The sequence below is a fragment of the Bradyrhizobium sp. GCM10028915 genome (assembly GCF_042666195.1).
GTDB classification, from domain to species: Bacteria; Pseudomonadota; Alphaproteobacteria; order Rhizobiales; family Xanthobacteraceae; genus Bradyrhizobium; species Bradyrhizobium canariense_D.
On record NZ_JBHTFN010000012.1, the window covers coordinates 56,746 to 112,841 of the forward strand.

General features: G+C 62.4%; 53 protein-coding genes, 1 tRNA gene and 1 pseudogene (2 of these 55 only partly in view). 33 read left to right on the plus strand and 22 right to left on the minus strand.

Features of this window, described 5'->3' with window-relative positions:
• A protein-coding gene (gene gabD / locus ACFQX9_RS09360; RefSeq protein WP_018453180.1) for an NADP-dependent succinate-semialdehyde dehydrogenase crosses the window boundary here: on the plus strand, positions 1-1,463 show its 3' portion. 16 nt of this gene lie to the left of the window's left edge; only the last 1,463 of its 1,479 coding nucleotides appear in the window; its start codon lies off the left edge, out of view; the stop codon is at positions 1,461-1,463.
• Between the two features lie 239 nt (positions 1,464-1,702).
• Here gabD and ACFQX9_RS09365 read toward each other — a convergent pair whose 3' ends face one another.
• On the minus strand, positions 1,703-2,581 hold the full coding sequence (locus ACFQX9_RS09365; RefSeq protein WP_085361110.1) for a GNAT family N-acetyltransferase: 879 nt from the start codon (positions 2,579-2,581) through the stop codon (positions 1,703-1,705).
• Between the two features lie 278 nt (positions 2,582-2,859).
• Between ACFQX9_RS09365 and ACFQX9_RS09370 the strand changes: the two genes are divergently transcribed.
• From ACFQX9_RS09370 to ACFQX9_RS09380, 3 genes are all read left to right on the plus strand, one after another.
• Positions 2,860-3,783, plus strand: coding sequence for a 2-hydroxyacid dehydrogenase (locus tag ACFQX9_RS09370; protein WP_377787960.1), 924 nt, complete (start codon positions 2,860-2,862; stop codon positions 3,781-3,783).
• A gap of 14 nt (positions 3,784-3,797) precedes the next feature.
• Positions 3,798-4,154, plus strand: a complete 357-nt coding sequence (locus ACFQX9_RS09375; protein WP_377787963.1) for a cupin domain-containing protein — start codon at positions 3,798-3,800, stop codon at positions 4,152-4,154.
• Between the two features lie 241 nt (positions 4,155-4,395).
• Positions 4,396-5,853 (plus strand): NAD-dependent succinate-semialdehyde dehydrogenase, encoded by a 1,458-nt coding sequence (locus ACFQX9_RS09380; RefSeq protein ID WP_377787967.1) that lies wholly within the window; start codon positions 4,396-4,398, stop codon positions 5,851-5,853.
• 240 nt (positions 5,854-6,093) lie between these two features.
• On the opposite strand, the gene ACFQX9_RS09385 is transcribed toward ACFQX9_RS09380, so the two are convergent.
• The gene (locus ACFQX9_RS09385) at positions 6,094-6,783 is read right to left on the minus strand and encodes a haloacid dehalogenase type II (RefSeq protein ID WP_377787970.1); all 690 of its coding nucleotides are present in this window, start codon (positions 6,781-6,783) and stop codon (positions 6,094-6,096) included.
• Positions 6,784-7,099: 316 nt separating this feature from the next.
• Between ACFQX9_RS09385 and ACFQX9_RS09390 the strand changes: the two genes are divergently transcribed.
• Positions 7,100-8,476: an aspartate aminotransferase family protein gene (locus ACFQX9_RS09390; RefSeq protein ID WP_026232478.1), complete on the plus strand. Its 1,377-nt coding sequence runs from the start codon at positions 7,100-7,102 to the stop codon at positions 8,474-8,476.
• A gap of 93 nt (positions 8,477-8,569) precedes the next feature.
• Here the strand turns inward: ACFQX9_RS09390 and ACFQX9_RS09395 are convergent, their stop codons facing one another.
• Both ACFQX9_RS09395 and ACFQX9_RS09400 read right to left on the minus strand, forming a co-directional pair.
• Positions 8,570-9,046, minus strand: coding sequence for an Lrp/AsnC family transcriptional regulator (locus ACFQX9_RS09395; protein ID WP_018453188.1), 477 nt, complete (start codon positions 9,044-9,046; stop codon positions 8,570-8,572).
• Between the two features lie 115 nt (positions 9,047-9,161).
• Positions 9,162-10,487 carry an NAD(P)/FAD-dependent oxidoreductase gene (locus ACFQX9_RS09400; RefSeq protein WP_377787975.1) on the minus strand — a complete coding sequence of 442 codons (1,326 nt, stop codon included), beginning with the start codon at positions 10,485-10,487 and terminating at the stop codon, positions 9,162-9,164.
• 386 nt (positions 10,488-10,873) lie between these two features.
• Between ACFQX9_RS09400 and ACFQX9_RS09405 the strand changes: the two genes are divergently transcribed.
• From ACFQX9_RS09405 to ACFQX9_RS09450, 10 genes are all read left to right on the plus strand, one after another.
• The gene (locus tag ACFQX9_RS09405; RefSeq protein WP_018453189.1) at positions 10,874-11,062 is read left to right on the plus strand and encodes a hypothetical protein; all 189 of its coding nucleotides are present in this window, start codon (positions 10,874-10,876) and stop codon (positions 11,060-11,062) included.
• A gap of 103 nt (positions 11,063-11,165) precedes the next feature.
• Positions 11,166-12,869, plus strand: a complete 1,704-nt coding sequence (locus ACFQX9_RS09410; protein ID WP_204512491.1) for an ABC transporter ATP-binding protein — start codon at positions 11,166-11,168, stop codon at positions 12,867-12,869.
• Positions 12,866-14,530, plus strand: a complete 1,665-nt coding sequence (locus ACFQX9_RS09415) for a peptide ABC transporter substrate-binding protein (protein ID WP_085350774.1) — start codon at positions 12,866-12,868, stop codon at positions 14,528-14,530. The genes ACFQX9_RS09410 and ACFQX9_RS09415 overlap by 4 nt, the downstream gene beginning before the upstream one ends.
• Positions 14,531-14,602: 72 nt before the next feature.
• Entirely contained in the window at positions 14,603-15,553 is a 951-nt protein-coding gene (locus ACFQX9_RS09420) for an ABC transporter permease (RefSeq protein WP_018453192.1), read from the plus strand.
• 37 nt (positions 15,554-15,590) lie between these two features.
• Positions 15,591-16,469 (plus strand): ABC transporter permease, encoded by an 879-nt coding sequence (locus ACFQX9_RS09425; RefSeq protein ID WP_026232479.1) that lies wholly within the window; start codon positions 15,591-15,593, stop codon positions 16,467-16,469.
• Between the two features lie 153 nt (positions 16,470-16,622).
• Positions 16,623-17,933, plus strand: coding sequence for an FAD-binding oxidoreductase (locus ACFQX9_RS09430; protein ID WP_026232480.1), 1,311 nt, complete (start codon positions 16,623-16,625; stop codon positions 17,931-17,933).
• Positions 17,934-18,020: 87 nt separating this feature from the next.
• Complete coding sequence (gene thrC / locus ACFQX9_RS09435; RefSeq protein ID WP_377787982.1) at positions 18,021-19,448, plus strand: threonine synthase; 1,428 nt, start codon at positions 18,021-18,023, stop codon at positions 19,446-19,448.
• 359 nt (positions 19,449-19,807) lie between these two features.
• On the plus strand, positions 19,808-20,680 hold the full coding sequence (locus ACFQX9_RS09440; RefSeq protein WP_026232481.1) for a GNAT family N-acetyltransferase: 873 nt from the start codon (positions 19,808-19,810) through the stop codon (positions 20,678-20,680).
• A gap of 11 nt (positions 20,681-20,691) precedes the next feature.
• Positions 20,692-21,885, plus strand: coding sequence for an alanine racemase (locus ACFQX9_RS09445; RefSeq protein WP_198293338.1), 1,194 nt, complete (start codon positions 20,692-20,694; stop codon positions 21,883-21,885).
• A gap of 83 nt (positions 21,886-21,968) precedes the next feature.
• Positions 21,969-23,426: an aldehyde dehydrogenase family protein gene (locus tag ACFQX9_RS09450; protein WP_377787986.1), complete on the plus strand. Its 1,458-nt coding sequence runs from the start codon at positions 21,969-21,971 to the stop codon at positions 23,424-23,426.
• 146 nt (positions 23,427-23,572) lie between these two features.
• Here ACFQX9_RS09450 and ACFQX9_RS09455 read toward each other — a convergent pair whose 3' ends face one another.
• On the minus strand, positions 23,573-24,544 hold the full coding sequence (locus tag ACFQX9_RS09455) for a LysR family transcriptional regulator (protein WP_377787989.1): 972 nt from the start codon (positions 24,542-24,544) through the stop codon (positions 23,573-23,575).
• On the opposite strand from ACFQX9_RS09455, the gene ACFQX9_RS09460 reads away from it, so the two are divergent.
• From ACFQX9_RS09460 to ACFQX9_RS09485, 6 genes and pseudogenes are all read left to right on the plus strand, one after another.
• The gene (locus ACFQX9_RS09460) at positions 24,520-25,134 is read left to right on the plus strand and encodes a four-carbon acid sugar kinase family protein (RefSeq protein WP_377787992.1); all 615 of its coding nucleotides are present in this window, start codon (positions 24,520-24,522) and stop codon (positions 25,132-25,134) included. The genes ACFQX9_RS09455 and ACFQX9_RS09460 overlap by 25 nt on opposite strands.
• Positions 25,080-25,571 (plus strand): nucleotide-binding domain containing protein, encoded by a 492-nt coding sequence (locus tag ACFQX9_RS09465; protein WP_377787995.1) that lies wholly within the window; start codon positions 25,080-25,082, stop codon positions 25,569-25,571. Before ACFQX9_RS09460 ends, ACFQX9_RS09465 begins: the two co-directional genes overlap by 55 nt.
• Complete coding sequence (gene pdxA / locus ACFQX9_RS09470) at positions 25,568-26,572, plus strand: 4-hydroxythreonine-4-phosphate dehydrogenase PdxA (RefSeq protein WP_377787997.1); 1,005 nt, start codon at positions 25,568-25,570, stop codon at positions 26,570-26,572. Before ACFQX9_RS09465 ends, pdxA begins: the two co-directional genes overlap by 4 nt.
• Complete coding sequence (locus ACFQX9_RS09475; RefSeq protein WP_085350769.1) at positions 26,572-27,606, plus strand: cupin domain-containing protein; 1,035 nt, start codon at positions 26,572-26,574, stop codon at positions 27,604-27,606. The genes pdxA and ACFQX9_RS09475 overlap by 1 nt, the downstream gene beginning before the upstream one ends.
• Positions 27,575-27,919: pseudogene (locus ACFQX9_RS09480) on the plus strand (cupin domain-containing protein); the annotation flags it as partial. The gene ACFQX9_RS09475 and the pseudogene ACFQX9_RS09480, both read left to right, overlap by 32 nt.
• Before the next feature lie 346 nt (positions 27,920-28,265).
• Positions 28,266-29,588 (plus strand): FAD-binding oxidoreductase, encoded by a 1,323-nt coding sequence (locus ACFQX9_RS09485; RefSeq protein ID WP_018453207.1) that lies wholly within the window; start codon positions 28,266-28,268, stop codon positions 29,586-29,588.
• 101 nt (positions 29,589-29,689) lie between these two features.
• Here the strand turns inward: ACFQX9_RS09485 and ACFQX9_RS09490 are convergent.
• Positions 29,690-29,774 (minus strand) — tRNA-Leu (locus ACFQX9_RS09490).
• A 154-nt stretch (positions 29,775-29,928) separates the two neighbouring features.
• On the opposite strand from ACFQX9_RS09490, the gene ACFQX9_RS09495 reads away from it, so the two are divergent.
• Positions 29,929-30,468 carry a disulfide bond formation protein B gene (locus tag ACFQX9_RS09495; protein WP_377788000.1) on the plus strand — a complete coding sequence of 180 codons (540 nt, stop codon included), beginning with the start codon at positions 29,929-29,931 and terminating at the stop codon, positions 30,466-30,468.
• Positions 30,469-30,471: 3 nt separating this feature from the next.
• Here ACFQX9_RS09495 and ACFQX9_RS09500 read toward each other — a convergent pair whose 3' ends face one another.
• Together ACFQX9_RS09500 and ACFQX9_RS09505 are read right to left on the minus strand one after the other, a co-directional pair.
• Positions 30,472-31,557, minus strand: a complete 1,086-nt coding sequence (locus tag ACFQX9_RS09500; RefSeq protein WP_377788003.1) for an AbrB family transcriptional regulator — start codon at positions 31,555-31,557, stop codon at positions 30,472-30,474.
• A 98-nt stretch (positions 31,558-31,655) separates the two neighbouring features.
• Positions 31,656-31,940: a PsiF family protein gene (locus ACFQX9_RS09505; RefSeq protein ID WP_018453210.1), complete on the minus strand. Its 285-nt coding sequence runs from the start codon at positions 31,938-31,940 to the stop codon at positions 31,656-31,658.
• A gap of 202 nt (positions 31,941-32,142) precedes the next feature.
• Here ACFQX9_RS09505 and ACFQX9_RS09510 point away from each other — a divergent pair, with 202 nt between their 5' ends.
• Positions 32,143-32,634: a hypothetical protein gene (locus ACFQX9_RS09510; protein ID WP_085361101.1), complete on the plus strand. Its 492-nt coding sequence runs from the start codon at positions 32,143-32,145 to the stop codon at positions 32,632-32,634.
• 47 nt (positions 32,635-32,681) lie between these two features.
• Here the strand turns inward: ACFQX9_RS09510 and ACFQX9_RS09515 are convergent, their stop codons facing one another.
• A complete protein-coding gene (locus ACFQX9_RS09515) occupies positions 32,682-33,230 on the minus strand; it encodes a TetR/AcrR family transcriptional regulator (RefSeq protein WP_085350765.1) in 549 nt (182 codons plus the stop codon).
• Between the two features lie 109 nt (positions 33,231-33,339).
• On the opposite strand from ACFQX9_RS09515, the gene ACFQX9_RS09520 reads away from it, so the two are divergent.
• The 3 genes from ACFQX9_RS09520 (at position 33,340) to ACFQX9_RS09530 (ending at position 35,006) form a co-directional block, all read left to right on the plus strand.
• A complete protein-coding gene (locus ACFQX9_RS09520; protein ID WP_018453213.1) occupies positions 33,340-33,768 on the plus strand; it encodes a thioesterase family protein in 429 nt (142 codons plus the stop codon).
• A 3-nt stretch (positions 33,769-33,771) separates the two neighbouring features.
• Positions 33,772-34,248 carry a PaaI family thioesterase gene (locus ACFQX9_RS09525; RefSeq protein WP_085350764.1) on the plus strand — a complete coding sequence of 159 codons (477 nt, stop codon included), beginning with the start codon at positions 33,772-33,774 and terminating at the stop codon, positions 34,246-34,248.
• A 98-nt stretch (positions 34,249-34,346) separates the two neighbouring features.
• Positions 34,347-35,006 (plus strand): DsbA family protein, encoded by a 660-nt coding sequence (locus ACFQX9_RS09530; protein WP_026232486.1) that lies wholly within the window; start codon positions 34,347-34,349, stop codon positions 35,004-35,006.
• 77 nt (positions 35,007-35,083) lie between these two features.
• On the opposite strand, the gene ACFQX9_RS09535 is transcribed toward ACFQX9_RS09530, so the two are convergent.
• The 3 genes from ACFQX9_RS09535 to ACFQX9_RS09545 form a co-directional block, all read right to left on the minus strand.
• Positions 35,084-35,290, minus strand: a complete 207-nt coding sequence (locus ACFQX9_RS09535) for a hypothetical protein (RefSeq protein WP_018453216.1) — start codon at positions 35,288-35,290, stop codon at positions 35,084-35,086.
• A gap of 82 nt (positions 35,291-35,372) precedes the next feature.
• Positions 35,373-36,443, minus strand: a complete 1,071-nt coding sequence (locus tag ACFQX9_RS09540; protein WP_377788010.1) for a phospholipase — start codon at positions 36,441-36,443, stop codon at positions 35,373-35,375.
• 28 nt (positions 36,444-36,471) lie between these two features.
• Entirely contained in the window at positions 36,472-37,443 is a 972-nt protein-coding gene (locus ACFQX9_RS09545) for a S1C family serine protease (RefSeq protein ID WP_018453218.1), read from the minus strand.
• A 283-nt stretch (positions 37,444-37,726) separates the two neighbouring features.
• Here ACFQX9_RS09545 and ACFQX9_RS09550 point away from each other — a divergent pair, with 283 nt between their 5' ends.
• The 6 genes from ACFQX9_RS09550 (at position 37,727) to ACFQX9_RS09575 (ending at position 45,028) form a co-directional block, all read left to right on the plus strand.
• Positions 37,727-39,145 (plus strand): M20 family metallopeptidase, encoded by a 1,419-nt coding sequence (locus tag ACFQX9_RS09550; RefSeq protein ID WP_085350760.1) that lies wholly within the window; start codon positions 37,727-37,729, stop codon positions 39,143-39,145.
• Between the two features lie 261 nt (positions 39,146-39,406).
• Positions 39,407-41,197, plus strand: coding sequence for a peptide ABC transporter substrate-binding protein (locus ACFQX9_RS09555; protein ID WP_085350827.1), 1,791 nt, complete (start codon positions 39,407-39,409; stop codon positions 41,195-41,197).
• Between the two features lie 28 nt (positions 41,198-41,225).
• Positions 41,226-42,185 (plus strand): ABC transporter permease, encoded by a 960-nt coding sequence (locus ACFQX9_RS09560; protein ID WP_085350759.1) that lies wholly within the window; start codon positions 41,226-41,228, stop codon positions 42,183-42,185.
• Positions 42,151-43,068, plus strand: coding sequence for an ABC transporter permease (locus tag ACFQX9_RS09565; protein ID WP_007597392.1), 918 nt, complete (start codon positions 42,151-42,153; stop codon positions 43,066-43,068). The genes ACFQX9_RS09560 and ACFQX9_RS09565 overlap by 35 nt, the downstream gene beginning before the upstream one ends.
• Entirely contained in the window at positions 43,068-44,063 is a 996-nt protein-coding gene (locus ACFQX9_RS09570; RefSeq protein WP_377788017.1) for an ABC transporter ATP-binding protein, read from the plus strand. Before ACFQX9_RS09565 ends, ACFQX9_RS09570 begins: the two co-directional genes overlap by 1 nt.
• A complete protein-coding gene (locus tag ACFQX9_RS09575) occupies positions 44,060-45,028 on the plus strand; it encodes an ABC transporter ATP-binding protein (protein WP_377788020.1) in 969 nt (322 codons plus the stop codon). Before ACFQX9_RS09570 ends, ACFQX9_RS09575 begins: the two co-directional genes overlap by 4 nt.
• A 24-nt stretch (positions 45,029-45,052) precedes the next feature.
• Here ACFQX9_RS09575 and ACFQX9_RS09580 read toward each other — a convergent pair whose 3' ends face one another.
• The 3 genes from ACFQX9_RS09580 to ACFQX9_RS09590 all read right to left on the minus strand — a co-directional run bounded on the left by ACFQX9_RS09580 (position 45,053) and on the right by ACFQX9_RS09590 (position 48,050).
• Positions 45,053-45,700 carry an HAD family hydrolase gene (locus ACFQX9_RS09580; RefSeq protein WP_377788022.1) on the minus strand — a complete coding sequence of 216 codons (648 nt, stop codon included), beginning with the start codon at positions 45,698-45,700 and terminating at the stop codon, positions 45,053-45,055.
• A gap of 65 nt (positions 45,701-45,765) precedes the next feature.
• The gene (locus tag ACFQX9_RS09585; RefSeq protein ID WP_204512480.1) at positions 45,766-47,670 is read right to left on the minus strand and encodes a diguanylate cyclase domain-containing protein; all 1,905 of its coding nucleotides are present in this window, start codon (positions 47,668-47,670) and stop codon (positions 45,766-45,768) included.
• Between the two features lie 158 nt (positions 47,671-47,828).
• Positions 47,829-48,050 (minus strand): dodecin, encoded by a 222-nt coding sequence (locus ACFQX9_RS09590; RefSeq protein WP_018453224.1) that lies wholly within the window; start codon positions 48,048-48,050, stop codon positions 47,829-47,831.
• A gap of 302 nt (positions 48,051-48,352) precedes the next feature.
• On the opposite strand from ACFQX9_RS09590, the gene ACFQX9_RS09595 reads away from it, so the two are divergent.
• Positions 48,353-49,354: a family 16 glycosylhydrolase gene (locus ACFQX9_RS09595; protein ID WP_018453225.1), complete on the plus strand. Its 1,002-nt coding sequence runs from the start codon at positions 48,353-48,355 to the stop codon at positions 49,352-49,354.
• A gap of 72 nt (positions 49,355-49,426) precedes the next feature.
• Here ACFQX9_RS09595 and ACFQX9_RS09600 read toward each other — a convergent pair whose 3' ends face one another.
• The 7 genes from ACFQX9_RS09600 to ACFQX9_RS09630 all read right to left on the minus strand — a co-directional run.
• Positions 49,427-49,984 (minus strand): HNH endonuclease, encoded by a 558-nt coding sequence (locus ACFQX9_RS09600; protein WP_007597381.1) that lies wholly within the window; start codon positions 49,982-49,984, stop codon positions 49,427-49,429.
• A gap of 214 nt (positions 49,985-50,198) precedes the next feature.
• On the minus strand, positions 50,199-51,176 hold the full coding sequence (locus tag ACFQX9_RS09605; RefSeq protein ID WP_018453226.1) for a peptidyl-alpha-hydroxyglycine alpha-amidating lyase family protein: 978 nt from the start codon (positions 51,174-51,176) through the stop codon (positions 50,199-50,201).
• A gap of 52 nt (positions 51,177-51,228) precedes the next feature.
• The gene (locus tag ACFQX9_RS09610) at positions 51,229-53,016 is read right to left on the minus strand and encodes a flavin-containing monooxygenase (protein WP_377788025.1); all 1,788 of its coding nucleotides are present in this window, start codon (positions 53,014-53,016) and stop codon (positions 51,229-51,231) included.
• Between the two features lie 253 nt (positions 53,017-53,269).
• Positions 53,270-53,899 carry a general stress protein gene (locus ACFQX9_RS09615; protein WP_018453227.1) on the minus strand — a complete coding sequence of 210 codons (630 nt, stop codon included), beginning with the start codon at positions 53,897-53,899 and terminating at the stop codon, positions 53,270-53,272.
• A 12-nt stretch (positions 53,900-53,911) separates the two neighbouring features.
• Positions 53,912-54,232, minus strand: a complete 321-nt coding sequence (locus tag ACFQX9_RS09620) for a hypothetical protein (protein WP_026232489.1) — start codon at positions 54,230-54,232, stop codon at positions 53,912-53,914.
• Between the two features lie 179 nt (positions 54,233-54,411).
• Entirely contained in the window at positions 54,412-55,920 is a 1,509-nt protein-coding gene (locus ACFQX9_RS09625) for an acyl-CoA synthetase (protein ID WP_377788029.1), read from the minus strand.
• 22 nt (positions 55,921-55,942) lie between these two features.
• On the minus strand, positions 55,943-56,096 hold the 3' end of the coding sequence (locus tag ACFQX9_RS09630; protein WP_085350752.1) for an ABC transporter substrate-binding protein. Its footprint extends 1,031 nt past the window's final position; the window shows 154 of its 1,185 coding nt (coding positions 1,032-1,185); its start codon lies off the right edge, out of view; its stop codon occupies positions 55,943-55,945.

Genomic DNA, 56,096 nt, shown 5'->3' on the forward strand with positions numbered 1-56,096 from the left:
CGCTCAAAGATCCGACCCTGTTGCGCGATGCCTGTCCGGTGGCAGGTGCGTGGGTAGCCGCCGATAACGGCGCCACCATCACGGTCGATAATCCCTCGACCGGCGCCGTGGTCGGACATGTCCCCAACATGGGGATGGCCGAGACCCGGCGGGCGATCGAATTCGCCAACGCTGCGCTACCGGCGTGGCGAGCCCGTACCGCGAAAGAGCGCGCCGTGATCCTGCGACGCTGGTTCGATCTGATGATGGCGAACCAGGACGATCTCGGTGCGATCATGACGGCGGAGCAGGGCAAGCCGCTTGCTGAAGCCAAGGGCGAGATCGCCTATGCCGCAAGCTTCGTCGAGTGGTTCGGCGAGGAAGCAAAACGCGTCTATGGCGATACGATCCCGGGGTTCACGGCCGACCGACGCATCATCGTGCTAAAGCAGCCGATCGGCGTTTGTGCCGCAATCACCCCGTGGAATTTTCCGGCCGCGATGATCACGCGCAAGGCGGGCCCGGCCCTGGCGGCGGGTTGCACCATGGTCGTCAAGCCGGCAAGCCAGACACCACTGTCCGCGCTGGCGCTTGCGCTGCTGGCGGAGCGGGCAGGCGTCCCTCAAGGTGTGCTGTCCGTCATCACAGGTTCGGCGTCGGCGATCGGCGGCGAAATGACCTCCAATCCGATCGTACGCAAGGTGACATTCACGGGTTCGACCGAAATCGGCAAGAAGCTGATGGCGCAGAGCGCGTCGACGGTGAAGCGGACATCGATGGAGCTCGGCGGCAACGCGCCGTTCATCGTCTTCGACGATGCGGACATCGATGCCGCGGTCAAGGGCGCGATGGCTTCGAAATACCGCAATGCCGGCCAGACCTGTGTTTGCGTCAATCGCTTCCTTGCGCAGGACAAGATCTACGATTTGTTTGTCTCGCGTCTGGCTGAGGCGGTTAGTGCGTTCAAGATCGGTGACGGGTTCGAGCCCGGCGTCGCGATTGGTCCGCTGATCGACATCGCCGCCGTGGAGAAAGTCGAAGAGCATGTTTCCGATGCGGTTTCCAAGGGAGCGCGCGTCGCCATCGGTGGGAAGCGCCATGCGCTTGGCCGCACGTTCTTTGAACCGACGGTATTGGCGGACGCCACGCCGGACATGTTGATCTTCCGGGAGGAAACTTTTGGCCCGGTCGCGCCCGTATTCCGCTTCAAGACTGAAGAGGAAGCGATCCGCCTTGCGAACGATACCGAGTTCGGACTTGCGGCCTATTTCTACGGCCGCGATATCGGACGGGTCTGGCGCGTTGCCGAAGCGCTCGAGTACGGCATCGTCGGTATCAACGAAGGCCTGATCTCGACCGAGGTTGCACCGTTCGGCGGCGTCAAGGAGAGCGGCAACGGCCGTGAGGGTTCGAAATACGGCATCGAGGACTATCTGGAAATCAAATACCTCTGCATGGGTATCATCCAGAGTTCTGCCACTTGAGCGGCTGCCGGCATCGCGGAACAACGCATGGGCGGAAACCGTTTCGGGCCGTAGCTTGAATGGGGAGGGAGCGGCCACGTAGGGAATAGTCGCAACATTCAGCGGTTTAGTTTTGTTGCTCGGAATATCGAAATTCGCCGCGAAAATTTTTCCGACACTCCGGAATCGAAGTTGCCGAATAAGTGGTCGTTATCATTTATATTCGTGGGACAGGCGCCACTAAAAATTCGCTTCACAGCTCAGCTCAACGCGTGAGCGGCCAATCCGTAGACCCACGGCTCGTTTTCCTTTCGGTTGAGGAATCGCCGCCCCTTGGACATGGTTGTGACCGTCTCGCTGATCGCGAGGCGGCTCTGCTGAAGATAGTCAGCAAACAGGCCCGTCTGCTCCCGGGTATCGACGCGGGCGAAACGGCCGGTGAGATCCTTAAGATGCACGGCCGTGAGATGGATCGCGTCATAATCATTGCTGGCGACAATGGGACCGATCACGTGACCACGCCCGAATTCGCGCTTCATGGAGTAGCCGACGGTCTTGCCGTCGCGGCGCAGTACACAGATTGACGCACCTTCCGAAAGCAGAGCAAGCAGCTCCCGGCGGCTCGTGCCGAACGCGCGCTCATCCAGCGCCGCAATCTCATTGAGAGTTTCGGCTGACGCCGACCTCAATTCGCCATCCAGAACTGATGTCGGTGGAAGGGGTGATACGATCTCTCCCTGCCACTGATACACGACCGCTTCCTTGGTGAAGCCGAGCGACAGATAAAGATGATAGGCAGCATCGGTCGAGTTCAGGGCAAGATTCCGATCCTCGCACCGTTCGAACACCTGTTCCATCAGCCATCGGCCGGTACCTTGTGCTTGGGTGCGCGGCGATGTGAGTACCAGGCCGATGGTGGCGAATTCGCGTCCGTGGGGGAACCACATCGCACTTCCGAAAACTCGCCCGATGCCGTCAACAGCGACGATGCCCTGACCGGCGCGGCGCAGGAAATCCCAGTCCTTTGGCCGATGCGGCCAGCCGACGGCAATCGAGAGCGCGTGGAGCAGCTTCACATCAACGTCTCGAATGTCGCGCGCGACCAATTCGAAGGACTTCAGGCGTACGGATCGTCCCATCTCAGTTCATTCCTTCGCGGAATGCCAACGTCTATGGCTTGTCGTGCTTTATGAACCTGCTGCCCAGTTGCGACAGCAGACGTGTTTGCCGCAGCATTGCACGGAAAGCCAGCAGGTTTCACCTGTTTTGGTGCAAGTGTTCGAAATGTTCGGCATATAGCGCACCGATATTCGGCAGAGAAAGCTTCTGCTTGCCGCTAGGCTGTAGATGTCCGGCGAGCTCGCTGCGCGCCAACAAGTCATCGAGCATCTCGCCGCGTGACACGAAGGGTCCCTCGATGGGGTTTCTTTTCAATTCCGATGCCGCTCGGGGCGCAATTTTCCGCCAGATATTTGCGCGCGAGCTCCCCGATCTGGAATTCTACCAGGGTAGGAAAAGCATCGACCCGGAAAAGGTGCGGTATCTGCTGACCTGGAACGTGCCGGACGACGTCTCGCGTTATCGCAATTTGGAGGTGCTCTTTTCGATCGGTGCCGGAGTCGACCAGTTCGTGCCCGAGATCATACCCGATCATGTGATGCTGGTGCGTATGGTCGAGGATGGCATCATACGCATGATGCAGGAATACGTCGTGCTTGGCGTGCTGGCGCTCCATCGCGAGATGCTCGCATATCGGGAGCAGCAGAGAAGGGGCGAGTGGCAAGATATTGTCACTCCACAGGCGACCGAACGCCGCGTGGGTTTCATGGGCGTTGGGATGCTGGCGCAAGCGGCAATCGATCGCCTCAAGCCCTTTGGATTTTCCCTTGCCGCATGGAGCCGCAGCAAAAAGGTGGTCGGGGGCGTCACCTGCTTTCATGGCGACGATCAGCTGGGCAGTTTCCTGAGTGGAACGGATATTCTCGTCTGTCTTCTGCCCCTGACGGAGCAAACCCGCGGCCTCCTGAACGCAAAACTCTTCTCGCTTTTGCCGATGGGAGCGCGACTGCTGCATGTCGGCCGCGGCCCGCAGCTCGATCAGGCCGCACTCATCGAGGCGCTCGACGGCGGCCGCCTTGCAGCAGCTATGCTCGATGTCACTGACCCCGAGCCGCTGCCGGAAGGCCATGCGCTCTGGGCACATCCGAAGGTCATGATAACGCCGCACATCGCATCCGTGACGCAACCGCATACGGCGGCACAATCCGTCGTAGAAAACATCAGGCGCCACCGCGCGGGAAAAAATCCGATCGGGCTTGTTGATCGAACACTCGGCTATTAACCAGGGATAATGCCATGTCACTTCTGATTACTATCGATACCAATCCGGACTTCGCACCAAAGAACACCTTGCCTGCTCCGGAACGACTCATTTCGGGCAATCCATCCTTCAAGACCTGGGCGCAGGACGCCTCCAAAGCCGAGAAGGTGCTGACCGGCGTCTGGGAAGCAACGCCCGGCGAGACCCATTCCATCAAAGGCACCACTTACGAGTTCTGCCACATCATCTCGGGTCTCATCGAAATTGAGGAAAAGGGTGGTGAGACCAGGACTTACCGCGGCGGCGACAGCTTCGTGATGAAACCGGGCTTTGTCGGCGTCTGGCGCACGCTCGAGACCGTGCGAAAGATCTACGTCAGCGCTTATGACTGAGCGCAATGCTCAGAGCGGTCGAAATCTGGCTTGACAGAACTATCGACTTTCAAAGTCGCGCCTGACCGGCTTCAGCGCCGTCAGGCAATTCTCGATGAAAAATGCGGTGTGCGGCCTTTATTGCTCAAATGAGCCGGCTTTGCTCGCCAGTCGCAAATCCAAGAGCGTTCTCGTCGTGCAGACCTGCTCGGTTGGCAAGCAGGAATGGCGGAGTTGGGCCCGAAGGCCAAGGAACATGTAGATGATTGCATTGAAGGACAAGGATCTGTTTCGCCAGCAAGGGCTGATCGGCGGCAATTGGCGAGATGCGAGCGCGAAAGCCACTGTCAATGTCATTGATCCTGCCAGCCAGAACGTCCTTGGTACCATCCCCGATATGGGGCGTAACGAGACTGCGGCTGCAATCAACGCTGCGGCTGATGCGTTCAAAGCTTGGAAGAAGACTACTCAAGCAAAACGCGCGGCACTTTTGGAGCGTTGGTATGAGCTGATGCGGCAGCATGAGCAGGATCTGGCGCTCTTGCTGACTCTGGAACAGGGCAAGCCGCTTGCTGAATCGCTCGGAGAAATCCGCTATGGGGCATCCTTCGTAAAATGGTTTGCGGAAGAGACACGCCGGATCAACGGATCGACCATCCCTTCACCCACTGTCGATCGCCGCATTCTGGTGCTGAAAGAGCCGGTAGGCGTCTGCGGGATCATCACCCCCTGGAACTTTCCTAACGCCATGATCACGCGCAAGGTGGCACCTGCGCTTGCTGCGGGCTGCACCGTGGTCATTAAGCCATCTGAATTTACGCCGTTTTCGGCGCTCGCGATCGGCGTTCTTGCGCAGCGGGCAGGGATCCCGGCGGGCGTGATTAATATCGTGACGGGCATGCCCGCGGAAATCGGCCAGGAACTGATGGACAATGAAACTGTCCGCAAGATCTCGTTTACCGGGTCGACTCGCGTCGGCGCATTCCTGATGAAGGGCGCCGCCGCCAACATCAAGAAGCTCAGCCTCGAGCTCGGCGGCAACGCGCCGTTCATCGTCTTTGATGATGCCGATGTTGACCGGGCCGTCGAGGGCGCGATTGCGTCGAAGTTTCGTAATGGCGGACAGACCTGCGTTTGCTGCAATCGCATTCTGGTGCAATCCGGCGTTTACGGTGCCTTTGCGAAAAGGCTCGCCAGCCGGGTCGCGAAAATGAAGGTCGGGGCCGGCACCGAAGAAGGCATCGAAATCGGACCAATGATCAATGGCGCGGCGATAGAAAAGATCAAGCGGCACGTCACAGACGCCCTGGACAAAGGCGCGAGGATCATCTCGCAGAGCGAACGTATGCCGGAAGGTAGGCAATATGCCCGCCCCGTCGTGCTCGGTGAGGCAACGACTGACATGCTCTTGGCCTCAGAAGAGACGTTCGGACCAGTCGCGCCGCTTTTCCGCTTCGAGACGGAGGACGAAGCGATCGCGATCGCGAACGGCACGCCCTTCGGCCTTGCCGCCTATTTCTATACTGAAAACCTCAAGCGCTCATGGCGCGTTGCCGAGGCGCTGGAATTCGGCATGGTAGGCCTGAACACGGGCCTGATCTCGACCGAGGTCGCGCCGTTCGGCGGTGTAAAGCAGTCGGGGCTGGGGCGCGAAGGGTCCCAGCTCGGGATAGATGAATATCTTGAGATCAAAACGCTTCATGTCGGCGGATTGGAATAAGGGGGGCGATTCCTGGTTTCAGGAGAGGAATCGAAGGGTTCTTCGATTTTGCGGCGGACCGCGTCCGCGCGGGTAAACAGCATGATGCCTCAACAGCGAAGTAACACAATTTTGTCGGATGAGTAGTTCGAACACAGAAAAAGGGGGCGGTTAAACCGCCCCCTTTATTCATCACGCAACAGTCTCTACTGAAATTTTCGAAGCTCTACGTGCCGCGAAGAGCCCGAAAAGGATACGCCTTCACGCACTTCTTCGAAGGGGCTCCAAGCCGACTGCGGCGGCGAGCTCGCCGATGTCAGCGACCTCAGTGTATTCATAGAAGGGATTCGCGGGCTCATGACCGCGGTTCACCCACACCTTGCTCTTGATGCCCAGGTCGTAGGCTGTCATCAGGTCGTAGCGGAAGGAGGATGAGACGTGGGTGATATCTTCCGGACCGCAGCCAAGCTTGTCCAGCATGTATTCAAAGCCTTTCATGTGCGGCTTGTAGGCGCCGGTTTCCTCGGCCGTGATGACCGTGTGGAAGGGCGCGCCGAGCTTCTCGACGTTCGACATGATGAGGTTCTTCATGGAATTCGACAGGATGACCAGCGGAATCTCCCTGGCAACTTTGGCCAGACCCGCCGGGACGTCGGGGTGTGGACCCCATGTGTGGATCTCTTCATTGATGCGCTGGGCATCCTCCGGCCGAAATACGACACCGTTGCGCTTGCACGCGCGCTCTACCGAATTATGCACGACCTCGAAGTATGGCTTCCACGCGCCAAGAACTTCGTCCAGGCGATAGGCGGCGAAATCCTTGATGAAACTTGCCATCGTCGTGGCAGAAAGCTGGGAGCCGTAGACTCGCCTTGCCGCACCGGCCATGTCGAAATTCGTCAGCGTGCCGTAGCAATCGAAAGTGATATATTTCGGTCGGAACTCGGTCATGTCGTGGTATCCTCCAATCCTCTCGGCACCGCGTGCCAGTACGACAAGCATCATAATGAGCATCGCGTAAGATAAAGCGCCGCTTTCGCTGGAGCCGGAAGCAGATTGTGTCGTGTCGGCTCGAAGCCTTGGCAGAGAGTTGCGCCAAGCAACCTTTCGAGTTGAACAGCACCGCCACGCGGCGGACGCCGCCGCGGTATAAGATGCGGCGTCGATCAAAAACGAAAGTCAAAACTCCTTTGGCTCAGGCGCAGCTTGGGAGGAACTGCTGTCGTCGATATCCTACTTTGCGTTTCGGGTTGATATGGAGGCCGAAATGTTGAGCAATTCGCTGATCGAGCTGGACCGCGCACATCTGGTTCACCCGGTCTCATCCTATCGCGGTCACGAGGCCTTGGGTGTGCGGGTGTTAAGATCAGCGAAGGGCGCGACCCTGACCGATGCATCGGGACATCAATTGCTCGACGGGTTTGCTGGTCTGTGGTGTGTCAACGTCGGGTACGGACAAGAGAGCATCGTTGAAGCTGCCACGAAGCAGTTGCGCGAGCTGCCTTACGCGACGGGCTATTTCGGGTTGGGCTCCGATCCGGCCATCCGGCTGGCCGCCAGGTTGGCCGAATTGGCGCCTGGCGATCTGAACCATGTTTACTTCACGCTAGGTGGCTCCGATGCCGTCGACAGCACAATCCGATTTATTCGGTACTATTATCATGCCAAGGGTACGCCGCAGAAGGATCAGTTCATTTCCGTCGAGCATGGCTACCACGGATCGTCGACGGCAGGGTCCGGCTTGACCGCGATCCCCGCCTTTCATGCGGGCTTTGGGGTACCTTATAGCTGGCAGCACAAAATTCCGTCGCACTATACCTATCGTAATCCTGTCGGTTCCCATCCTCAGGCTATCATTGCTGCGTCGGTCGCGGCCCTGCGAGCCAAGATCGCCGAACTTGGCGCAGATCGCATTGCGGCTTTTTACGTCGAGCCAATTCAGGGATCAGGGGGTGTCCTCGTGCCACCGCCATCTTGGTTGAAAGCCATGCACGCCGTTTGCAAGGAGAACGATATTTTGTTCGTAGTCGATGAGGTCATCACTGGCTTTGGTCGTGTCGGCCCATTTTTCGCCTGCGAAGAAGACGACGTCGTGCCGGATTTCATGACCACCGCAAAGGGTCTGACGTCGGGCTATGTGCCGATGGGAGCCGTTTTCATGTCCGACCGCGTCTACAACACGATTGCGGACGGAGCCGGCAAGACGGCCGTCGGCCACGGCTACACCTATTCCGCGCATCCCGTCAGTGCAGCGGTCGGGCTCGCGTGCCTGGATCTTTACGAAAATGGCTTGTTGGCAAACGGCCGAAAGGCGGGGCACCGCCTGATGGAAGGCCTTCGCGCGCTTGCCGATCATCCACTTGTCGGCGATGTCCGTGGTCGCGGCATGCTGGCCGCAATCGAGCTCGTCACGGACAAGGAGCGCAAGACGCCCCTGCCGGCGGAAGCTGACGCCGCGCGCCGCATATTCGACCGCGCATGGGACAACGGTCTCGTCATCCGCGCCTTTGCCCAGGGCGTGCTGGGTCTTGCGCCCCCGCTCTGCTGCACGGATGCGGACATCGACGGCATCATCGAACGAACTCGCATGACGCTCGACCAAACCCTCGAAGACAGGGACGTCCGCGCGGCGATGAAAGGATAATCACTGCGCCTGTCATTCCGAGGCCAGAAAAAGCCTGAGCCGTAGCGCCGGCCCGGCGATCTGCCCATGCTCCCCGGGGTGGAGGATTGTTCTTCAGCTATTGAATATGCTTTCGAGAGGCAGATGGGATTTCACGATCGGGGACTTCAGCACGACAAAACTGAAGTATTTGTCGATTCCGATATCCATCTCGACGAGACGTTCCATCAGCGCTTGATATTCGCTGATTCCCGCTGTGATAAACTTCACCAGGTAGTCATATCCGCCCGAAACCAGATGACATTCGACGACCGAATCTATCTTTTCGATGGTCGTGAGAAAGCGCGCGAAATCGATCTGGCGATGATTTTTGAGCGTGATCTCGGCGAACACAGTCAGAGTTTGTCCGAGCTTGGAGACGTCGATCTGGGCGGAATAGCCGGTGATGAAGCCCTCCGTCTGGAGCCTCTTGACGCGCATCAGGCACGGGCTCGGGGAAAGGTTTATCAGCTCTGCGAGCTCGACGTTGGAAGTCCGCCCGTTCTTCTGCAGTTCGCATAAAATCCTGATGTCGATCTTATCGAGCTTCATAGGCAATGCCATGAGATGGGAGCCATAGCGGCGTCAAGGCTTTGAGGCTTCAGCGTCATACGCACTGTCATAGCACCAACCAGCATCCTTTCCCACCGGGCGGAGAGATTGCTTTTCAGAACTCGGCGACCTTGCCCCAGGCACCCGTTTTCAGCCGCTCCGGCCTGTATGGACGCGGGTCGACGATCGGTGCAGTACCAGTAATGATGTCCGCGATCAGGTGCCCTGCGCCGGGACCAATCCCGAAACCGTGTCCGCTGAACCCGGCCGCAAGGATAAAGCCCGGAATCGCCCCCACCTCACCGATGGCGGGAACGCCATCCGGTGTGCTGTCAATATAGCCGGCCCAGACATTGGAGATTGCGACGCGACGGAGTTCAGGCAGCAATTCGCAAGCTCTTTTATGTGTCAGCCGAATCTGCCGCATGTCGGGACGGGGATTAAGTGTCCGGTTCAGCTCCATCGGGGTCGTCTCATCGAGCGCCCACTTCGCCCAGGATTCATGACCTTGGCGTATGCCCTCGAATGCTCCAGGGGCGAGACTGCGCCAGCGGCGAGCAAACATCGGCACGAATTCGCGGGCGAACCTGAATTGCTGCGGCGTTGGATCGACTCGCGCGCGCCCGCTTATCGCCAGCGTGTATCCGCCGCTGCCACGCCGCGTGAGCGACACGACTGCGGTGTGCAGGGCGTCGGGCAGACCCGCCGCGCCAGGAGCCACGGCGAGAATGGACTGGCGCACGGACGCCTGCGGGAAGCGAATGCCGAGCTGGTTGCAGAACGAAGATGCCCAGGCCCCTCCTGCCATGACCACCGCGTTGGTCCGGATTGTGCCCATTTCGGTCACTACGCCGTTCACCCGGCCGGCACGGAGCTCTACGCCGCGAGCGGCGCAGTGCTGGTGCACCGTGCCGCCAGCCGTCATCATCGCACGCGCGACCACGGGCACAGCCTTCGAAGGGTCTGCCGTTCCGTCGGTTGGAGAGGAGACGCCGCCTTTCCATTTGCGGCCCGTCGCTTTGCCTCTCTCGCTAGCTTCGTTCGTGCTCAACATGTGTGTCGTAACGCCGACCGTCTTTGCAAAATCGCGCCATTTCGCCCAGCAGGTCAGCTCATTCTCGTCATTCGACAGATAGAGAAGCCCGCAGCGGCGGAAGCCCGTGTCTTCCCCGGTCTCCTGTGCTACTCTCTCCCAAAGATCGAGACTCTTGGTGGCGATCGGTAGCTCGCGTGCGTCGCGATTCTGTTGACGGCACCATCCCCAATTGCGACTGGACTGCTCGGCGGCGACACGCCCCTTCTCTAGCAAGGCGACCTTAACGCCGCGGCGGGCGAGATAGTAAGCCGTGAACACGCCCACCACGCCGCCGCCAATGACGACGACGTCAGCCTCTTGAGGCAGAGACGGGCTTGATTCAATATGGATGAGCGGCGCACTCATGAAGCGAGGACTCCCGGCGTTTGACCTATCGTAGCTGAGCATTCGCGGCAGGTGCTCTGCGGGAATTTGTGATTAGACGGAATATTCTGCGGTTTGCCGACTACTGTTCAAGCTATTATTGCGAGAACACGTTGCTCGCGCCCACCTCATTCGCCAAAGCACCAGGGCATCAGGCGTTGAGCGCGTGCAGCCGTGCCGTGCACAAGGCAGGCCGCCTGAGAGTTCTCTCGTCGCGGCGCAGACTGAAATGCCAGATGGCACTTCGTTTTCAGAACTTCCTGCTGCCCATACGGCGCGTTTCGGCGACTCTGGGGTGATTGAAGCAGTCAAACTCGCGAATGCCGGGTCAATGTCGATCAGTGGCAGAAGTTCTAAAGGGACGCTGGATGAGCCTTGTCCAGGAACAGACCTCCACAAGAGCAATCAAGCTGGATGGGACTGTTAGCTCCACGAACTTCGATTCAGTGATCGAGTTGGCCGCTCGTCCGATGTTTTGGCTTGAGCGACAGCTTTTTCCTGTCGAGCACCAAGCTTTGAATCATGTCGCACTCTCCGAACAGGGAATGGCAAAATGAGCGGCGAATTTTCGACCTGTCCGATCGTCGCGGCGGCAACAATGGCCGAAGAGCCAATCCGCAGCAGAATGACCCAACGCCGTTGAAAGGGGAGACTGTTCAAATGGCCTCTGCCTCTCAGGCTGTAGCTTCGGAAGATGTGGCACTCTCGGTGCGCGACCTGACCGTGAGCCTGCCGGCCGGGATGGAGCGGGCTCACGCCGTCGAGAACGTCTCCTTTGATCTGAAGCGGGGTCAGATACTGTGCATCATTGGAGAGTCCGGATCGGGCAAGTCGGTCACAGCCAATGCGATCATGGGGCTTCTGCCCAAGGCGATACGTGTTGCCTCGGGTTCGATCGACCTGAATGGGACCGACATCGTAGCCATCTCGCCCGATAAGCTCCGCAACCTTCGCGGCCGCGTCGTCTCGATGATCTTTCAAGATCCGCTCTCAGCGCTCAATCCGCTGATGACCGTGGGCGCGCAGATCGAGGAAGTGATGGCAGCGCACGACGTTGGGACCGCGAAATCCCGTCGCAGCCGCGCCATAGACTTGTTGGTTGAGGTCGGCCTTCCCGATCCGCAACTCATGTATCACCAGTATCCATTCCGGCTTTCGGGCGGGCAACGGCAGCGGGTGATGATCGCCATGGCTCTGGCTCTTGAGCCCGCGATCCTGATTGCCGACGAGCCGACGACCGCCCTCGACGTGACGACGCAGGCGCAGATCCTCAAACTGATCCGCGACATTCAGCGCCGCAAGGGAATGAGCGTGATGTTTATCACCCATGACTTTGGAGTCGTGGCGGAGATTGCCGATTCCGTTGTGGTGATGGAGAAGGGTCATTGCGTGGAGCAAGGCAGTGCCGAGCAGGTGCTCAAGTCGCCCAGTCACCTCTATACGCGCCGCCTGATCGCGGCCGTGCCGCACCTGACCGGCAAGGACCGCAATCCCTTGGAAGCCGCCGGCAGGGCGTCAATCCTGAAGGTCGAGTGTCTGGTCAAGACCTATCGTAGCGGCAGTGCGCTTTTCCGTACGCAGCGCATCGTGCCTGCGGTCAATGGTGTCTCGTTCGATCTCACGCAGGGCCGCACGCTAGGCGTTGTCGGAGAAAGCGGTTCGGGCAAATCGTCGCTCGGGCGGCTGCTGATCAAGCTCATGGAGAGCGACGGTGGCTCGATTTTCTTCGAAGGCCGCGACGTCGCCCGGCTTACCGAGGCCGAGTTTAGGCCGCTAAGGCCAAAAATCCAGATGATCTTCCAGGATCCTTTTGCGTCGCTCAACCCGCGCTCGACGGTCGGGCAAATTCTCACAGTCGGGCCGGTCGCGCATGGCGTGCCGCACAGAGAGGCTGGTGAGCGGGCGCGGGAGCTTCTGTCCCATGTCGGCCTGGATTCAGGCGCCTTCGACCGCTATCCGCACGAATTTTCCGGCGGTCAGCGCCAGCGCGTCGGCATCGCCCGTGCGCTGATGTTCAAACCACAACTGCTGATCGCCGACGAAGCCGTCTCCGCGCTTGATGTCTCGATCCAGGCCCAAATCCTGAAGCTGCTGGATCAGATTCAGCGGGAGACCGGCGTCTCGATGATCTTCATCACGCATGATTTGCGCGTTGCCAGCCAGATTTGCGATGAGATCGCCGTCATGCATCGAGGACAGATCATCGAACGCGGACCGCCGTCGCAGATCTTCCTGGACCCGAAATCCGCCTACACGCGCGAGCTCGTCGCTGCCATCCCCGGCGAGCAGCCAAGGGGCGCTCGCGCGCTCGCGGGAGTCAATGAATACCGGCGGGACACAGCCAAGAACGAGGAGAGGTCATGACGGAAGCCTATTTTGACTCGAGCTATTCACGGCGCAATGCACTTCGATTGATGGTGGCCGGGGCTGCCGGCCTCGCTGCACCAGGCCTGTTGGGTACGCCCGCCTTCGCTCAGAAGGCCCCCGCCAAACCGAGCGGTCGCATCGTCGTCGGACTTGGACAAGAGCCGACCGTCTTCAATCCGCTGATGGCGCACATTGAAGTCGATGATGGTGTGCATTTCTCGGTTTTCGACGCGCTCTTCCGGATCGACCCAAAGGGTGAGATTGAGCCCAACCTTGCCGTCGAAGTACCGAACCAGAAGAACGGCGGCATTTCGGAGGACGGCCTCAAATGGCGCATCCGTCTGCGTGACGGTGTGCGCTGGCACGACGGCAAACCCTTCACGGCCGAGGATGTGAAATTCACCCTCGAACTGATCACCAATCCCGCCTTCCGGAGTTGGCGCACAGCTGGCCATGCCCTCGTGCGCGACATCACGGTGATCTCGCCCACGGAGATCTCGTGGCGAATGGAACAGGTTTTTGCGCCTTATCTTTCGTTCCTGACCGAAACCTTCATCGTGCCCAAGCACATCCTCGAGAAGGAGGCCAATCCAAACAACGCCGCCTTCAACCAGGCGCCGGTCGGCACCGGCGCATTCAAATGGGGTAAGCGGGTTGCAGGCGATCATCTCGAACTCGTGGCTAACCCCGAATATTTCGGAGAAGGCCCACACATCGAGAAGCTGATCTTCAAATACATTCCCGATCTCACCGTCCTCTACACTCAGTTCAAGAGCGGTGATGTGGACCTGATGGGGCAGCCGTACATCACAGCTGATCATTACGAGGAAGCCAAGGCGCTGGCGAACCGAGTGGTGACACTGGTCCCAAAGGCTTCATTCGAGTCCTTTTACCTGAATTTGGAGCGTCCACAGTTCAAGGAACTTGCAGTCCGTGAGGCGCTCTACGCAGCCATCGACAAGGAATCGATCATCCAGGGGCTCTATTACGGCGTGCCGACTCCGACGGAGACCTTCATGCCGAGGCAGTCCACCTACTATAACTCCAATCTTCCGGCACACGCATACAATCTGGACCGCGCGCGCCAGATCCTCGACCAAGCCGGCTGGGCGCCCGGGCGGGATGGCGTTCGTGCCAAAAGCGGCGTCCGTCTGTCCTTTGCCAGCTCGACCACGTCAGGCGATCCGCTTCGCGAGCAGGTGCAGCAGTTCTTGCAGCAGACATTTGCTCAGTTGGGCGTCGAGATGAAGATATCGAACTTGCCCGCCGCGGTGATGTGGGGCGAGTTCTGGCAGCAATCGCAATTCGATTCCGTGATCGTCGGCAGCACGTATCTGATCGGCGCCGACCCGGACGTGACCAATCGCTTGCACTCGCGTGCGATTGCAGCGAAGGGCGGGCGTGGTTCGAATAATGCGCAGTATTCAAATCCAGAGGTCGATGCCTTGCTCGACCAAGGCGCTCGCAGCTTCGATCCGGACGCGCGGCGCTCGATCTACCGTCGCGTACAAGAGCTCGTTCGCCGCGACCTGCCCTTCTTGCCGCTGTACCAGACCAATTCGGTCCAGGGTAACAAGAAGGGCATTTCCGGCGTCGTGCCGAACGTCAACACGCGCACCGAATCCTGGAACGCGCTGGCTTGGTCTTGGGCGAGTTGACGTATCGCCGCCCGAGGCCCGTATAGGCGCAGGGCGGCGCCTAGGCGCTGTCAAGCTAACATGGAGACTCGAATGCCCGGGTTCCTGCTTAATCGCTTTTCGCAGAGCATCGTGCTGTTGGTGATCGTCTCGATCATTGGCTTCACGGTGCTCAACTTCATGCCGGGCGGTCCTCTCGCGCAGTTCGGGCTGGATCCCGGCATGACCCAGAAGGACATTGAGCGACTGGCAGAGCAGCTCGGGCTGAACCGGCCGTTGTGGATTCAGTATTTTGATTGGGCCTGGCGGTTGGTTCAGGGCGACTGGGGTCACTCTTTCCGCGACGGAACGCCGGTGCTGGCGGTGATTGGGCGTCACCTCTTCGCTACGCTGCTGCTGATGGGGACGTCCACGGCACTGGCCATCGCCCTTGGTTCCTGGATCGGGATCCGCGGTGCCACCCACCGCTATTCCCTGTTCGATTATTGCGCGACGATTGGCGCCATGGTCGCGCTGTCGGTCCCGACCTTCTGGTTCGGCCTCGTCGGCATCTATATCTTCACGTTGAAGCTCGGTTGGGTGCCTGCAGGGAACATGTACACGATCGGCGACGGATCGGTGCTGGACTACTTGCATCACCTGATCTTGCCAAGCTTGGTGCTGTCGCTGGTCCATGTCGCGGTCTGGAGCCGCTACATGCGCACCGCGACCCTTGATGCGCTGAGCCAGGATTTCGTCAAGACGGCTCGTGCCAAGGGCCTAAGTGAGCGCCGCATCCTGCTGAAGCATGTCGTCGGCAATGCGCTGTTGCCGATGATCACCCTGGCTGGGGTGCAGTTGCCGAGCATTCTGACCGGCGCGTTGGTCACTGAGACCATCTTTACCTGGCCGGGAATGGGGCGGCTGTTTCTCGACAGCCTCGGCTACAGTGACTATCCGATGGTCATGGGGCTGTTGATATTCTCAGCCATCCTTGTCGTGCTGGGCAATCTCGTCGCAGACATCCTTGTCGCACTCGTCGATCCGCGCATTCGTCTCAGCTGAAGACGCAGGTTCGTGCCGTCAACAGGAGTCCCCCGTTATGACTGATATCTCCGCCCACCTCCCTCCAATTCGCTGGTGGCACAGCCGCGGGGTGCGCCGGTTCATGCGACACCATCTGGCGCTGCTCGGGTTCGCGATGATCGCCCTGCTCGTGTTGGCGTGCGTCGTGGGCCCCTACGCCTTGCCTTACGATTCGCTCTATATAGATCTGCGCGCCCGCTTTGCTCCTCCCTTGAGCGGTCATCATTATTTCGGCACCGACCCGTTGGGGCGAGACTTGGCCGTGCGACTCTTGATGGCCGGGCGTGTCTCGCTACTGGTGGGATTCTCCGCGATGTTGTTGTCAACGCTGATCGGAACGCTCGTCGGCGTGACCGCAGGCTATCGCGGGGGCTGGATCGGAGCCGCGCTGATGCGCACGGTGGATGGCTTTCTTTCCTTCCCCTCGATTTTCCTCGTGCTGGCGTTGGCCGCGACGCTCCGGCCCAGCCCGATGATGATCACTGTCATCATTGCTGTCACGAGCTGGATGGAGGTTGCCAGGATCGTCGAAGCCGAGGTCCGTTCGCTGCGCGAGCGCGAGTTTGTCCAGGCCGCGCGCATGGTCGGTCTGAGCGGCAGGCACATCATGCTTCGCGAAATTCTGCCCAATGCCACGGGTCCGATCATCGTGGCCGCAAGCCTCACCGTCGCCCGTGCGATTCTTCTGGAGGCCTATATCAGTTTCCTTGGTTACGGCATCCAACCACCGCTGCCCAGCTGGGGCAATCTGCTGAACGGCGCCCAGCAATATCTGGCCAGCGCTCCCTGGCTTGCCATCATTCCAGGCGCTGCGATTACGATCGCAGTGACCAGCTTCAACTTCATCGGCGACGGGCTGCGCGATGCGCTTGACGTTAGAGATGACCACATTTGACGGCTTGAGCCCAGGTGGCAGGCAGCGGACAGCGTTGAAGGCTATCCAGCAGAACCTCTTGATAGCGTAGACGTCGCAAGCATCGCGTTGGCTGATCAGAATCCGTCTTGTCAGTAATCCAAGGCCACTTTTAACACACGAGAAGTCAGCGACATGCATGAGCCCAGAGCCGCAGAGAAGGACACGCCCTATTGGTGGGAAGCCGCACCACTTAGGTCGCTGCCTCAACAGACTCTTCCCAAGAAACTTGACGTGCTGATCGTGGGCGCTGGCTATGCCTCTCTTTCGGCCGGGCTGGTGCTGGCGCGCGAGGGACGCTCGGTTGCGGCCTTTGACGCGATGAGTCCGGGCGAGGGAGCCTCGACGCGCAACGGTGGAATAACCAGCGCGAGCATACGGCCGGATTACGCCGCGATCTCCCGACGCTTCGGCGCAGACAAGGCGCTGGCAATCGAGGCGGAAGGCAAGATCGCCCGCGAGTTCCTTTACGATTTCATCAAGACCGAGGGGCTTGCCTGCGATTTCCAGCTGGTCGGGCAGTTCAAGGGCGCGTTTGGATATGAGCAGTACGACACGATGGCGCGTAGCGCGGAAGTATTAGCGAAGAGGCTGCGGATCGAGTCTCACGCCGTACCTTATGCCGAGCAGCACAGCTACATCGGCACCGATGTCTACCGGGGTGGAACAGTCCGGATGGATATCGGAGGGCTACAACCGGCGAAGTTTCACGCTGAACTGCTTCGCGTGGCGCTCGCTTCGGGCGTCGCGGTTCATGCGGATACGCCCGTCATCTCCATCGAGAGAGATGGTTCCGGATTCCGTATCGTGACCTCGGCCGGTTCGGTGCAGGCGCGTCAGGTGCTGGTTTGCACGAATGGCTATACCGATAGCGCCGTTCCCTTCCTGCGCCGCAGGCTGGTCCCGGTTCGCAGCCGGATCATTGCAACCGAGGAGCTCGCACCTGACGTCATGGCGCGGCTGATGCCCAAACGCATGATGATGACCGAGAACCGCCAGGTCGGGTTCTATTACCGCCCATCGCCCGACGGCAAACGTATCCTGTTAGGGGGGCGCGACAGCTCTCGTGTCGGTAACCCGGTGGCTCCAAAGCTCCTGCTGCGCAAGGGGTTGGTGAACCTTTTCCCCGAACTCGAGAATGTTCACCTTTCGCACAGCTGGTTCGGCAATGTGGCGATGAATCGCGACATGCTCCCGCGCATCTTCGAAGAGGACGGTGTGGTTTATGCCACTGGCTTCTGCGGTTCAGGCGTCGTCTGGGCGCCTTGGATCGGGATGCACGCGGCCCACAAGCTGATCGGAAACCACGAACGGGCGCGCACCGCCTTTGACTTCCGTCCGCCGGACTCCATCCCGCTCTATCGTGGCGATCCCTGGTTCATGCCCGCCATGATCTGGGGATATCGGATGCAGGATCGTTTTGCGCTGTGGCGCGACCGCCGCTGACGGCTGGAAACTCCATCGGGCATTCCCAAAGGTACAACTCAGGTCATGGAGCTGGCGGCACTGCCGCCTCTCGAAAGAAGAGCATCGATGCACTACGTATCCACGCGCGGACATTCAGGTCGCAGACAGTTCTGCGAAACATTGCTTGAAGGCCTCGCCGAGGATGGCGGGCTGTACGTACCTGAGACCTACCCGCGTGTGGACGCCGCTACATTGGATGCGTGGCGTGCCTTGTCCTATCCCAGCCTGGCCTTCGAGGTCCTGTCGCTCTACGTCAGCGATATTCCGCCCGCTGACCTGAAGGCAATCTGCGAAAAGACCTACACGCCCGAGATCTTTGGAACCTCGAGCATCGTTCCGCTTCGAAAGCTGGAGACGCGGCTTTACCTCCAGGAATTGTCGAACGGTCCTACGCTGGCGTTCAAGGACGTGGCCATGCAGTTGCTCGGCAATCTGCTCGAGTACGAACTGGCACGCCGGCACGACGAATTGAACATTCTTGGGGCGACCAGTGGCGACACCGGGAGCGCTGCGGAATACGCAATGCGCGGCAAGAAAGGGGTGCGGGTCTTCATGATGTCGCCCCTCGGACGGATGAGCTCCTTTCAGCAAGCTCAGATGTTCAGCCTGCAGGACGACAACATCCACAACATCGCCATAGATGGCGTGTTCGACGACTGCCAAGACATCGTCAAATGTGTGTCCAGCGATCTGGAATTCAAACGACGATATAAGATAGGTGCAGTGAATTCGATCAACTGGGCCCGACTGGTCGCGCAGGTCGTCTATTACTTCTCCGGCTATTTTCAAGTCTCCGAAGGGAGGTCAGCAGGCGTTGACTTTTCCGTGCCTTCAGGAAACTTCGGAAACATCTGCGCTGGTCATGTTGCGCGCATGATGGGACTTCCAATATCCCGTCTCGTCCTTGCGACCAACGAAAACGACGTGCTCGACGAGTTTTTCCGCAGCGGCATTTATCGCGTCAGAAGCCGAGCTGACACGCTTGAAACATCGAGTCCTTCCATGGACATCTCCAAGGCGTCAAATCTCGAGCGTTTCGTGTTCGACTTGCTCGGTCGCGACGCCCGTCGGACGAAATCGCTGTTTGAGAACCAACTTCGGGAATGCGGTTCGTTTGACCTCAGCGGTGATCCCAGCTTCGTAACGGCGGCGGCGCGTTTCGGATTCCGCAGCGGCAGGAGCACCCATGCCGATCGACTGGCGACGATCCGTGACACGTGGGATCGCTACCACACAATGATCGATCCTCACACTGCGGATGGTGTGACGGTCGGGCGCATGCATGCGAGCCCCGAGGCGCCGATGCTTGTGCTCGAAACTGCACAGCCAATCAAATTCGCTACGACGATCAAGGAAGCGTTAGGCCGGCAGCCAGATCGTCCGCTACGGTTCGATGGACTAGAAGGGTTGCCGAGGCGAGTCAAAGTCCTTCCCCCGGATACACAAGCTGTAAAGAACTACATTGCGGACATCATGCAGGGTGCAACCTGCTGAAGGGCCGATTCCGGATCGAGGAGTGTTTCAGCCGTGGCTGTATTTACGGTGCTGTCACCCGACGAGGTCGCAGCGTTCGTTCAAGCGCGCTATCGGAGCGATCCGCGGTTGATGCCCGGTATCGTTCCGGGCCATCGGATGCCGGAACGGGATCGCGCTGCGGCGTGGCGAGACGCTGACAGCACATCGTCCCTTCTATCGGATCATCAATGCAATTCCCTGCCGAACTCTGCGTCAGTCTGATCGCGTAATGCTGTCGCAGCCAAGATACGCTGCAATTCGCGGGAACATCGTCAGATGGACCTGTGTCAGGCACTGACGATTAGTCCGCTAACCCAAGCATGAGACGTCGACGCATCATGGCAACCGAAGCTACCCAAGCCGGAGAACGCGAGATTGAAGACGTGGCCCTAGTCCCTTTCGCGAGAGCGCATCTGAAAGGTGCCTTGAAGCTCTCGCAGGAGATGTCTTGGCCGTATCTGCTCAAGGATTGGGAATTTGCGCTGCAGCTTGGCCGCGGTTTCGTGGTGACGAGTGCGGGTGCTGTGGTGGGGACCGCGCTGTGGTGGCCTTACGGCGACACCCATGCTTCCGCCGGAATGGTCATCGTCTCGAAAGCCGTTCAGGGACGGGGGTACGGGGCCCGGCTGATGGACGCGCTGCTCGCGGCGGCACGACCACGAATCGTCACGCTGAATTCGACCGCCGAAGGCCTTGCGCTTTACGCACGCCGCGGCTTCGCCAGCATCGGCATGCTGCACCAGCATCATGGCGTTCCTGGCCAGGGCCGCGACATGCCGCCGGTCGGAAACGTCAGAGCGATGGTTCCGTCGGACTTCGAGGCCATAGTCGGTCTCGATCACGAGGCCACCGGCTGGATGAGGCGCGAGATGCTGAACCGGCTGATCGAGGTCGGTTGCGGCTATGTCCTGCTGCGTGACGGCATACCCCGCGGCTACGCCATTTCCCGTCTCTTCGGCCGCGGGCATGTCATCGGCCCTGTGATCGCCGAAAGCCCGACCGATGCGCGCGCATTGATCGAGGCCGCGCTCGCGCCCCTCGGGAGTGTTTTCGTCCGGATCGACACCTCGGCCTCCTCGCAACTCGGTGACTGGCTTGGAAACATCGGCCTGCAGAAGGTCAGCGACGCCACCACCATGGTCTTGGGGACGCAGATGCCATGGACCGGGCCGGCGCGCACGTTCGCGGTCGCCAACCAGTCGTTCGGCTAGGAGACCTTGAGATGCAACGCCCCGATATGCGCCGGACGGATAGCCAGAACGCCGCGCCACGCGAGATAACCGCGACGGTCGGCGCACTGGCGACGCCGGCCCTCCTGCTCGACAAAGACCGGCTGGATCGCAATCTCGCCCGTCTGTCCTCTCGTATGGCCGCGGCTGGCGTCGTGCTGCGCCCCCATATGAAAACCGCGAAATCCATCGAGGTTGCCCAGCGCGCCTATCCCTCCGGGCCGGGGCCGATCACGGTCTCCACCTTGGCGGAGGCTGAGTACTTCGCGCAGTACGGTTTCCGTGACGTGACATATGCCGTCGGCGTGGCACCGCACACCGCCGAAAGGGCGATGCGTCTCCGCAAAGCCGGCGTTGACCTTAAGGTGCTGCTCGATTCGCCTGAACAGGCGGCGATGTTGGGCACGGCAGCGCGTGCCGCCGGCGTGACGCCCTCCGCCTTCATCGAGATCGACTGCGACGGCCATCGCGGCGGGCTGACCGCCACCGATCCCAAGCTCATCGCCGTCGCGGCGGCCCTGGCCGAGGCCGGCGTCACGCTCGCCGGCATTCTCACCCATGCCGGCGAATCCTACAGCCTTTGCTCGTCCGATGCCCTCGTCGCGGCCGCAGAGAACGAAAGGGCCGTGGCCGTGGCGGCCGCGGAGACATTGCGGGCGGCGGGGCATGAATGCCCGGTCGTAAGTGTCGGTTCGACGCCGACCGCCCATTTCGCCGAAGGCCTGACCGGCGTCACGGAGATGCGGGCCGGCGTCTACATGTTCTTCGATCTGGTAATGCACGGCGTCGGTGTCTGCACGACCGACGACATCGCGATCTCGGTTCTCGCCACCGTCATCGGCACGAAGCCGGAGAAGGGATGGATTTTGGTCGATGCGGGCTGGATGGCACTGTCACGTGATCGCGGCACCGCGGCGCAGCGGGTCGACCAAGGTTACGGTCTCGTCTGCGATCTGTCCGGCCAACTCTATCCGAATCTGATCGTCGCGCAGGCGAGCCAGGAGCACGGCATCCTCGCCATAAGGTCCAGATCGGCTGCAGCCCTCCCGCATATCCCGATCGGCGCGAAGGTCAGGATTCTGCCCAATCATGCCTGCGCGACGGCGTCACAGCACGAACTTTACAATGTCATCTCGGCGGGAAGTGACGCAATCGAAGCTCAGTGGCCGCGGATGCGCGGCTGGTAGATCTGAAACAGAATCGGGCGGCGATTTGCGCATGCCCAGCTTCCGCTGGTCGGCGTCTATTACCGGATCAAGGATCGCTTCCAATGACCTCGGCCGTTCGACACCTGACGGAAGCCGGCTTCCTCGGCAAATTTTACATCGACGGAGAATGGCGGAAGCCGACAGGGTTGGCGACGGCGATCGTCGTCAATCCGGCGATCGAGCAGCCGGTCGCAGAAATCGCGCTCGGCGATGACGAGGATGTAGACTGCGCGGTCGTAGCCGCGAGAAAAGCCTTTACCGGCTGGTCCCGTAAGCCGGCTGCGGAGCGGGCGGCGCTGCTCGACCGGGTTCACGGTTTGCTTCTCGATAGGCTGGAGCTGTTTGCGCAGGCCATCACGTGCGAGATGGGGGCCGCCATCACTTACGCGCGCCGCGCCCAGGTGCCGCTCGCTGCCGAACATATCCGCGTCGCGCGTGACAATCTCGCGACCTATCCGTTCATCGCCACGCGCGGCAGCACCGCGATTATGCGCGAGGCAATCGGCGTCTGTGGTCTTATCACCCCCTGGAATTGGCCCCTCTACCAGATTACGGCCAAGGTCGCTCCGGCGCTGGCAGCTGGCTGCACGGTGGTGTTGAAGCCGAGCGAACTTTCGCCGCTGAGTGCCCTGTTGTTCGCCAAGGTGATGGACGATGCCGGCTGTCCGCCCGGCGTCTTCAACCTCGTCAACGGGACAGGTCCAGTCGTGGGGACCGGTCTGGCGTCGCATCCGCAAGTCGACATGATCTCGATCACCGGCTCGACGCGGGCAGGCGTTCTCGTCGCGCAAGCAGCGGCGCCCACCGTCAAGCGCGTCGCACAGGAGCTCGGCGGCAAGTCACCGAACATCATCTTGCCGGATGCGGATTTGAGCCGGGCTGTTCCGCTCGGTGTCGCCGCCGCCTTCCGCAATCTCGGCCAATCCTGCAGCGCACCGACGCGTATGCTTGTGTCCCGCTCACAGATGGCAAAGGTCGAGATCCTGGCGGCGGCGGCCGCTTCTGAATTGGTGGTCGGCGATCCGCTTGCGGAAAGCACGACCCATGGTCCGATCGCCAACCCGCCGCAGTTCGAGCGTATCCAGGCCATGATCGGCATCGGCCTGGAGGAAGGCGCCAAGCTTGTCATTGGCGGGCCGGGGCGGCCCAACGACCTTCAGGTCGGCCTCTATGCGCGGCCGACCATCTTCTCGAACGTCAATCGCGACATGAGAATTGCGCAGGAGGAGATATTCGGCCCGGTGCTGTCGATCATTCCCTACGATAAGGTCGACGGGGCGGTCGAGATCGCCAACGATACCGTCTACGGCCTCGGCGCGCATGTGCAGGGCACGGATATTGAAACGATGCAGGCGGTCGCCGGGCAGATCCGGTCTGGTCAAGTTCATCTCAACTATCCCGACTGGGACCCGAACGCACCTTTTGGCGGATACAAGCGTTCCGGAAACGGCAGGGAATACGGCCGCGAGGGCATGGAAGAATATCTCGAGACCAAGGCCGTTCTCGGATTCTATCGATGAAATTCATCTCGGAAAGCGAATCGGCTTCCGCTGACGCGAAAGTGTTTCCGGCGGTGATCGCACACGCGTCGAATCGCAGAACACCTTCTCAAGTCGGGTTCAACGCCTGATAGCGCCGAGCCCTTGAGGAGCGCGAAGTTGAATCATTAGATCAGATTGCACTGTTCCTGCAGCCATGAAGCAAGATAGTTCGCTTTCCCAGACAGTTCAGTTTCTCCCGCCCAGATGAGGCCATAGTGGCTTTCGTCCGGATCGAAACCGGCAGGTGCGATGAGCCGCCCTCTATCTACGTCGTCCGTTGCAAGGACCCGCGGGCTGAGGGCAACGCCCAATCCCGCCAATGCTGCTTCGACGATGAGGAAGTGGTGATCGTAGAAGCGTATCTCCGCGGGGCGCCGCACCGACGGGTGGGTGGAAAGCCATCGCGACCAAGCGTCCGCCCGAGTCTTCGAACCTAGGGCGATGTAGTTTCCTGAGGCAAACACCGCTGCGAGCTGAGGGCTCATGACCGGTCCTACCCTTTCAGGAAAAAGGCGCCGGACGTGCCACGCCTCTGGGAGCGCAAAGTCGAGCCGACGTATAGCCAGATCGATCCGATCGCGGCGAAACTCGACGGGGCCGCCGGCGACTGACAGATGTAGAGCGATGTCGGGATGGACGGCCTGAAAGCTTGCAAGCCGTGGAATAAGCCAGCGCATAGCGACTGAAGGCTCGCATGAGAGAACGAGGGAGTTCTGCTGTGCGTTGGCAGCACGCAAGCTCTCAACGGTTGTCGCCAGCTCGGTGAAGAAACGGCCGAGTGTGAGGTTGAGCACTTCTCCAGAGGCAGTGAGACTCAAGCCACGTCCGCTTTTTTCGAAGAGTTTGAAGCCAAGGTCTTCCGACAGTTTGGTGATACGGCGACTCACAGCCCCATGGGTCAAGGCAAGGCTGTTCGCGGCAAGCCGAACCGACCCCAGCCGCGCAGCGGTCTCGAACGCACGCAAGTCGTCCAATGAAGGTATTTCTGATCGCCTCATTGGTGATTTCATATCACCAATGAGGCGCAAAAAATATCGCTTTTTAAGTTGAATTTGCTTGGCATAATTGATCCATGCGAACCAATGGCGAATACACAATCGGTATTCTAGCAGACGACCTGACCAGCGCCGCCGATGGGGCCGGTCCGTTTGTCGAGCGCGGTTTGCGAGCCGTTGTCGGCCGGTGCCGGCTGCCGCACCAGGAGGCCACGATTGTCGCCGTTGATAGCGGATCTAGACCAGTGCCGGTTTCGCAAGCGGCGCGGCGGCAGTCAGAACTTGCCGAGCAGCTCGCTTCGCGGGTTGTCCTCTACAAGACCGTCGACTCGACTCTTCGCGGGCACGTGACGGCCGAGATGGAAGCGGCCTTCACTGTAAGCGGCCGCAAGATGCTGGTCTTTGCACCTGCGTTCCCTGGCGCTGGGCGTACAACCGTCGACGGCGTTCAGCTTGTGGACGGCATTCCTGTAACGGAGACCGAATACGGTCGCGACCCCGTCCATCCGGCGCGACATTCTCGGCTGGCTGAGGTCGTTCCGGCCTCCATCGGAAGGGTCGTCATCCTTGATGCTGCGACACAGGCCGATCTCGACAAACAAGTTGCGGCCCTGCCGGATGGGTGGGCTCTCCGGGCATGGCCCTTGCCCTGGCGAAGCGTCTTGCGCCGCTTGCGGTTGCGTCGGACGTGACCGCCGCGGTTAGTGGCGACATTCTTGTTGCGATCGGCAGCGCCAATCCGCGCAGCCATCGTCAGGCCGGCTGCATCGCAATGGAGCCTGGAATCGCTCTGCTGCAGGCTCCGATCGAACGGATGAATGATCCCGGATCCGTCCTGCGCGACATTGCTCAAAATGCGGCTCGACGGCTGGCCGACGAGCGTTTCGATATGGTGATCGCCACAGGCGGGGACACCATGGAGGCGATTCTGGACGGCCTGGACATTTATGAGTTCGAGATCCTGCAAGAGCTCGAGCCAGGCTTTCCGCTTGGCCGCACGTCCCTCGGAGATGGACGAGAGCTGCTGATCGCCATGAAGGCAGGCGGCTTTGGCGACGACGATACGCTGCGTCGTGCGATCACGCGGCTCCGCCTTGGCACCTCGGTATCAGAACTGGTTGTATCATGACCCAATCCGCTCCCCTCGCCGTCACAATGGGCGATGCCTCCGGCATCGGCCCGGAGATCGTGGCGAAGACATTGGCCAAAGCCGACGAAGGCACGATCGTATTCGGCAGCTACGTCGTGATGGAGAATATCGTCCATCGTCTGGGTCTCGAGCTGACGGTCAGGCGTATCGCCGGACCTGAAGAGGCGCGCTCTGAGCCGCGGTCCATCGAAGTTGTCGAGGCGACGCAAATCATCGCGCCGCCTCCGCTCGGGAGCGTCAGCGCCATGTCCGGCCAAGCTTCCTTCGATGCCATCGTCGCCGCCGTCGCGGCAGCCAAGGCCGGCCAGGTCAGCGGCATCGTCACCGCACCGATCAACAAGGAAGCGATGGCAAGCGCGGGCATTCGCTATCCCGGGCACACCGAAATCCTCGCCGACTATGGTGGTGCGGAGCGCGTTGCGATGATGCTGGCCAACGATGATATCCGCACGGTTCTCGTCACCATCCACATGTCGCTGCGCAAAGCCATCGACCAAGCGGATTTCGATGCCCAGATGTCGGCGATCCGGCTCGCAAATGAGGGCGGCAAGGCCCTCGGGATCGCGGCGCCGCGCATTGCAGTGGCAGGGCTCAACCCCCATGCCGGCGAAGGTGGTCTCTTCGGCGACGAAGAAATCCAGATCATCCGGCCTGCGATCGAAGCGGCCCGCGCCGAGGGCATCGACGCCAGTGGCCCCTGGCCCGGGGACACTGTCTACATGCAGGCCCGCAAGGGCCGCTTCGATGTGGTCGTGGCCCAATATCACGATCAGGGCCTGATTCCGGTGAAATATCTCGGCCTCGAAAAGGGTGTGAACATCACGCTCGGCCTGCCGTTCGTCCGTACAAGCCCTGATCACGGCACGGCATTCGACATTGCGGGCCGAGGCATCGCCGACACCGGCAGTCTCGAGACCGCGCTGGCTTACGCGCGAAGGCTCGTCGCCGCGCAAATTAAGACCAAAGAAGGGGTAGTCTAATGGGCCTTCGCTTTATCTTCATGCTCACGCGCAACGATCGCACCGTCGGGGACGCCTCTGAACAACTCAAGACCGCCCTGAGGCTTGGCGTTCGCCACATCGGTTTCAAGGACATCGGCCTGCCGATTGATCGACTCAAAGTTCTCAACCGGGTCATCAAGGCAGACGGCGCCACCTCCTATCTCGAAGTCGTCTCACTCGACCGGCAAAGTGAGATCGTTTCGGCGAAAGCGGCGGTTGAAATCGGCGTCGACGTCTTGCTCGGCGGCACACATGTTGACGACGTGTTGCCGATCCTTGCTGGCACCGGCATTCAATACTGCCCCTTCCCGGGTCGCATCACCGGTCATCCGAGCGTGCTCGAAGGGAGCATCGAGGAGATCGTTGAGAGCGCCCAGGCGCTCGCCGTGCGGGAGGGCGTGTATGGCCTCGACCTGCTCGCCTATCGCTCCAAGGAAGACGTCCCGGCCCTCATCAAGGCGGTGTGCGCGGCGGTGCCCAAGCCCGTCTACGTGGCCGGCTCGATTGATACGCCTGAGCGGATCGCCATCCTGAAGGACGCAGGAGCCGCCGGCTTCACTATCGGCACGGCCGCGTTGGACGGCAAGTATCCGGCCGACGACAAGGACGTCGCTCGCCAGCTTGGGGCCATCATCCGTGACGTGGCCGCTCTGAACCGGCATCTCTCGCCGCTCCACAAGAAGAACCTGGCCAGCTCGTTCGGGCAGCTCAAGGAGACTTGGTCTCCGAAGATCGCGGGTCAGATTAACGACATGCAGATCAAGCTCGCCAAGTTCGCGGGCGAGTTCGCCTGGCGCTTTCACAGGAGCGGTGACGAACTCTTCCTGGTGCACAAAGGCCGCCTGCTGATGAAGTTTCGTGATCGGGACGAGATCATCGAGCAAGGCGAGTTCATCGTGGTCCCGCATGGGGTAGAGCATTGCCCTGTCGCGCTGGACGACGTCTGCGAGGTCGTGCTGCTCGAACCCGGCACATCCATGGATGCCGGCACCGCTCACGACCTCGAAGGCTAGACCGTCTGCCTGCGATCGGAGCAAACGCTTGACTCCGTCGACCGGCCTTCGCCGGTCCGGCCTCGATGACCTCAGGACCTGGGAGCAGGACTCCTCCCGCGCCGACTCGGTGAAGACCGGAGTCTGGGAAGCCACGCCTGGCGAGAACCGCTCGATCAAGGGCGAGACCTTTGAGTACTGCCACATCCTTTCCGGCGTGGTGGAGCTGACCGAGGAAGGCAAGGAGCCTCGCATTTTCCGCGCCGGCGACAGCTTTGTGATGAAACCCGGCTATGTCGGCGTCTGGAAGACGATCGAGACAGTGCGGAAGATGACTTCGGGCGCCGAAATGGGCTTTGCCGCCGCGCTGGTGCCTTCTCGGCGCTCGTGGTTCAGGACATCACTCGTCCCGGTGTCGCCGAGCCAATCGCGACGGTCTGGGTCCATTTTTCTGGGGCATCGAAAAGCGGTCCAGTCTCCGTGGACAAGCAGGTCGCGCCGCGCGTTGCGCCGAACTGGGACGATCGCGCTTGAGCAGCTCGTATCGCTCAAGCGCTCAAAAACCCGAACATCTTGCGAAGTCCTAGATGATTTCAGCACATTCTATCGGGCGCCTGATGCGATGAAGGGTTGATCGGAATTTTGCTTCCGCGTTCTTGGCAGCCGAGGTTCGTTGGAACATGTCGCCCCATGTCGAGCGCATTCACAGCGATGAGCGTCTCCCGGCCGAGGCCGATGTCGTCATAGTCGGCGGCGGTATCCTCGGCGCTACGGCCGCCTATTACCTGGCGAAGCGCGGCCTCTCTGTGGCGCTCCTCGAGAAGGGTCACGTCGCCTGTGAACAATCGAGCCGAAACTGGGGTTGGTGCCGGCAGCAGAACCGCGATCGCCGCGAACTGCCACTCTCGGTGATCTCTATGCGGCTGTGGGACGAGCTCACGCGCGATATCAATCGGGACCTCGGATTTCGGCGCTGCGGACTCGTCTATGCGACCCACGACGAGGCTGTGCTCGCCGGCTGGGAAAGGTGGCGCGAGGTCGCCAGGGAGTACGACGTCGACACCCGCGTGCTGAGCCGGGCGGAGGTGGCCGAGCGCGTCCCCGAAGCGCGCGACAAATGGGTCGGCGGGACCTATTCGGCTCGGGACGGCAAGGCCGAACCTGCGCTCGCCGCGCCGGCTATCGCCGAAGGGGCCAGAATTCTGGGCGCCACGATCCACCAGGGATGCGCCGCGCGGGCGCTCGACTTGGCCAATGGCAAGATTGCAGGCGTGCACACGGAGAAGGGCTATATCAGAACCAGCGCGGTGCTTTGCGCCGCCGGCGCCTGGTCCTCGCGCTTCCTTCGGCCGCTCGGGATCAGTTTTCCCCAAGCGAGCATCCGTCAGACCGCGCTGCGTTCCACCCCGACAATCAACATAGGCGAGGCGGTCTCCACACCCTACTGCACGATCACGCGTCGACTGGACGGCAGCTATACGCTTGCGATCAGCGGCAAGGCGAACCTCGAAATCACGCCCCAGGCTATCCGGTACAGCCGGGAATTCATGCCGCAGTTCTTGCGTCGCCTGAAGAACGTCAGGATTGGCGTCGGCCAATCGTTCGTTTCGGGGCCGGATTCAATGACGGCGCTGCTGACCAACGACGATCGGATCTTCGAACAGAATCGCGTGCTGGATCCTCCGCCCTTGAAATGGCTGGTGAGCCAAGTGGTGGCGAGTGTCCGGAAAACCTTCCCCCAACTCGGCGAAATAAAGCTCGGTAGCGCTTGGGGCGGCTTCGTCGATTGCACGCCGGATGCAGTGCCTGTCGTGTCGAAGGTGGACCGGGTGGAAGGCCTCGTCCTCGCAGCGGGCTGCTCGGGTCACGGCTTCGGTTTGGGCCCGGGCCTTGGCTATCTGGCCGCACAGCTTCTCGTCAACGACACTCCTTGCGTCGATCCCGCACCGTTCCGGCTGTCGCGTCTGACCGATGGCTCGAAGCTGGACATCTCGGCCATCTGAAGATCGAGCCGGAAGTCGGGCCTGACGCGTACCGAGCAACGCCAGGTTTGGAGTACTGCGGATGGTTGCGGACGATTTAGAACGGGCTTGAACAGCCTAGTTGGTGCCCCTGGCCGGAATCGAACCAGCACTCCTTGCGGAACTCGATTTTGAGTCGAGCGCGTCTACCAGTTCCGCCACAGGGGCCCTCGGTCGGCCCTAGGCGGGCGTCGCGAAGCCGGCGGACTATAGCCATGGACCAAGCGGGGTCAACCCGCGCCAAAGTGATCCGGGCCGTTCTCGACAGCCGCATGAGCCGGGGTTACAGCCTTGGAAAGCGACCCATCGAAAAGAGGCTGCCGTGACAACCCAGAGTGCCGCAATACCTGCGTTCAAACCGGCGGCCACGACCCCTGCGCTGGCCGCTTCGCTCGCGGTCGCGCTGACGGCAGCCGCGACCATCGCGGGCGTCTGGTTCTTCCAGCTGGTGCTCGGGATTGTGCCCTGTCCGCTCTGCCTGGAGCAGCGCTACGCCTATTACCTCGTGATCCCGCTCGGCCTGCTCATCGCACTCGCGGCGCGGGGCGGTGCGCCGAGACCGCTGCTGCTCGCGGGCCTGGCGATCCTTGCGCTCGCGAGCATCGCCAATGCCGGGCTCGGCACCTATCATTCCGGCGTCGAATGGGGCTTTTGGAAGGGACCGACCGACTGCTCCGGTCCCGTCGTCAATCTCGGCAGCGCCACCGACCTGCTGTCGCGGCTCGACACCGTGAAGGTGGTCCGCTGCGACGAGGTGCAGTGGCGCTTCCTCGGCCTCTCGCTTGCCGGCTACAACGTGCTGATCTCGCTCTTGATGGCTGCGATCGCCGCGTGGGGATTCGTTGCGACGGTGAAGCGCTGAGGCTCAATCATCCACATCGTCCTGCGTCCGGCCGAACAGGTGCACAATGCCCGGCGTCGCGATCGTCACGAAGACGAAGCGCGAGAGGTGATGTGCGCCGACGAAGATCGGATCGATGTGCAGCGTCAGGGCCAGCGCCAGCATGGCGTCCATCGCGCCCGGTGCGTAGGCGACCACGACGTCGGAGAATTTCACCTGCGTGGTGAGCGCCACGATGCCGACGAAGATCGCGGAAACGGCGATGGCGATGGCAAACGAGCCCAGTGCCGCGTTGATGTGGCCGGCGAGCGTCTTGATCCTCATCCGCGCGAAGCGGCTGCCGATCAGGGCGCCGATGCCGACCAGCGCCACGCCGCGTACCCAGTCCGGCAGGCCGCCCTCGACCCAACCGGCGCCATGCAGCACGCTTGAGCCGATCATCGCACCGAACATCCAGCTCGCCGGAAACCTGATCAGCCGCAGGAGGAGTGCCGCGGCCAGCGAGGCCGCGACCAGCTCGACGAGGTCGAGCGGCGAGGCGATCGTCGTCGTCAGCGATGGCGCGACGGAGGGCACGACGCCGGCGAACGCCAGCACCATCGGCAGGGCCGCGGTGAGGATGATGACGCGCATGGTCTGCACCACCGCGATGCCCGGCAGGTCGGCGCCGCGCTCGACCGCCAAAATCGTGATCTGCGACAGCGCGCCGGGGCTGCCGGCGAGGAAGGCCGAGGTGCGGTCCCAGCCGTGAATGCGCTGGAGATAATAACTGGAGCCGAAGGTCGAGCAGAAGGTCGCGAGCGCGAGCAGCCCGATGGTGAGCGGATAGGCACTGACCTGTTGAAGCAGGTGGCGAGAGACGACTGATCCTAACGAAATGCCGAGCAGCACCAGCACCGTCTGGGTCAGGATCGGCGGCAGCGTCAGCTGGCGACCGGCGATCGCGGCGATCCCGACCGCGATCATGGAGCCCGAGATCAATCCCCCCGGAAGGCCCGCGAGCAGAAACACGAGGCCCCCGGCGGTGCCAATGACGAGCGTTTCCACCGTGCTCAACATCTTGGCACGGCTCGGCCATTCGAACGGCAGGGAGGCGGTGATTTGCTTCACACCACCTTATCGCAAATCAACAAGAGGCGCACAATTGCGGCCACGTCATACCGCAATGCGCGCGCCTCTCGCCGAAGCCGCGAGCAGGGGGGAAGGATTTACTTCTTCTCCGCAGCCGGCGCGGCCATGCCGGCCTTGGCGGTCTTGATGCATTCGGAGCGGAATTTCTTGCGCTCCTTGCCGTGCAGGCCCTTGGCGTCGGCCTGCTTGGAGCATTCGAGCGACTCGGCCGAGTGCTCCTTCGGTGCCTTCTTGTCCATGGGGGCGGCGGTTGTGGTTTTGGTGTCGGTCTTTGCTGCCGGCGCGGCGGTCTGCGCGAAGGCGGTGCCGGTGGCGAGCAGGGAGGCGAGAGCGACGACGGCGAGGCGAGATGTGAGGGTCATGGTGCTGCACTCTTCTTGCGGGAATTGCGAAGGGCGCGAAAGTCGGCTGGCGTTGCTGAACGCGACATGAATAATTGGAACGTGGAGGATCACTATATTTTGGCGGCAGCAGCCATCGCTTCCTTGTCGCGGGCGGGCGGCACGCTAGGATAGCAATCCTCGGTTCACTTCCCTCGGGGGAAGATCAAGGAGGAGACCAAGGATGACCATTCAATCAAAGTTGCTATGTGCAGTTGCGCTGTCGGGCTTTGCCGCGCTGGTGGCAAGTGCGCCGGCGCAGGCGCTGACCTCGCAGGAGTGCAGCGCGAAATACCAGGCCGCCAAGAAGGACGGGTCGCTCGGCACCACGAAGTGGAATGACTTCCGCAAGGCCCAGTGCGGCGCGGACGCGACGCCAGCGGCTGCGCCGACCGCGGCCGCTCCTGCTGCGCCCGCCGCTCCCGCCGAGCCGAAGCAGGCGAAGAAGGAGGCCGCCCCGGCTGCTGCCCCGACCCTGCCGGCCGGCCCCGCGATCTATCCGAACGCGGTCGATCCGAAATACGCCAAGGAGACCCCCGGCAAGGGGCGCCTGCACACCTGCGTCGACCAGTACAACGCCAACAAGGCCACCAACGGCAATGGCGGCATGAAGTGGATCGAGAAGGGCGGCGGCTATTACAGCGAATGCAACAAGAAGCTGAAGGGCGCCGCCTGACGCTTCCAGACGACGCAGAGGCCGGAGCCAAGCTCCGGCCTCTTGCTTTAATCCAGTAGCTTCTCGGCCGATTTCGCGACGAGCTGCGATCGCTTGCGCGGGCCGCGCTCGACGAACAGCAGGCTCTGGCCGAAGATGAAGCAGTAGAACAGGAAGGCCTGCGCTTCGGCTGCCTCGGTATCGAGGCCGGTCGCGCGATAGAGCTCGGTGACGTGCTTCAGCCGCGCCGCGTCTACGTTCGCCACCGCCGCGGCGGCGCCCTCGTCCGAGCGGGCCCATTGCCGGATCGCAAGCTCGATTGCCATCCCGTCGGGATTGAGCCGCTCGGAATAGAGCTGGATCACCGCCCGCAGCCGTTCGCGGGGCTCTTGGCCATCAAGGCTCGTCTGCTGCGCGATCGCCATTGAGCGCCCCTCGCGCCAGCGCTCCAGCATGGCACCGAGCAGCGCGGCACGGTCGGCGAAGCGGCGGTAGAAGCCGCCCTTGGTGACGCCCAGGTTCTTGGCGAGCACCTCGACCCGAACCCCCTCGACTCCCGATCGGGCGAGCTCGGTGAGCCCTGCCTCGACCCAGACATCGCCTTTGCCGTCACTCATGCAGGCAGCCTCGCCGATTCTTGATACGGTGCCGTATTGCTAACGCGGGAGGAGGTTGATACGCTACCGTATCGACAATCAAAGGCAGAAAAGGCCAGGGAGAATTGCGATGGAGCAGGAGGCGACCTATCGCGGCACGGTCTATCCATGGCAGTGCGATCACGTCGGCCATATGAACATCATGTGGTATGTCGGCAAATTCGACGAGGCCAACTGGAATCTGTTCGCCCGCCTCGGGCTGACGCCGAGCTATCTGCGCGGCTCCGGCCGCGGCATGGCCGCCGTGCAGCAGAACATCACCTATAAGCGCGAGCTGCGCGCCGGCGACATCGTCGAGATCCGCAGCCATCTGCTTGAGATCCGCGACAAATCGATCCGCTTCCGGCACGACATGACCAATGCCGAGACCGGCGAGATCGCCGCGTTCTGCGAGATCACGGGCGTGCACATGGACCGTAGCCAGCGCAAATCGGTGCCGTTCACGGATGCCATCCGCGAGGTGGCCTTGAGGCACCTCGCCGAGAAGGCGGAGGCCTGAGCCATGGCTGCATATGAGCCGAAGAACCCGGGCTATCGCGCGGCTGCCATCGCCATGTTCGACGCCCAGCCGGCGATGCACACGCTCGGTATCGTGATCGTCCGCCTTGCGCCGGGCGAGGCTGAACTAGCCATGCTGCATTCGCCGGCCCTCACACAGCAGAACGGCTTTGTCCACGCCGGCATCATTACCGCAGGCCTCGACAATGCCTGTGGTGTCGCAGCCTTTACCCTGATGCCGGGCGAGGCCGATATCCTCACCGTCGAGTTCAAGACCACGCTGCTCGCGCCGGCACGGGGCGAGCGTTTCGTCTTCAAGGCAGAGGTGGTCAAGCCCGGCCGCACGCTGACCTTTTGCGAGGCCAGGGCGTTTGCCGAGCACGAGGGCAAGGTCACGTTGATCGCCACGATGACCGGGACGCTGATGGCAATGCTGCCCCGCGCTGTGGCTGCGCAAGCGCCGGCCCCGATACCGGCATAGCGTGGCGATGACATCGGCGCCGCGACACTCTATATGACCTGTAACAATTCCCAGTCTCGGACCGTATCCACGGAAATGGGACCGAAATGGAACGAGATATGGCTGGATTCAGGAATAAGAGCCTTGTGCCGACGCGGCGCGCGGCGCTGACGCTGATTGGAGCGGGCGCCCTTGTCGCCGGTGGGATCACCGCGGCGCGGGCGGCTACCGATGAAGACGAGGTGCTGACCGAAGCCAAGGTGCTGCGCGATCCCGACGTTCCCGTGGCCGGCAATCCCGACGGGAATATCAGCATCATCGAATGGTCCGACTATAACTGCCCCTATTGCCGCAAGCTCGAGCCCGAGTTGCGTCAGGTCATCCAGGACGACGGCAAGGTCCGGCTGGTGATGAAGGACTGGCCGATTCTCGGTCCGGTTTCGGTCACGGCGGCGCGGACCGCGCTGGCGGCGAAATTCCAGGACAAATACCACCAGGCCCATGACGCCATGATGGGCGTCAGCTCGCGCCTGACGGAGCCGCGCATCAACGAACTGCTCGCGGCGGCCGGCGTCGACATGGATCGGTTGAAGCGCGATCTCGCCGATCACGCCAAGGACATCGACGCCGTGCTCAAGCGCAACAACGAGCAGGCCGAAGCCTTCGGTTTCCGCGGCACGCCGTCCTTTATCGTCGGCAAATACCGCGTGCCCGGCGTGCTCAGCATGAACGAGTTCGAGCAGGTCATCGCCGACGCCCGCAAGGCTAAGATGAACTGAGCCGAGCGATATTCACCGCGCAATACGAAGGCGCCGCCGCGGACCCGCGACGGCGCCTCATTCATGATACCACGTCGTTACTTGGAGGAGATGCGGACCCAGTCCTTGTGCGCGCGATCGCGCAGCGCGTCCCAATCGGCTTTGGCGACATCCCAGTTTACGATGGTGCGATTGGTCGTCGCGACCTCGCCATGAGCAACCGACGACGTCTGCATGGAGTCATAGACATACACGCCGCAGGCAAGCAGCAGCGCGCCCAAAATCATTCCAAGGAACATCCGCATGGCGAAACCTCCGATGACGGGCGATAACGTCGGCCCGGAGTGATAGTTCCGCGGCAGTAGGGCGCAGGGAAGGAGAGGTTGTTCATTCTCCATTCAGCCACTGCACCAGCTCCGCGTTGATCTCGCGAGGATAGGTGTGGCTGAGGTCGTCGATCTCGCGATAGGTGACGTCGGCGCCGGCGGCAGCGAGGGCCGCCTGCGTCTGCCGCGCGGTCTGCACCGGAAACATCCAGTCGAGCTTGCCGTGCGCGATGAAGATCGGCAGGCGCTGCAGACGCGCAGCGTCAGCCATTTCGACCATCAGCGGATGGAAGGTCGCCGACACCGGCGCGAGATGCGTCAAGGGCGAGGCGCCGTCGAGGCCGGTGACGTAGCAGAAGGTGCCGCCGTCGCTCATGCCGGTGAGCAGCATGCGCGAGGCGTCGATGGTCCAGCGGCTGCGCACGGTTTCGAGAATGCGCATGAGGTTGGGCGTGTCGGAATCGTCACCCATCAGCGCCCAGGTTGGGCCGGTCGCGGTCGGCGCCACCAGGATCGCACCAAGACTGCGGGCATCGCGCAGCCAGCTCCACAGGAAACCGCGGCCGTTGCCGCTGCCGCCGTGCAACGCCATCACCAGCGGCATGGCGCGATCGGGCGTATAATATTCGGGCACGTAGACCGAAAAGCCACCGCGGCTGCCGGGCTCGTTGTGATCGTGGATGATGCCGGTGTGCGCGTCCGCGCCGGCTTCGAGCCGCGACAACAGGTCGGCATTCTCGCGATTCGCGGCGTTGAGGAAGAAACTGCTGACCGGCGGAAACCGCACGGCCAGCGGATAGAGTGCCTCCTGCGCGCGCGGCACATGACGTAGTGCGCGGAAGACCGCGACGAGGTCGCCATTGCCACGTTCGACCTCGCGCAGGCCGGCAAAGGCGGCGAGCGTCTCGTCGCAGGCACGATCGAGCCGCTCGCGCAGTCCGGTGAACTCCTCCGGCCATTCTCGGATTGCCGCGCGCGCCGCTTGCAACGCCTCGTCGGGAGCGCCAATCGCATTCATCACGGAGCCGAAGGCCGGCGGGTGCAGGTTGCGCTGAAAAAAGGCGAGCGCCTCCAGCGCATTGAGCAGCGGCGGCAGCACGGCCACGATATCGTCAACGACGGCCTCGCTCATCGTCGCTTCCTTGCGTCAGTTCTGATCGTCAGTGCAGCTTCGGCGCCTTCAAGAGCTTGTAGCGATCGGTCGAGGTCACCGTGACGTCGAAGGTGACGCCTTCATGATGTACCGTCAGCGGCACGTCGACGCCGGCAGCGCCGAGGCCCCACAGCTTCTTGTAGAAGCCGGTTTGGCTCGTGACCTTCTCGCCGTCGACCGCGAGGATGACGTCGCCGGTCTTGAGCTCGGCACGGGCGGCGGGACCATTGGCGGAGATCCCGATCACAACCACGCGGTTGTCGATCTCGGTCGAAAACAGTCCGAGCCACGGCCGTGCCGGCTTGTTGACGCGGCCGAATTTGCGCAGATCGTCCAGGATCGGTTTCAACAGGTCGATCGGCACGATCATGTTGACGTGCTCGGCCTTGGCCTCGCGCTCGCGTTCGAGCTGCAGCGAGCCGATGCCGATCAGCTCGCCGCGCTCGTTGAGGAGCGCCGTGCCGCCCCAATTCGGGTGCGCGGGATGGGTGAAGATGGCCTCGTCCAGCAGATATTCCCAGTAGCCGGCGAATTCCTGCTTGGCCACGATCTGGCTCGCGACCGAGCGCGTGCGTCCGCCAGCGCCGCCGACCACGACGCGGTCGCCGAGCCGGGTCTCGGCCGAGATCCCGAGCGGCAAGGGGGCGACATCGAGCTGGCCGAGCGCCTGCACCAGGCCAAAGCCGGTGACGGCATCGAAGCCGAGCACATGTCCTTCCACCACGCGCCCGTCTCCGACATGCAGCCACACGGACTCTGCTTCGGTGATGAGGTAGCCGATGGTGAGCACCAGCCCGTCGTCGATCACGACGCCGTTGCCGGCGCGTTCAGTCCCCAGTGTCTCGGCGCTGAAGGCGTCCGGCGGGATGATGGCATGCAGGCCGACGACGGAGGCGAGCGCGCGGTCGAGATCGAAACCGTAATCGCTCGCACGCGGCTGATTGGCCGGTGGCACTCTCCATTCGGTCAGGGCGGGCATGGAGTTCTCCTGGCTGAGAGCATCGCTCCGCCGATTAGCGGAACGACGCGCGAAGCATGGATAATTTAGGCCGGAGGAGGCCGTCTTGAAAGCCTCGTTCCCCAACTATTCCCGAGGCACCGGATGAAATCTTTGAAAGGCGCGGGAAGGCTTGATGCACGGCGGGTCAAGCGGGCCTCCGGCATTGGCCGCATGGCTGCTGTCCGGCGAGGTGCTAGGCGCGGTACAATGAAGCTGCTAACCATTGCCGCTTCGTTTGACCGAGGGATCACGGGGCCGAAGCATGGACAACCGCAGCGATATCTGGCGTGGCATCGACACGATCAAGGCACGTTTCATCGACCTCAGCGACAAGGTCTGGGGCATGCCCGAAGTCTGCTACACCGAGGCGCGATCCGCCGCCGAGCATCTCGCCGAGTTGCGTCATCAGGGTTTCCGCATCACCGAGCAGGTCGCGGGCATTCCGACCGCGGTGATGGGCGAATGGGGCGAGGGCGGACCGGTCATTGCCTTCATGGGAGAATATGACGCGCTCCCGGGCCTGAGCCAGGAGGCCGGCGTCGCGGAGCATCGTCCGGTCGAGACTGGCGGCCACGGCCATGGCTGCGGTCACAATCTGCTGGGTTCCGCAGCTCTCCTCGCCGCGACGGCGGTGAAGGACTGGCTTGCCGAGAACAAGGTGCCGGGCCGCGTGCGCTATTACGGCTGCCCCGCGGAGGAGGGCGGCGCGGCAAAAGCCTTCATGGTGCGCTCCGGTGCATTCGAAGACGCCGACATCGCCATCACCTGGCATCCGCACAGCTTCTGGGAAGTCGCGGTGACGCCGTCACTCGCCAACACCCGCGCCGATTTCATCTTCACGGGCCGGACCTCGCATGCGGCGGCCTCGCCGCATCTCGGCCGCTCCGCGCTCGACGCCGTGGAGCTGATGAATGTCGGCGTGAACTATATGCGCGAGCACATGCCGAGCGACGCGCGCGTGCACTACGCGCTGCTCGACACCGGCGGCATCGCCCCGAACGTGGTGCAGGCGCATGCGCGCGTGCGCTATTCGATCCGCGCCCGTGATCTGCCTGGCATGAACGAGCTGGTCGGACGCGTGAGCAAGATCGCGGACGGCGCGGCGCTGATGACCGAGACCAAGGTCGAGATGAAGATCATCTCCGCGGTCTCCAACATCCTGCCGAACACGCCGCTGGAGCAGGCGCTGCATCGGGTCATGGAAGAGCTCGGACCGCCGCATTTCGACGACGCAGACAAGGGCTTTGCCACGGAGATCCGCGCAACGCTGAGCGACAAGGACATCGAGTCGGTCTATTACGCGATCGGCATGGAGCCGACCGACCGGCCGCTGGCTGACTTCCTGGTGCCACTGGATGCCAAGCGCAATCCGCTGGTCGGCTCGACCGACGTCGGCGACGTGAGCTGGGTGGTGCCGACCGTGCAGGTCCACGCACCCACGGTTGCAATCGGTACGCCCTTCCACACCTGGCAGGTGGTCGCGCAGGGCAAGAGCGCGCATGCGCACAAGGCCATGGTGCAGGCCGCCAAGGCGATGGCCGGCATCGGTATCAAGGCGCTGACGGACCCGGAGCTGATCAAGGCTGCCAAGGCTGACCTCCAGAAGCGGACAGCCAAGACGCCTTACGTCTGTCCGCTGCCAGACCACGTCGCGCCGCCGCTCGACATGTCCGTGGCGTAGAATTTCGCCTCGATACTTCGTCTGATGCGGCGATCAAATTTTCTGCAGTGCAGCGCGGAATTCAGCGTGTTTTGATGCTGGATTGCCGATCGGATGGGCTGCGGAATATGGTTTTGCCCAACAGACAGTCAGAAGACCGTTTGCATACACACGGTCGCAGTTGACGCGCACCCCATTCGGTGTGCCATCTACCGCCAGCCAAGCCCGGTGGTCGCCTCGCGCGACCGCCTGCATCCATACGGGAACCAGACGGGGACAACCATGCTGGATAAACAACTGCGTTCGATGATCGGTGACGTGAAGGACGGGCGGATGGATCGCCGCGGCTTCATTCAGCGTCTTGCCGCCGTGGGTCTCACCGCGCCTTTGGCCAACCAGATTCTCGCGCTTGGCGGCGTCGCCATGGCCGAGGGCGCCTCGACCTACAAGCCGACCAAGCGCGGCGGCGGTGGCGCGCTCAAGCTGCTGTGGTGGCAGGGGCCGACCCTGCTCAATCCGCATTTCGCCACCGGCACCAAGGACCAGGACGGCGCGCGTCTGTTCTACGAGCCGCTCGCCTGTTGGGATCCCGACGGCAACATGAAGCTGGTCCTGGCCGCCGAAATTCCCTCGATCCAGAACGGTGGCCTCGCCGCCGACGGCAAGTCGGTGACCTGGAAACTCAAGCCCGGCGTCAAATGGCATGACGGCACGCCGTTCACGGCCGACGACGTCGTCTTCAACTGGGAATATGCCAAGGATCCGGCGACCTCCGCACTGACCATCGCGACGCTCCGCGACATCACCGTCGAGAAGGTGGACGACCTCACGGTCCGCATCCTGTTCAACAAGCCGACGCCGTTCTGGGCCGACGCTTTTGTCGGGGCTCCCAATACCATCATCCCGAAACATCTGTTCAAGGACTATATGGGGTCCAAGTCGCGGGAGGCGCCGACCAACCTCTCGCCGGTCGGTACCGGCCCCTACAAGTTCGTCGAGTTCAAGCCGGGCGATCTTGTCCGCGGCGTGATCAATCCCGATTATCACATGGCCAACCGCCCCTATTTCGATTCGATCGAGATGAAGGGCGGCGGCGACGCCGTCTCTGCCGCGCGCGCGGTGATCCAGACTGGCGAATATGATTTCGGCTGGAACATTCAGGTCGAGGACGACGTGCTGCTGCGCCTGGAGAAGGGCGGCAAGGGAAAAACCGTCTACGCCGTCGGCGGCGACACCGAATTCATCGCGCTGAACTTCACCGATCCCAACACCGAGGTCGATGGCGAACGCTCCTCGATAAAGACCAAGCACCCGCTGTTTTCTGATCCAGCGGTGCGCAAGGCGCTCTCGCTGCTGATCGATCGCGAATCGGTCAAGAAGGCCATCTACGGCCGCGCCGGCCGCACCACCGCCAACTTCCTGAACGGGCCCGAAAAATTCGTGTCCAAGAACACCTCGTGGGAGTTCAGCGTCGAGAAGGCCTCGAAGATCCTCGACGACGCCGGCTGGAAGCCGGGCGCCGACGGCATCCGCGAGAAGGACGGCAAGAAGCTGAAGCTCCTCTACCAGACCGCGATCAACGGGCCGCGCCAGAAGACGCAGGCCATCGTCAAGCAGGCCTGCCAGAAGGCGGGTATCGACGTCGAGCTGAAATCGGTCGTCGCCTCCGTGTTCTTCTCCTCCGACGTCGGCAATCCCGACACCTATTCCAAGTTCTACGCCGACATGGAGATGTTCCAGATCCCGCTGAGCCAGCCCGATCCGTCGCAGCACATGCGTCGTTACCTTTCGAACCTCGTCGCCACCAAGGAGAACAAGTGGCAGGGCACCAACTTCCCGCGCTGGGTCAACAAGGAGTACGACGCGACCATCCTGGCCGCCGACGGCGAAATGGATCCGGTCAAGCGCGCGGCGCTCTACATCAAGGCCAATGATCTCATGTACCAGGACATCGTTTTCATCCCGGTGCAGCACCGTCTGAAGGTCGAGGCGGCGGCCAACAATCTGCGCCCGGTCGTTTCCGGCTGGGCCAACGAGACCGACAATTTGTTCGACTGGTACCGCGAAGAATGATCACGCACGCCTAGAGCGGTCCTTCTTCATGAGCCAGTATGTCCTGCGTCGCCTCCTGATCGCGATTCCGAGCCTGCTCGGAATTTCGCTCGTGCTGTTCGTCGTGCTCGCACTCGCCCCGGGCGATCCCTTCTCCGAGCTAGCGACCAATCCGAACGTGCCGCCCGAAGTCGCTCTCGCGCTTCGGGCGAAGTTCGGCCTCGACGATCCGATCTACCTTCGTTACCTGCACTGGCTCAACGCCATGCTGCACGGCGACTGGGGTTTCTCCTTCGTCAGCCGGATGAACGTGGACACGCTCATTCTCCAGCGACTGCCAACGACGCTGTACGTGATCGGCTCGGCGCAGATCCTTGCGCTCCTGATCGCGATCCCGGTCGGGGTCTACGCCGCGACGAAACCTTATTCGCTGTTCGACCAGGTCGCCAACACGCTCGCCTTTGTCGGCTTCTCGCTGCCGACCTTCTTCACCGGCATCCTGTTCATCCTGATCTTCTCGGTCACGCTGGACTGGCTGCCTTTCGTCTACACGACCGACATCAAGGGCACGGGAATTCACTGGGTGATGGAGATGATCCGTCAGGCCATCATGCCGGTGGCGGTGCTCGGCCTGTTCCAGGCTGCGTCGATGACGCGTTTCGTGCGCTCGGCGATGCTCGACGTGATCCGGCTCGACTACGTCACCACCGCGCGCGCCAAGGGCATCGGCCAGAGGCGGGTGATCATCAAGCATGTGATGCGCAACGCGATGATCCCGGTCGTCACGTTGATTGCGTTGCAAATCCCGGCGGTGTTCGGCGGCGCCATCGTCACCGAGCAGATCTTCCGCATCCCCGGCATCGGCTCGCTGCTGATCTCCTCCATCCTTTCCAACGACACGCCGGTGGTGATGGCCGTCACCTTCGTCTTTGCGTGCCTGGTCGTGCTGTTCAATCTCATCGCGGACGTTCTTTATGGCTGGCTTGACCCTCGCATCTCCCTCCGCTGAGCGGCGCGTCTACTCGCCCTGGCGCGAGACGTGGCGGCGCTATAGCCGCCACAAGCTTGCCGTGGTCAGCGCGTTCCTGCTCCTCGTTCTGATCCTGGCGGTGGTGGTCGGCCCCTTTATCTGGCGGGTCAAGATCGACGACATCGACATCGTGGCGGGCATGCAGGGGCCGTCGCTGGCCCATCCCTTTGGCACCGACGATCTCGGGCAGGATATCCTCGCCCGCATGATCTATGGCGGGCGCATCTCGCTCGCGGTCGGTCTCGCCGCGATGCTGGTCTCGGTCTTTGTCGGTGTGCTGATCGGCGCGCTCGCCGGCATGTCGCGCGGCGCGCTCGGCCATGGGCTGATGTGGCTCACCGATCTCTTTTTGTCGCTGCCGCAATTGCCCCTGCTGCTGCTGCTGATCTATCTCTTCCGCGACGGGCTGAAGGCAGCGTTCGGCCCCGAGGGCGGCATTTTCATCCTGATCGTGCTCGTGATCGGTGGCTTGCGCTGGATGCCGGTCGCCCGCCTCGTTCGCGCCCAGTTCCTGTCGATCCGCGAGAAGGAATTCGTCGAAGCCGCGCGCGCTCTCGGAGCCAGCCCGGTACGGCAGGTGGTGCGCCATATCCTGCCCAATGCGCTCGGTCCGGTGATCATCGCCGGCACCATCGACGTGGCCGCAGCCATCATCGCGGAATCGACGCTGTCCTTCCTCGGCCTCGGCTTCCCGCCGGATACGCCGACCTGGGGCCGGCTGCTTTATGACGCGAAAGACTTTCTCGACATCGGCCCGCACTGGGCGCTGTTCCCGGGCGGCGCGATCTTCATCGCAGTGGTCGCCATCAACTTCATCGGCGACGGCCTGCGTGACGCGCTCGATGCGCGGCGGGTGATCTGATGGCGCCGCTGCTCGAGATCAAGGGACTGAAAACCCACTTCTCCACCGACGACGGCATCCTCCAGGCGGTCGACGGTGTCGACATCTCCATCAACCGCGGCGAGACGCTCTGCGTCGTCGGCGAATCCGGTTGCGGCAAGACCGTCACCGCGATGTCGATCCTGAAGCTGATCGCGATGCCGCCGGGCCGCATCGCGGCAGGCGAGATCATCTTCGAGGGCCGCGATCTCGTGCCGCTGACGAGCAGTCAGCTCGACGAGATCCGCGCCAAGGAGATCGGCTTCATCTTCCAGGAGCCGATGACCTCGCTCAATCCGGTGCTGACCATCGGCGAGCAGATCGCCGAAAGCCTGCGCCGCCATGAGAATGTCACCAGGAAACAGGCGCTCGATCGCACCATCGAGATGCTCAAGCTGGTGCAGATTCCCAACGCCGAAGGCCGCGTGCACAACTATCCGCATCAGTTCTCCGGCGGCATGCGCCAGCGTGTGATGATCGCGATGGCTCTCGCCTGCAAGCCGAAACTGATCATCGCCGACGAGCCCACCACGGCCCTCGACGTCACTATTCAGGCGCAGATCCTCGACCTGCTCCAGGACATGAAGGAACGCTTCGGCATGGCGGTGATGCTGATCACCCATGCCATGGGCGTCGTCGCCGAGACCGCGCAACGCGTCGTCGTGATGTATGCCGGCAAGGTGGTGGAGGAGGCGCCCGTCGACGACCTCTTTGGCAATCCCGACCATCCCTATACCCAGGGACTGATCCGCTCGATCCCGCGCATCGATCTCGCCAGCGAGCACAAGGTGCGGCTGGAGGCGATCGGCGGCTCGGTGCCGATCCTGATCAATCCGCCGGTCGGCTGCCGCTTCGCTCCGCGCTGCCGCCACGCCATGAGCGTCTGCACCGAGAGGGAGCCGCTGCTGCGCGAGATCGCGCCCGGCCACCGTATGGCCTGTCATCTGGGAGATACGCAGTTGGGAGGCGCAGCATGACCGAGCCCCTGCTCCGCGTCAGCGGCCTGAAGAAATATTTTCCCGTGCATGGCGGCCTGTTGTCGCGCCAGGTCGGCAGCGTTTATGCCGTCGATGGGGTCTCGTTCTCGGTCAACCGCGGCGAGACGCTCGGCCTCGTCGGCGAATCCGGCTGCGGAAAGTCGACGACGGGACGCTGCGTGCTGCGCCTGATCGAACCGACCGACGGCGAGGTCGTGTTCGACGGTCAGGATGTCCGCCAGCTCGGCGGCAACGATTTGCGCGCGATGCGGCGGAACATGCAGCTTGTGTTCCAGGACCCGTTCGCCTCCCTCAATCCGCGCATAACGGTCGGCGCCATCCTCGGCGAAGCCCTCGTCATCCATAAGCTCGGCTCATCCGCCAAGGAGCGTGAGGATCGCGTCGCGAGCCTGCTGGTGAAGGTCGGGCTCAAGGCCGAGCACATGCGCCGCTATCCGCATGAATTCTCCGGCGGTCAGCGCCAGCGCATCGTGATCGCGCGTGCGCTCGCGGTCGAGCCGAAACTGATCGTCTGCGACGAACCGGTGTCTGCGCTCGACGTCTCGATCCAGGCGCAGGTCATCAACTTGCTGGAAGATCTCCAGGCGGAGCTGAACCTCACCTATCTCTTCGTTGCGCACGATTTGTCGGTGGTCGAGCACATCTCCGACCGAGTCGCGGTGATGTATCTTGGCCGTATCGTCGAGCTCGCCAAGGCCAGCGACCTCTACCGCAATCCGCAGCATCCCTACACGAGGGCGCTGTTATCGGCGGTGCCGGTGCCCGATCCCAAGCTCAAGCGCGAGCGTATCCGCCTCAAGGGCGACGTTCCGAGCCCGATGAAGCCGCCGTCGGGCTGCCACTTCCACACCCGCTGTCCTATCGCCCAGCCGCGTTGCGCGGAAAGCGCACCGGAGCTGAAGGAGGGAGCAGGCGGGCACTTTGTGGCGTGCCATCTCGCCTGACGCCGGGAAAAGCGGATCGCGCATTCATGCGTGAAGCAGGCCGTGCTCCGACAGGGCCCGCCTGAAAGCCTCAACCGAGGTGTGGTGCTGCGCGAACAGGCCCGCCTCTCGCGCACCGGCGACATTGGCCATGAGATCGTCGACGAACAGGACGTTCTCCGGTTTGACGTCGAGCTCCGACAGACAGAGGCGGAAGCAGCGCGGGTCCGGCTTCGCCGTCTTGAACCGGGCCGAGGCGTAGATTCGCGAGCCGAACAGCGGTGGCAATTCCGGCAGCAGCGCTGCGATATGGTCGGCGACCAGCGTCGTGTTGTTGGTCAGGACGGCAATGTCGACGGTTTGACGCAAGCTGCCGACAATCTCCAGCATGGCACGATCGGCCTGCATTGAACGGCGTCGCGCCTCGATCCACTCGTCCAGTGACAGCGGATAGCCGATGCGGTCGCCGAAACCCCGCAAATAGTCCGCGGCATCGAGTGTGCCGGAATCGCCGAGCAGCTCGAAGCCGCTGTCCCAGATCGCCTTGTGGACGGATTCGCTCGTGGTCCCCGCAACCTTCGCCAGCCATGCGACACGCTTTGCCCTGTCGTAGTCGCAGAGGACATTGTCCATGTCGAAGAGGACGAGTTTGATTTGACCGGTCACCGCAGCACTCTCGGATTGGCCGAACATCCGGCCGTGATCCAAGCCATACCGCGCTGGAGCGCAGGCAACAAATCGGGCCAACGGTCGATCCGTCACGCGCTCCTGGCGGGCCAGGGAACGACCTGTCCCGACATCACCAGCCGGTCACGGCCGTTGTCCTTGGCGGCGTAGAGCGCGCGGTCGGCGGCGCCGACCAGCGTGCTGCAGTCCGCCGTGGTTTGGGACGGCAGACTCGTCGCGCCGCCAACGCTTGCGGTCACCAGGCGCGAGGGGGGACTTTGCGCATGCGGCATGGCGAGATCGTGCAGAGCCTTGCGAATCCCTTCGCCGACCTCGGCGCAGCCCTCGGGACCGGTGTTCGGCAACAGCACGGCGAATTCTTCGCCACCGTAGCGCGCCGCGACGTCGGCCTGGCGCTTGGTGTGGGTTGATAGGATCCGGCCCAGCGCGCGCAGGCATCCGTCGCCCGCCAGATGCCCGTATTGGTCGTTGAACTTCTTGAAATGATCGACATCGATCAGCAGGAGCGAGAGCTGCGTGCCATCGCGCCGGGCCCGGGCCCATTCCTCGGCGAGGCGCTCGTCGAACGCGCGCCGGTTGACGAGTCCGGTGAGGCCGTCGGTCGTTGCAAGCGAGGCGAGCTTGTCCTGAAGATCCTTCTGCTCGGTGATGTCGCGCACCACCGCGACGACGCCGTCGATCTCACCGCTGTCCGACGCCAGGGTCACGTGCAACGCCGCCTCCGCCCAAATCTCGCCCTTGTCGCGATGACGGTGGCGATAGACGAACCGCGTCTCCTCGGCCTCGCCATTCTTAAGCGCGGCGATAGCCTGCTCGACCCGCTCCATGTCGTCGGCGTGAATGCCGGCCAGGGCCGAGGTGGATAGCAGCTCGTCGGAGGACCAGCCCGTGATGCGTACGCACGAGGGGGAAACGTAGAGCAGCCGGTTGTCCAGCCCGATCCGGGTCACCATGTCGCTGGATTGCTCGGCCAACAGGCGGAAGTTTGCTTCGTTGACGACGAGGGCCTGGGCCGTGCGCTGCCGCTGTACGAGCTGACGGACCAGGTAGAAGCCGATCACCGCGATCAGCAGCACGAGGCCGAGGACGAAGGTGGTGCGCGCAGCCGCGGCTTGCCGCCACGGCGCCAGCACGTCGTCCCGCGACTTGCTCGCCAGCACCATTAGGGGATAGCGGCTGCTGCGTTGGTAATAGCTCAGCCGCTGGACGCCATCGAGCGGCGACTTGAAATAGTAGACTGCTGCGGCGGGGCGACTTTCCCATCCCTTGAACAAGGGCGCATTGGACAGGTCGCGTCCGACAAAGGCGCCACTGTCGTCGCGGCTGCGCGCCAGCATGATGCCGCTATCGTTGAGCAGCGATGCCGAGCCGTTCGTACCGATGTCGAACCGCTCGTAGAACTTGACGAAATAGCCGACGTCGATCGTGAGCAGGGCAACGCCGGCGAAGCCGCCGTCGGCATCGTTGATCCGGCGGGACGCGGTGACGACCCATTGGCCCCCGGCTCGACTCTTCACGGGCGGTCCGATCAGCGTGCCCATCTCCGGCGAGTCCCGATGACGCTGGAAATATTCCCGGTCGCTGTTGTTGAGCTTGGAGAAGTCGAGCCGCTCGGTCGTGGCAAGCCACTGCCCGCTCGCGTCATAAACGAAGATGCCGCGGATCCGGTCCGATGATTTTCGTGTCGGCAGATAGGCCTGAAGCTTGGTGATCGTGTCCGGACCCGTCCCGTCGATTTCGAGCCGGTGGACCAGGCCTACGAGGATTGTATCAACGAGTTCGAAGGTGTCGTCCGCGTGCTGGATCAGCGAATGCGCCAGATTGGCGACGTCGATCTCGGCGTTCTTGAGATCGGCATTGCGTGTTTCCCATTCACGCCAGGCGCTCAAGCCGAGGATGGCGAAGCAGGTCAGGATGACGAAACCCGCTGCCCAGAGCGGAAGGCGCGTCTTTCCGAGTTCGCGGCCCGTGGTCATCAGGCTTGCTCCATTTCGGCGCAAACCTCTCACTTTGGCCTTAACGGGCTGTTGCAACTTCCGTGCGGATTGTGCGCTTCCGGTCGGAACAATCCTCGACAATTAACGGGCTATCGTCGAGCTAACCAGGCTGACCCCGCGCGCCGGGCCTTTCTGCCTCACTCATCCAGCGTGAAGCCGACCCGCAGCGTCACCTGGTAGTGGCGCACGGCACCGTTCTCGATATGGCCGCGCGTTTGCACCACCTCGAACCATTTCATCTCGCGAACGGTCTTTGCGGCCCGGCTGACCGCGTTCTTGATCGCATCCTCGATCGACGTCTCGGACGATCCGACCAGTTCCAGGATCTTGTAGACGTGATCCGTCTCGCTTGTGGCCATGACTATTCTCCCCTCGTGCTGTGGCGGGACCGGATATGTCTGTCGCGGACAACTGGCGCCCGCGCGACATCCGGCCTCGACTCTGAACGGATGCCGGCGCCCCGAGTTCCGTCCCGGCAGGAGCCTGCCGCTCGCCTTCCGAGCGCTGCCTAGGCGTCCCAATTTTTCTAAGTGCACGAAAATCTGGATCGCGTGTGCAAGCGGCGCTCCTGAATTGGCGCGCGGTCGCCGGCCCGCTCTTGCCGGTTCCGATATGAGTAAGCTAACCTCGGCCTTTCCTCTGGCGTCTTCGAAGTGCGGTGATGATCGAGCGTTGGACGAGGGGCGCTCTGGCTGCGATCGGTCTCTGCGTTGTGCCCGCGCCGGCCATCGCGCAGGACGATCTCGACGGTGCCCCGATGAGCATGTCGCTGCAGGTCACGACCGATCCCTCCACCATCGAGTGCCGTCGGCTGGAGAAGGTCAATCCGGCCTCGCTGGTCTTCTTGCCGCTACGCCGGACCTTCAACGAGGATTTTGACGAGCATCCGCTGGCAAACGGACGCTGGGTGCCGCATTACGCCGGCGGCGCGGCCTGGCCGGAGGCGCGTTACTGGGGCGGCGACGGCTCCGACTTCAAGCGCAAGACCAGCGCCAATGGCGAGCAACAGATCTATGTCGATCCGCGCTATGCGGGGCGCAACGCGGCGCCGCTCGGGCTCGATCCGTTCAAGGTCAAGGACGGCGTGCTGTCGATCGTCGCCAGCCGTACCCCGCCGGGGTTGAAGCCGGTGCTGTTCGACAACGAGTACATCTCCGGGATACTGACGACCCAGGGCACGTTCGCGCAGAAGCACGGCTATTTCGAGATCCGCGCCAAGGTGCCGGTCGGGCACGCAGTGTGGCCGGCGTTCTGGATGCTGGCGGATGACGGTGGCTGGCCGCCGGAGGTCGACGTGCTGGAAGGCCGCGGCGAAAAGCCGGGCGATCTCGTGATGACGACGCATTGGCGGATTCCCTCGACCCAGAAGATTCAGTCCTGCGGCTTCGACTTCGCGGTCGGCGACGCGTCGAGCGCATTCCACACTTACGGTGTGCTGTGGGAGGAGGATCGCCTGGTCTATTTCATCGACCGCAGACCGGTGTCCGACATCAAGGTGCCGATCGGTTTCGACGATCCCATGTACATGATCGTCAATCTCGCGATCGGATCCAAATTCTTTCTCGGCGTCGGTCCGGTCGACGCGGAGTCGCCGCCTACCGTCGCATTCGAGATCGACCGGATTTCCGTCTATCAGATCGATCTGGAGCAGGCGCGCAGATAGAAGCTCGCTGATCTCTCCCGGCGTTGGGCGGCGCGAGTCAACGATGGATTGCCGAGGGCCTGCACGCCGACGTTACGGATCCAGCTCCGTATCCCAGTAGAGATAATCCAGCCAACTGTCGTGCAGATAGTTCGGCGGGAACAGGCGGCCGTTACGGTGGAGCTGGTGCACGGTCGGCGCGAAGGCGTGCTGGCGTGGAAACATCTTGGCCTGCACCGGCGTCAGATTGCCCTTGCGCAAATTGCAGGGCGAGCACGCCGCGACCACGTTCTCCCAGGTGGTCTGGCCGCCTTTGCTGCGCGGGATGATGTGGTCGAAGGTGAGGTCTTCGGGCGAGCCGCAATATTGGCAGGCGAAACGATCGCGCAGGAAGACGTTAAATCGGGTGAAGGCAGGGTGGGTGGTCGGCTTGACGAAGGATTTGAGCGAGACGACGCTCGGCAGCTGCATTTGCAGCGTGGGGCTATGGACCGCCTGATCGTAATGCGCGACGATGTTGACGCGGTCGAGGAATACCGCCTTGATCGCGTCCTGCCACGACCACAAAGACAGTGGGTAGTAACTCAGCGGCCGGAAGTCCGCATTCAGCACCAACACCGGCCAATGGCCTTGCGAGACATGTGCGTTCAAGTAACGCTCCTGGCCTCCAATGTACGCTGCGAAGCAGCACGTGACTGACATACTACATGCAGCGTGACGGGATTGTGAAGCCCGTTGAGCGACTTATTCCGGCACAAGCAATGCGGCCGGGGGGTGGCAAAGCGCGCAAAACGCTGTGATTTCCAAGTCCGAGGCCGTTGAGGCAGCGTCATCCTGACAGCGCGACGTGGATGTGCCGAGGCAGCTACTCCCGCACGCGCTCCAGCTTCTGCAAACATCGCGTCGCGCGCACCACGGCCGGCATCTCCTCGTCCGGAAAGCTGGTCTTCCAGTCGGTGACGCCGACCTCGCCGACATAGATGTCGCCCCTGGAATCCAGTGCGATGCCGTGCGGCGCCAGGAACTTGCCGCTCGCAACGCCCGGGCCTTCCTCGCCACCGAGCCGCGCGATGCGGTTGCCCTTGGCGTCCACGATCGAGAGCCGCGGGCCGAGATTGGGCACCTTGCGGTTGACGGCCAGGCCAGGGCCGAGTTCCCCGATGACGAAGGTCGGGCTCTTAGCCCCACCGCAACAGCATAGCGCACAAGGGCGGTGCAGATTGTTCCACTGCGTCTCGTACTTGCCGTTGCCGTCGAACACCTGCACGCGGTGGTTCTCGCGGTCGGCGACATAGACAAAGCCGTCGGCGTCGGTGGCGATGTTGTGCACGATGTTGAACTGGCCGGGATCGGTGCCGGGTTCGCCCCAGCTTGTCATCAGCTTGCCGCCGGGCGTGAATTTGTGCACGCGCGCATTGCCATAGCCGTCGGAGACGTAGATTTCACCCTTCGGCGACAGCGCGGTGTGGGTGCAGCGGTGGAAGGGATCGCCGCTCATGAACGGCGACGGTTTCTCGGGGATGCCGATCGTCAGCAGCACCTTGCCGTCGGTGGTGCACTTGCGCACGGTGTGGTCGCCGTCATCGGTGCAATAGAGATTGTCGTCGGCATCGATGTGCAGGCCGTGGGCGCGCGAGAACAGGCCTTCGCCCCAACTTCGCAAGAAATTGCCCTCGCGGTCCAGCACGACCATCGGATGGGCCCCGCGGTTGAAGACGTAGACGCGGTCCTTGCTGTCGACCGCGACCGAGGCGACGTCGGTGAGCTGCCATCCGTCCGGCAGCTTTGCGAAGTTTTCAACGACGCGGTAGCGGTGCTCGCCGGTGCCGAGAATGGCTGGCATGAATTCTCCTCTTGTTCGTTATCGTGGTGCGACACTGCTTCTACGGTGTTGTTCAAGCGGTGCTCGCCGCTGCCGCTCCAGCCTGCCCCAAAATCCCTTCCTCGATCGCCTTGATCTGCAGCGCCAGATATTTCGAGTTGATCCGGCATTGCGCGAGGCTGCCGGCGATGAACCAGAGGCCGGGCTGCCTGGTGCGCGTATACATGTTACGCAGCTCGAGGCCGTCGCCAAAGCCCCAGATCGGGCCGACCCGGTCGGCGACGGCGTCGCCGAACAGTTTCTGCACCAGATATTCCTGTGTCTTGTAACCGGTCGAGAGCACGATCAGGTCGGCCGAAAGGGTTGTGCCGTCCTTCATGCGAACGCCCTCGGTGACGAAGCTCTCGATGTCGGAAAACTGCCTGAGCTTGATCGCGCCCTCGATGATGAGGTTGGAGCAGCCGACATTGAAATAATAGCCGCCGCCACGGGTGAGATATTTGAACTGCCAGCCGGTGCCGGCCTCGCCGAAATCGAGCTTGAAGCCGACGCGCCGCAACCCGTCGAGCAGTTCCTTGTCGAGCTCCTTCGACTGCTCCGTCAGCATCACATGGGTCTTTTTCGCGAGCGGTGTCGGCATCGAGGTCGCGATCAGATCGTTGTCCTCGAGCGTGCCCTCATTGTAGGTCGCATAAGCGAGTTGGGCCGACGGCTCGATATTGGTGACGAGCGTAGGTGAACGCTGCACCAGCGTCACTTCGGCACCACTGGAGTGAAGATCCTGCGCGATGTCGTGGCCGCTATTGCCGGTGCCGATGACGATGGCGCGTTTGCCTGTCCAGGTCTCGCCGTCCTCGTAGCGGCTCGAATGCAGCAGCGTGCCCTTGAAGTTAGCCAGGGTCGGAATGACAGGCACATTGGCGATGCCGCTGACGCCGGTTGCCATCACCACATGGCGCGGGTGCATGATACGCTCACTGCCGTCGGTGTGCCGCAGTGTGACGGTCCAGTGGTCTTTCGCATCGTCGTAGGCGCCGCCCTCGAATTCGGTGCCGGTCCAGAAGTTCAGCTCCATCGCCTCGACGTAAGCTTCGAACCAGTTGGCGAGCTTGTCCTTGGGGATATAGGTCGGCCAGCTCGGCGGAAACGGCATGTAGGGCAAATGATTGACCTGCACCTGGTTATGCAGGGTCAGCGCGTGGTAGCGCTTGCGCCAATTGTCCCCGATCCGCGCCTCGCGATCGACGATCAGGGTGTCGATGTTCAACTGTTTCAGCCGCGCCGCGATCGCGAGCCCGGCCTGGCCGCCGCCGACCACCAGCACGGCGGGATCGCGATCGGCGTAGTCGCGCGAGCCGTTGCGCAAGTCCAGCCAGTTCGGTCCACGGAAGTCGCGCGAATAGGCCTGGCCGCGCGGCCGCGAGGTGCCGAGCTGCTCCTCGAAGCCCTTGAGCTCGTCGAGCGCGGTGAGGAGCGTCCACGCTTTCAGGCGGTCGCCGTCGGTGGCGTCGGGCACAAGCCTGACGATGCCGCTGCCGCGCCCCAGTGCGGTTTCGAAATTGAAGATCACCTCGATAGTGTTGGTCCCGGCACGCGTCACCCAGCGCGGTGGCGCTCGGTTCGGCGCAATCTTGAAGCTGCCCGGCGCAGCCTTTGCCGCGAGCGTTGTCAGCTCCCGCTTGATCGAGTCGCCGCCGCCGATCGTTTGCAGGTTCCAGCTTAGTGCCAGCACATCGCGCCAATAGCTGTCGGCGAGGAAAAGACGATCCAGCGCAGCGCTATCGGCTGCGCCCAGCGTTAGCTCGACCTCATCGAGCCAGGCTTGCGCGGATGCGACAATGTCCTTGGTCCTGTCCAGCATGCGCGACCTCGTGCCGTCTCCGCGGCGTTTCCTCTACGGTCGAAAGCTATACTGTTTCGCAGACGGCCAATAGCCGATTACCCGAGCAGTGAGAACATGTGGCCCTGCTTCAGCGGAATGCGCTCGTTGAGAGAGACCTGCGGCACCCTCGTGGTGTTCGAGGAGGGGCACGCGAAAAAGGCTCCACCTTGGTGGAGCCTCCCTCGCGCTCTTGGGATTCACAGCCGCTGGCGTGGCGGCGAGCGGAACATCCCTACCTCACCCGCGTGCCGGCGCCGTACAGCTCACGCTCACGGCCGACATCGTCGGGTGACAACGGCGGGCTTGCGGCATCGAAGCCGTTCCAGCCGGATTTTTGCCAGGCGGCGCTCCGTTCCTGCAGGTTCACGGCCTTCTCGTGCAGAAGGGCATCGAGACGTGTGCTGTCCTGGTCGGGTACCCGCGCCGATACCAGCGTTCCGCCGCGACGGACGCCCTCCGCGTAGCGCGACGCATCATCCTTGGAGACGCCGGCTTCGGTCAGCGCGCCAACGATGCCGCCCGTCGCGGCGCCGGCCGCGGCACCAACTGCGGTCGAAGCCAGCCATCCGGCGGCAACCACCGGTCCGAGTCCCGGAATGGCCAGCAGGCCGAGTCCGGCAAGCAGGCCGGCCGCGCTTCCGAGGCCTGCGCCGATGCCGGCACCCGTGCCGGCACCTTCGGCGCGATCGTCGACGCCGTCGCGATCACGGTCAACCTTGCCGGTGGAGGAGCCGTACCAGTTATCGGAATTGTTCGCGACGATGCTGATGTCGGAGTGCGGCACGCCCGCGGCCTCCAGACGCCTGACCGCACGTTCCGCATCCGAATAGGTGTCATAGAGTCGAGAAATAGTGGTCGTCATGTTTCATCCTCCTTACTTGGCGGGGTTCACGTTGCCCTGGAAATCGACGCTCACGTCCGCCTTGGTCCCGGCCTTGTCGGCCTTGCCGCGCCAGACGCCGTTGTCGTCCTTTTGCAGTCCGGAAACATTGGAATAACCCGCGCCCTCGATCTTCGACTTCGCCTGGCCCTCGGTGAAGCTGTTGCGGCCCGCGACCGGTGCGTTGGAGTTGTTGTGATCAGAGCTGTTGACGGCGTTGTTGCCCGGCCCGCTCTGCGCAGGCTGTGACTGTGCACTGACAGGCGCTGATCCGAGCAGCAGCAGAGCTGCGGCGAGCATGGTGAGACGAGACATTTTTTATTCTCCGGCTGTTGATTGTGCCGGTCGACAACAGGCGAGATTCGAATTGGTTGCTCTTCCATTTGCGACGGAAGCGCGCGTCTTCAATCTGCCGAATATTGGAGAGGCGCAGGAACGATTGCCACTCGTTCCCGTTTATGCGGTCCGGCACTCTCGGACGGCGTTGCCTGTCCTCACATCGTCCAATAGGGCTCCCGCAGCTTGCGCTTGAAAATCTTTCCCGTGGCCTCGCGCGGCAGCGCGTCACGGAATTCGACGTCCTTTGGCACCTTGAAATTGGCAAGCCGCCCGCGCAGGAACGATCGGACGGCGTCGGCCGAGAGCTCGGCATCCGATTCAGGCTCGACAAAGGCGCACAGCCGTTCGCCGAATTCCGCGTCGGGGATGCCGAACACGGCACAGTCGCGCACGCCGGGCATTCCGATCAGCACGTTCTCGATCTCGGCGGGATAGAGGTTGACGCCGCCGGAGATCACCATGTCGCGCTTGCGATCGCACAGGAACAGATAGCCGTCCGCGTCGAGGTAACCGACGTCGCCGACGCTGACCAGGCCGTCACGGCCGGCTTCGGCCCTTGCCTGCGACCTGCCGTGATAGTCGAAATCGGGCACTGACGTCTGGCGCATGTAGATTTCGCCGACTTCGTTTGCACCGCACGGGCTGCCGTCATCGCGGAAGATCCTGACGATGCCGCCTTCGATGGGGCGGCCGACCGTGCCAGGCTTCTTCAGTGCTTCCTCGGCCGAGTGCCACACCGGGATCCCGGTCTCGGTGGAGCCGAAATATTCGTTGATGACCGGTCCCCACCAGTCGATCATGGCGCGCTTGACGTCCGGCGGGCAGGGGGCGGCGCCGTGCACGACGAAACGCAGCGACGACAGGTCGTAGCGCTGCCTGACCGCTTCGGGCAACCGCAGCAGCCGGACGAACATGGTCGGTACCATGTGAATGTGCGTGACGCGGTGGCGCTCGATCAGCGCCAGCAGCTCCTCGGCATCGAACCGCGCCTGGAGGATGATGGTGCAAGCGCTGCGGAACGCCAGCATGCCGTAGGAATGCGGCGCCGAGTGATACATCGGGCCGTTGATCAGCACGATTTGGTCTTCCCGCGGCTTGATGCCATAGGCGATCCCGCCCACGCGTTCGGAGGCGGCCGCCTGTTCGGGCTGCATCGGCATGCGCCGCACGCCCTTCGGCATGCCCGTGGTGCCGGATGTATAAATCATCGCTGCGGCCCGCCGCGGCGGCTCCTGCGCTTGCGGATGGTCGTCGCGCCAGCGGTCCCAATCGGTCAGTCCCACCGGGATCTCGGTCAGTTCCCCAGGGATCGAAAAGGTCGCTGCGAGTTCGGGCGGCGTCGCGACGACCAGGAGAAGGACATCCGCCGGTACGCCGTCGCGGATCTGCGGCAGCAAATCCGCGTGGCAGACCAGGATCTTCGCCCCGCTGTCGGCCAGGATGTAACGGACCTCCTCGGCCTTCAAATGCCAGTTGATCGGCACCACCGGACTGCCCAGCGCGGCCGAGGCCGCAACCACCTCGAACAGAGCGAAATCGTTGCGCAGCATCATCGCGACCGGCGCGGCCTCGGCAAGCCCCAGGGCGCGGAAGCCGCTCATCGCCCGCCTGATCCGAGCCCGGATGTCGTCATAGCTGATCCGGCGTTCGCCGCTGATGATCATGGCGTCTCCTCATCCCGCTCGTCTAGCGATCATCCAGCACGTCGCCGAAGCCGACCCAGCTCTTGCCATTGAAGCGCCGGAGCTGAAGCTGCTGGAACGGCAGATAGTCGTCGGGGCCGGTCGTAACCGCCATTCCCGGCAGCAGCAGCGGCAGCTTCACATCCTTCAACGAGGCC

Bases quoted from the DNA above. Each gene is read 5' to 3' on its own strand.
- ACFQX9_RS09590 (WP_018453224.1), bottom strand. From the start codon at position 48,050: ATGGCCACAAGCGAGACGGATCACGTCTACAAGATCCTGGAACTGGTC.
- ACFQX9_RS09405 (WP_018453189.1), top strand. From the start codon at position 10,874: ATGAGCCTTGTCCAGGAACAGACCTCCACAAGAGCAATCAAGCTGGAT.
- ACFQX9_RS09585 (WP_204512480.1), bottom strand. From the start codon at position 47,670: ATGACCACGGGCCGCGAACTCGGAAAGACGCGCCTTCCGCTCTGGGCA.
- ACFQX9_RS09390 (WP_026232478.1), top strand. From the start codon at position 7,100: ATGTTGAGCAATTCGCTGATCGAGCTGGACCGCGCACATCTGGTTCAC.
- ACFQX9_RS09540 (WP_377788010.1), bottom strand. From the start codon at position 36,443: ATGAGCGAGGCCGTCGTTGACGATATCGTGGCCGTGCTGCCGCCGCTG.
- ACFQX9_RS09365 (WP_085361110.1), bottom strand. From the start codon at position 2,581: ATGGGACGATCCGTACGCCTGAAGTCCTTCGAATTGGTCGCGCGCGAC.
- ACFQX9_RS09555 (WP_085350827.1), top strand. From the start codon at position 39,407: ATGCTGGATAAACAACTGCGTTCGATGATCGGTGACGTGAAGGACGGG.
- ACFQX9_RS09505 (WP_018453210.1), bottom strand. From the start codon at position 31,940: ATGACCCTCACATCTCGCCTCGCCGTCGTCGCTCTCGCCTCCCTGCTC.
- ACFQX9_RS09525 (WP_085350764.1), top strand. From the start codon at position 33,772: ATGGCTGCATATGAGCCGAAGAACCCGGGCTATCGCGCGGCTGCCATC.
- ACFQX9_RS09445 (WP_198293338.1), top strand. From the start codon at position 20,692: ATGCAACGCCCCGATATGCGCCGGACGGATAGCCAGAACGCCGCGCCA.
- ACFQX9_RS09385 (WP_377787970.1), bottom strand. From the start codon at position 6,783: ATGACCGAGTTCCGACCGAAATATATCACTTTCGATTGCTACGGCACG.
- ACFQX9_RS09460 (WP_377787992.1), top strand. From the start codon at position 24,520: ATGCGAACCAATGGCGAATACACAATCGGTATTCTAGCAGACGACCTG.
- ACFQX9_RS09605 (WP_018453226.1), bottom strand. From the start codon at position 51,176: ATGCCAGCCATTCTCGGCACCGGCGAGCACCGCTACCGCGTCGTTGAA.
- ACFQX9_RS09380 (WP_377787967.1), top strand. From the start codon at position 4,396: ATGATTGCATTGAAGGACAAGGATCTGTTTCGCCAGCAAGGGCTGATC.
- ACFQX9_RS09440 (WP_026232481.1), top strand. From the start codon at position 19,808: ATGGCAACCGAAGCTACCCAAGCCGGAGAACGCGAGATTGAAGACGTG.
- ACFQX9_RS09465 (WP_377787995.1), top strand. From the start codon at position 25,080: ATGGCCCTTGCCCTGGCGAAGCGTCTTGCGCCGCTTGCGGTTGCGTCG.
- ACFQX9_RS09535 (WP_018453216.1), bottom strand. From the start codon at position 35,290: ATGCGGATGTTCCTTGGAATGATTTTGGGCGCGCTGCTGCTTGCCTGC.
- ACFQX9_RS09520 (WP_018453213.1), top strand. From the start codon at position 33,340: ATGGAGCAGGAGGCGACCTATCGCGGCACGGTCTATCCATGGCAGTGC.
- ACFQX9_RS09580 (WP_377788022.1), bottom strand. From the start codon at position 45,700: ATGTTCGGCCAATCCGAGAGTGCTGCGGTGACCGGTCAAATCAAACTC.
- ACFQX9_RS09510 (WP_085361101.1), top strand. From the start codon at position 32,143: ATGACCATTCAATCAAAGTTGCTATGTGCAGTTGCGCTGTCGGGCTTT.
- ACFQX9_RS09415 (WP_085350774.1), top strand. From the start codon at position 12,866: ATGACGGAAGCCTATTTTGACTCGAGCTATTCACGGCGCAATGCACTT.
- ACFQX9_RS09410 (WP_204512491.1), top strand. From the start codon at position 11,166: ATGGCCTCTGCCTCTCAGGCTGTAGCTTCGGAAGATGTGGCACTCTCG.
- ACFQX9_RS09430 (WP_026232480.1), top strand. From the start codon at position 16,623: ATGCATGAGCCCAGAGCCGCAGAGAAGGACACGCCCTATTGGTGGGAA.
- ACFQX9_RS09560 (WP_085350759.1), top strand. From the start codon at position 41,226: ATGAGCCAGTATGTCCTGCGTCGCCTCCTGATCGCGATTCCGAGCCTG.
- ACFQX9_RS09450 (WP_377787986.1), top strand. From the start codon at position 21,969: ATGACCTCGGCCGTTCGACACCTGACGGAAGCCGGCTTCCTCGGCAAA.
- ACFQX9_RS09530 (WP_026232486.1), top strand. From the start codon at position 34,347: ATGGCTGGATTCAGGAATAAGAGCCTTGTGCCGACGCGGCGCGCGGCG.
- ACFQX9_RS09595 (WP_018453225.1), top strand. From the start codon at position 48,353: ATGATCGAGCGTTGGACGAGGGGCGCTCTGGCTGCGATCGGTCTCTGC.
- ACFQX9_RS09615 (WP_018453227.1), bottom strand. From the start codon at position 53,899: ATGACGACCACTATTTCTCGACTCTATGACACCTATTCGGATGCGGAA.
- ACFQX9_RS09370 (WP_377787960.1), top strand. From the start codon at position 2,860: ATGGGGTTTCTTTTCAATTCCGATGCCGCTCGGGGCGCAATTTTCCGC.
- ACFQX9_RS09375 (WP_377787963.1), top strand. From the start codon at position 3,798: ATGTCACTTCTGATTACTATCGATACCAATCCGGACTTCGCACCAAAG.
- ACFQX9_RS09575 (WP_377788020.1), top strand. From the start codon at position 44,060: ATGACCGAGCCCCTGCTCCGCGTCAGCGGCCTGAAGAAATATTTTCCC.
- ACFQX9_RS09550 (WP_085350760.1), top strand. From the start codon at position 37,727: ATGGACAACCGCAGCGATATCTGGCGTGGCATCGACACGATCAAGGCA.
- thrC (WP_377787982.1), top strand. From the start codon at position 18,021: ATGCACTACGTATCCACGCGCGGACATTCAGGTCGCAGACAGTTCTGC.
- pdxA (WP_377787997.1), top strand. From the start codon at position 25,568: ATGACCCAATCCGCTCCCCTCGCCGTCACAATGGGCGATGCCTCCGGC.
- ACFQX9_RS09545 (WP_018453218.1), bottom strand. From the start codon at position 37,443: ATGCCCGCCCTGACCGAATGGAGAGTGCCACCGGCCAATCAGCCGCGT.
- ACFQX9_RS09420 (WP_018453192.1), top strand. From the start codon at position 14,603: ATGCCCGGGTTCCTGCTTAATCGCTTTTCGCAGAGCATCGTGCTGTTG.
- ACFQX9_RS09400 (WP_377787975.1), bottom strand. From the start codon at position 10,487: ATGAGTGCGCCGCTCATCCATATTGAATCAAGCCCGTCTCTGCCTCAA.
- ACFQX9_RS09425 (WP_026232479.1), top strand. From the start codon at position 15,591: ATGACTGATATCTCCGCCCACCTCCCTCCAATTCGCTGGTGGCACAGC.
- ACFQX9_RS09610 (WP_377788025.1), bottom strand. From the start codon at position 53,016: ATGCTGGACAGGACCAAGGACATTGTCGCATCCGCGCAAGCCTGGCTC.
- ACFQX9_RS09485 (WP_018453207.1), top strand. From the start codon at position 28,266: ATGTCGCCCCATGTCGAGCGCATTCACAGCGATGAGCGTCTCCCGGCC.
- ACFQX9_RS09625 (WP_377788029.1), bottom strand. From the start codon at position 55,920: ATGATCATCAGCGGCGAACGCCGGATCAGCTATGACGACATCCGGGCT.
- ACFQX9_RS09565 (WP_007597392.1), top strand. From the start codon at position 42,151: ATGGCTGGCTTGACCCTCGCATCTCCCTCCGCTGAGCGGCGCGTCTAC.
- ACFQX9_RS09570 (WP_377788017.1), top strand. From the start codon at position 43,068: ATGGCGCCGCTGCTCGAGATCAAGGGACTGAAAACCCACTTCTCCACC.
- ACFQX9_RS09515 (WP_085350765.1), bottom strand. From the start codon at position 33,230: ATGAGTGACGGCAAAGGCGATGTCTGGGTCGAGGCAGGGCTCACCGAG.
- ACFQX9_RS09620 (WP_026232489.1), bottom strand. From the start codon at position 54,232: ATGTCTCGTCTCACCATGCTCGCCGCAGCTCTGCTGCTGCTCGGATCA.
- ACFQX9_RS09475 (WP_085350769.1), top strand. From the start codon at position 26,572: ATGGGCCTTCGCTTTATCTTCATGCTCACGCGCAACGATCGCACCGTC.
- ACFQX9_RS09395 (WP_018453188.1), bottom strand. From the start codon at position 9,046: ATGAAGCTCGATAAGATCGACATCAGGATTTTATGCGAACTGCAGAAG.